Annotated in this window: 47 protein-coding genes and 1 pseudogene; 28 read left to right on the top strand and 20 right to left on the bottom strand. The window is 71.2% G+C overall.

Going from position 1 to position 57,671, the window contains the following annotated elements; all coding sequences use genetic code 11:
* Positions 1-138: 138 nt before the first annotated feature.
* A complete protein-coding gene (locus ACWEV3_RS12535; RefSeq protein ID WP_452613950.1) occupies positions 139-1,428 on the bottom strand; it encodes an MFS transporter in 1,290 nt (429 codons plus the stop codon).
* A gap of 153 nt (positions 1,429-1,581) precedes the next feature.
* Entirely contained in the window at positions 1,582-2,466 is an 885-nt protein-coding gene (locus ACWEV3_RS12540; RefSeq protein ID WP_452613951.1) for an NAD(P)H-binding protein, read from the bottom strand.
* 48 nt (positions 2,467-2,514) lie between these two features.
* On the opposite strand from ACWEV3_RS12540, the gene ACWEV3_RS12545 reads away from it, so the two are divergent.
* Complete coding sequence (locus tag ACWEV3_RS12545; RefSeq protein WP_452613952.1) at positions 2,515-2,886, top strand: MerR family transcriptional regulator; 372 nt, start codon at positions 2,515-2,517, stop codon at positions 2,884-2,886.
* A gap of 4 nt (positions 2,887-2,890) precedes the next feature.
* On the opposite strand, the gene ACWEV3_RS12550 is transcribed toward ACWEV3_RS12545, so the two are convergent.
* A complete protein-coding gene (locus tag ACWEV3_RS12550; protein ID WP_358569158.1) occupies positions 2,891-3,508 on the bottom strand; it encodes a TetR/AcrR family transcriptional regulator in 618 nt (205 codons plus the stop codon).
* Between the two features lie 202 nt (positions 3,509-3,710).
* On the opposite strand from ACWEV3_RS12550, the gene ACWEV3_RS12555 reads away from it, so the two are divergent.
* Positions 3,711-3,866, top strand: coding sequence for a hypothetical protein (locus tag ACWEV3_RS12555; protein WP_452613953.1), 156 nt, complete (start codon positions 3,711-3,713; stop codon positions 3,864-3,866).
* On the opposite strand, the gene ACWEV3_RS12560 is transcribed toward ACWEV3_RS12555, so the two are convergent.
* The 7 genes and pseudogenes from ACWEV3_RS12560 to ACWEV3_RS12590 form a co-directional block, all read right to left on the bottom strand.
* The gene (locus tag ACWEV3_RS12560; protein ID WP_452613954.1) at positions 3,856-4,803 is read right to left on the bottom strand and encodes an acyl-CoA dehydrogenase family protein; all 948 of its coding nucleotides are present in this window, start codon (positions 4,801-4,803) and stop codon (positions 3,856-3,858) included. The genes ACWEV3_RS12555 and ACWEV3_RS12560 overlap by 11 nt on opposite strands.
* Positions 4,800-5,888 carry an acyl-CoA dehydrogenase family protein gene (locus ACWEV3_RS12565; protein ID WP_452613955.1) on the bottom strand — a complete coding sequence of 363 codons (1,089 nt, stop codon included), beginning with the start codon at positions 5,886-5,888 and terminating at the stop codon, positions 4,800-4,802. Before ACWEV3_RS12565 ends, ACWEV3_RS12560 begins: the two co-directional genes overlap by 4 nt.
* The gene (locus ACWEV3_RS12570; protein ID WP_452613956.1) at positions 5,885-7,216 is read right to left on the bottom strand and encodes an MFS transporter; all 1,332 of its coding nucleotides are present in this window, start codon (positions 7,214-7,216) and stop codon (positions 5,885-5,887) included. Before ACWEV3_RS12570 ends, ACWEV3_RS12565 begins: the two co-directional genes overlap by 4 nt.
* 3 nt (positions 7,217-7,219) lie before the next feature.
* A complete protein-coding gene (locus ACWEV3_RS12575; protein WP_452613957.1) occupies positions 7,220-9,295 on the bottom strand; it encodes an acetate--CoA ligase family protein in 2,076 nt (691 codons plus the stop codon).
* Complete coding sequence (locus tag ACWEV3_RS12580) at positions 9,292-10,074, bottom strand: enoyl-CoA hydratase/isomerase family protein (RefSeq protein WP_132486835.1); 783 nt, start codon at positions 10,072-10,074, stop codon at positions 9,292-9,294. The genes ACWEV3_RS12575 and ACWEV3_RS12580 overlap by 4 nt, the downstream gene beginning before the upstream one ends.
* A 148-nt stretch (positions 10,075-10,222) precedes the next feature.
* A pseudogene (locus tag ACWEV3_RS12585) lies at positions 10,223-11,818 on the bottom strand (MFS transporter).
* A gap of 265 nt (positions 11,819-12,083) precedes the next feature.
* On the bottom strand, positions 12,084-12,737 hold the full coding sequence (locus tag ACWEV3_RS12590) for a GntR family transcriptional regulator (protein WP_358569137.1): 654 nt from the start codon (positions 12,735-12,737) through the stop codon (positions 12,084-12,086).
* A gap of 173 nt (positions 12,738-12,910) precedes the next feature.
* Here ACWEV3_RS12590 and ACWEV3_RS12595 point away from each other — a divergent pair, with 173 nt between their 5' ends.
* The 5 genes from ACWEV3_RS12595 to ACWEV3_RS12615 all read left to right on the top strand — a co-directional run bounded on the left by ACWEV3_RS12595 (position 12,911) and on the right by ACWEV3_RS12615 (position 19,452).
* The gene (locus ACWEV3_RS12595; RefSeq protein WP_452613958.1) at positions 12,911-13,687 is read left to right on the top strand and encodes an IclR family transcriptional regulator; all 777 of its coding nucleotides are present in this window, start codon (positions 12,911-12,913) and stop codon (positions 13,685-13,687) included.
* 26 nt (positions 13,688-13,713) lie between these two features.
* Positions 13,714-15,327 (top strand): OPT/YSL family transporter, encoded by a 1,614-nt coding sequence (locus ACWEV3_RS12600; protein WP_452613959.1) that lies wholly within the window; start codon positions 13,714-13,716, stop codon positions 15,325-15,327.
* A gap of 43 nt (positions 15,328-15,370) precedes the next feature.
* Positions 15,371-16,435 carry a hypothetical protein gene (locus ACWEV3_RS12605; RefSeq protein WP_397528635.1) on the top strand — a complete coding sequence of 355 codons (1,065 nt, stop codon included), beginning with the start codon at positions 15,371-15,373 and terminating at the stop codon, positions 16,433-16,435.
* Positions 16,436-16,882: 447 nt separating this feature from the next.
* Positions 16,883-18,154, top strand: a complete 1,272-nt coding sequence (locus tag ACWEV3_RS12610) for an alpha/beta fold hydrolase (RefSeq protein WP_452613960.1) — start codon at positions 16,883-16,885, stop codon at positions 18,152-18,154.
* Between the two features lie 62 nt (positions 18,155-18,216).
* A complete protein-coding gene (locus ACWEV3_RS12615) occupies positions 18,217-19,452 on the top strand; it encodes a PAS domain S-box protein (protein ID WP_452613961.1) in 1,236 nt (411 codons plus the stop codon).
* 8 nt (positions 19,453-19,460) lie between these two features.
* Here the strand turns inward: ACWEV3_RS12615 and ACWEV3_RS12620 are convergent, their stop codons facing one another.
* From ACWEV3_RS12620 to ACWEV3_RS12630, 3 genes are all read right to left on the bottom strand, one after another.
* Positions 19,461-20,828, bottom strand: a complete 1,368-nt coding sequence (locus tag ACWEV3_RS12620) for a dihydrolipoyl dehydrogenase family protein (protein WP_452613962.1) — start codon at positions 20,826-20,828, stop codon at positions 19,461-19,463.
* Between the two features lie 243 nt (positions 20,829-21,071).
* Complete coding sequence (locus ACWEV3_RS12625) at positions 21,072-21,755, bottom strand: nitroreductase family protein (protein ID WP_452613963.1); 684 nt, start codon at positions 21,753-21,755, stop codon at positions 21,072-21,074.
* Entirely contained in the window at positions 21,752-22,699 is a 948-nt protein-coding gene (locus ACWEV3_RS12630) for an alpha/beta hydrolase (protein WP_452613964.1), read from the bottom strand. The genes ACWEV3_RS12625 and ACWEV3_RS12630 overlap by 4 nt, the downstream gene beginning before the upstream one ends.
* A gap of 409 nt (positions 22,700-23,108) precedes the next feature.
* Between ACWEV3_RS12630 and ACWEV3_RS12635 the strand changes: the two genes are divergently transcribed.
* The 3 genes from ACWEV3_RS12635 to ACWEV3_RS12645 all read left to right on the top strand — a co-directional run bounded on the left by ACWEV3_RS12635 (position 23,109) and on the right by ACWEV3_RS12645 (position 26,554).
* The gene (locus ACWEV3_RS12635) at positions 23,109-24,986 is read left to right on the top strand and encodes a 2-oxoacid:acceptor oxidoreductase subunit alpha (RefSeq protein ID WP_452613965.1); all 1,878 of its coding nucleotides are present in this window, start codon (positions 23,109-23,111) and stop codon (positions 24,984-24,986) included.
* Entirely contained in the window at positions 24,983-26,044 is a 1,062-nt protein-coding gene (locus tag ACWEV3_RS12640; protein ID WP_452613966.1) for a 2-oxoacid:ferredoxin oxidoreductase subunit beta, read from the top strand. The genes ACWEV3_RS12635 and ACWEV3_RS12640 overlap by 4 nt, the downstream gene beginning before the upstream one ends.
* A 120-nt stretch (positions 26,045-26,164) precedes the next feature.
* Positions 26,165-26,554, top strand: a complete 390-nt coding sequence (locus ACWEV3_RS12645; RefSeq protein ID WP_452613967.1) for a hypothetical protein — start codon at positions 26,165-26,167, stop codon at positions 26,552-26,554.
* A gap of 122 nt (positions 26,555-26,676) precedes the next feature.
* Here the strand turns inward: ACWEV3_RS12645 and ACWEV3_RS12650 are convergent, their stop codons facing one another.
* Entirely contained in the window at positions 26,677-27,849 is a 1,173-nt protein-coding gene (locus tag ACWEV3_RS12650; RefSeq protein WP_452613968.1) for an epoxide hydrolase family protein, read from the bottom strand.
* An 82-nt stretch (positions 27,850-27,931) separates the two neighbouring features.
* On the opposite strand from ACWEV3_RS12650, the gene ACWEV3_RS12655 reads away from it, so the two are divergent.
* Positions 27,932-28,507, top strand: coding sequence for a CGNR zinc finger domain-containing protein (locus tag ACWEV3_RS12655; RefSeq protein ID WP_452613969.1), 576 nt, complete (start codon positions 27,932-27,934; stop codon positions 28,505-28,507).
* Positions 28,508-28,663: 156 nt separating this feature from the next.
* Here the strand turns inward: ACWEV3_RS12655 and ACWEV3_RS12660 are convergent, their stop codons facing one another.
* Complete coding sequence (locus ACWEV3_RS12660; RefSeq protein ID WP_452613970.1) at positions 28,664-29,494, bottom strand: LLM class flavin-dependent oxidoreductase; 831 nt, start codon at positions 29,492-29,494, stop codon at positions 28,664-28,666.
* Between the two features lie 206 nt (positions 29,495-29,700).
* Positions 29,701-30,786 carry a hypothetical protein gene (locus tag ACWEV3_RS12665; RefSeq protein WP_452613971.1) on the bottom strand — a complete coding sequence of 362 codons (1,086 nt, stop codon included), beginning with the start codon at positions 30,784-30,786 and terminating at the stop codon, positions 29,701-29,703.
* Between the two features lie 311 nt (positions 30,787-31,097).
* On the opposite strand from ACWEV3_RS12665, the gene ACWEV3_RS12670 reads away from it, so the two are divergent.
* From ACWEV3_RS12670 to ACWEV3_RS12735, 14 genes are all read left to right on the top strand, one after another.
* On the top strand, positions 31,098-32,783 hold the full coding sequence (locus tag ACWEV3_RS12670; protein WP_452613972.1) for an amidohydrolase: 1,686 nt from the start codon (positions 31,098-31,100) through the stop codon (positions 32,781-32,783).
* Between the two features lie 238 nt (positions 32,784-33,021).
* On the top strand, positions 33,022-33,762 hold the full coding sequence (locus tag ACWEV3_RS12675; RefSeq protein WP_452613973.1) for a polysaccharide deacetylase family protein: 741 nt from the start codon (positions 33,022-33,024) through the stop codon (positions 33,760-33,762).
* A 316-nt stretch (positions 33,763-34,078) separates the two neighbouring features.
* Positions 34,079-35,425: a nucleotide sugar dehydrogenase gene (locus ACWEV3_RS12680; protein WP_452613974.1), complete on the top strand. Its 1,347-nt coding sequence runs from the start codon at positions 34,079-34,081 to the stop codon at positions 35,423-35,425.
* Positions 35,426-35,439: 14 nt separating this feature from the next.
* Positions 35,440-36,750 (top strand): carboxylate--amine ligase, encoded by a 1,311-nt coding sequence (locus ACWEV3_RS12685; protein WP_452613975.1) that lies wholly within the window; start codon positions 35,440-35,442, stop codon positions 36,748-36,750.
* Complete coding sequence (locus ACWEV3_RS12690) at positions 36,747-37,970, top strand: NAD(P)-binding domain-containing protein (RefSeq protein ID WP_452613976.1); 1,224 nt, start codon at positions 36,747-36,749, stop codon at positions 37,968-37,970. The genes ACWEV3_RS12685 and ACWEV3_RS12690 overlap by 4 nt, the downstream gene beginning before the upstream one ends.
* Complete coding sequence (locus ACWEV3_RS12695; RefSeq protein WP_452613977.1) at positions 37,967-39,292, top strand: sugar transferase; 1,326 nt, start codon at positions 37,967-37,969, stop codon at positions 39,290-39,292. The genes ACWEV3_RS12690 and ACWEV3_RS12695 overlap by 4 nt, the downstream gene beginning before the upstream one ends.
* Positions 39,293-39,318: 26 nt before the next feature.
* Entirely contained in the window at positions 39,319-40,431 is a 1,113-nt protein-coding gene (locus ACWEV3_RS12700) for a glycosyltransferase (protein ID WP_452613978.1), read from the top strand.
* Complete coding sequence (locus ACWEV3_RS12705; RefSeq protein ID WP_452613979.1) at positions 40,431-41,405, top strand: NAD-dependent epimerase/dehydratase family protein; 975 nt, start codon at positions 40,431-40,433, stop codon at positions 41,403-41,405. The genes ACWEV3_RS12700 and ACWEV3_RS12705 overlap by 1 nt, the downstream gene beginning before the upstream one ends.
* A 12-nt stretch (positions 41,406-41,417) precedes the next feature.
* The gene (locus ACWEV3_RS12710) at positions 41,418-42,626 is read left to right on the top strand and encodes a glycosyl hydrolase family 18 protein (protein ID WP_452613980.1); all 1,209 of its coding nucleotides are present in this window, start codon (positions 41,418-41,420) and stop codon (positions 42,624-42,626) included.
* A gap of 28 nt (positions 42,627-42,654) precedes the next feature.
* On the top strand, positions 42,655-44,010 hold the full coding sequence (locus ACWEV3_RS12715) for a glycosyltransferase family 2 protein (RefSeq protein WP_452613981.1): 1,356 nt from the start codon (positions 42,655-42,657) through the stop codon (positions 44,008-44,010).
* Positions 44,011-44,048: 38 nt separating this feature from the next.
* Positions 44,049-44,813 (top strand): LuxR C-terminal-related transcriptional regulator, encoded by a 765-nt coding sequence (locus tag ACWEV3_RS12720; protein ID WP_452613982.1) that lies wholly within the window; start codon positions 44,049-44,051, stop codon positions 44,811-44,813.
* Positions 44,810-45,934: a glycosyltransferase gene (locus ACWEV3_RS12725; protein WP_452613983.1), complete on the top strand. Its 1,125-nt coding sequence runs from the start codon at positions 44,810-44,812 to the stop codon at positions 45,932-45,934. Before ACWEV3_RS12720 ends, ACWEV3_RS12725 begins: the two co-directional genes overlap by 4 nt.
* Positions 45,935-46,176: 242 nt before the next feature.
* Complete coding sequence (locus ACWEV3_RS12730; RefSeq protein WP_452613984.1) at positions 46,177-46,755, top strand: sensor histidine kinase; 579 nt, start codon at positions 46,177-46,179, stop codon at positions 46,753-46,755.
* Positions 46,756-46,775: 20 nt separating this feature from the next.
* Positions 46,776-47,426 carry a LuxR C-terminal-related transcriptional regulator gene (locus ACWEV3_RS12735; protein WP_452613985.1) on the top strand — a complete coding sequence of 217 codons (651 nt, stop codon included), beginning with the start codon at positions 46,776-46,778 and terminating at the stop codon, positions 47,424-47,426.
* A gap of 212 nt (positions 47,427-47,638) precedes the next feature.
* On the opposite strand, the gene ACWEV3_RS12740 is transcribed toward ACWEV3_RS12735, so the two are convergent.
* Positions 47,639-49,183 carry an acetolactate synthase large subunit gene (locus tag ACWEV3_RS12740; RefSeq protein WP_452613986.1) on the bottom strand — a complete coding sequence of 515 codons (1,545 nt, stop codon included), beginning with the start codon at positions 49,181-49,183 and terminating at the stop codon, positions 47,639-47,641.
* 134 nt (positions 49,184-49,317) lie between these two features.
* Between ACWEV3_RS12740 and ACWEV3_RS12745 the strand changes: the two genes are divergently transcribed.
* On the top strand, positions 49,318-50,202 hold the full coding sequence (locus ACWEV3_RS12745) for an alpha/beta hydrolase-fold protein (RefSeq protein ID WP_452613987.1): 885 nt from the start codon (positions 49,318-49,320) through the stop codon (positions 50,200-50,202).
* Between the two features lie 15 nt (positions 50,203-50,217).
* On the opposite strand, the gene ACWEV3_RS12750 is transcribed toward ACWEV3_RS12745, so the two are convergent.
* Entirely contained in the window at positions 50,218-51,057 is an 840-nt protein-coding gene (locus ACWEV3_RS12750) for an alpha/beta fold hydrolase (protein WP_452613988.1), read from the bottom strand.
* Between the two features lie 167 nt (positions 51,058-51,224).
* Between ACWEV3_RS12750 and ACWEV3_RS12755 the strand changes: the two genes are divergently transcribed.
* Entirely contained in the window at positions 51,225-52,205 is a 981-nt protein-coding gene (locus tag ACWEV3_RS12755) for an ABC transporter substrate-binding protein (protein ID WP_452613989.1), read from the top strand.
* A gap of 9 nt (positions 52,206-52,214) precedes the next feature.
* On the opposite strand, the gene ACWEV3_RS12760 is transcribed toward ACWEV3_RS12755, so the two are convergent.
* Positions 52,215-53,237, bottom strand: coding sequence for an aldose 1-epimerase family protein (locus tag ACWEV3_RS12760; protein WP_452613990.1), 1,023 nt, complete (start codon positions 53,235-53,237; stop codon positions 52,215-52,217).
* A gap of 136 nt (positions 53,238-53,373) precedes the next feature.
* Positions 53,374-55,191, bottom strand: coding sequence for a glycoside hydrolase family 2 protein (locus ACWEV3_RS12765; RefSeq protein ID WP_452613991.1), 1,818 nt, complete (start codon positions 55,189-55,191; stop codon positions 53,374-53,376).
* 201 nt (positions 55,192-55,392) lie between these two features.
* On the opposite strand from ACWEV3_RS12765, the gene ACWEV3_RS12770 reads away from it, so the two are divergent.
* The gene (locus ACWEV3_RS12770) at positions 55,393-57,141 is read left to right on the top strand and encodes an AMP-binding protein (protein ID WP_452613992.1); all 1,749 of its coding nucleotides are present in this window, start codon (positions 55,393-55,395) and stop codon (positions 57,139-57,141) included.
* Positions 57,142-57,671: the final 530 nt, after the last annotated feature.

The following is a 57,671-nucleotide window of genomic DNA, read 5'->3' on the forward strand; positions in this document are numbered from 1 at the left end:
GCTCTGGGTGCGCAGCCGTTCCCTACCACACCCCCCCGCCCCCCGAGTAGGGGGGCCGGCGGTTTCGCGCGAAACCGCCCTGATTTCAGGCGGTCACGGACCGCACGTGCCCGCACCGCGTTCCTAAGGTGCGCGCGCCTAGGCGGAGCCCTCCGGGGCGAGCGGGTGTGCGAGCTCGTCGGCGGGCAGCCTGCCCAGGACGATCGCCGCCACGGCCGCGAGCGCCGGCACCGTTCCGGCGACCAGGAAGGTCGCCGGCGTCCCGATCAGCTCCGCGACCGGGCCCGCCACCGCCATCGAGACGGGCAGGAACGCGATCGACACGAAGAAGTCGAGGCTGGTGATCCGGCCCAGCAGGTGCGGCGGAACCCGGCGCTGGAGCAGCGTTCCCCACAGGACCATCGGGCTGGAGAACATCGCACCGACGGCGAACGCGGCCGCGACGATGATCCAGAGCTCGCCCGCGAACGCGATGGCCACGAGCGGCAGGCAACTCACGCCCCACAGCCCGATCAGCACCGTCAGGTAGCGGCGGGGCATCCGCAGCGAGCCCATGACCAGCGAGCCGACGGCGCCGCCGATTCCCCACGCGGCCAGCACCAACGCGTGCTGCTCCGCCCCGCCGCCGAGCCGGTCCTTGATGAGGAACGGCAGCACCACTTGCAGCGGGCCCATCAGCATCATCACCATGAGCGAGGCGAAGAGCAGCGACGCGAGCAGCCACCGCGTGGCCACCATGTAGCGGAATCCCTCGGCGATGTCGGCGACGACGCTGCGCGCACCGTCCCGCCTGCGCACCGGAGTGCGCGGAACCGCCAGGAACGCGCAGAAGGCGGCGAAGGCCGTCGCCGCGGCCAGGCCCATCGCCGCGCCGGGTGAGGCGGTGGCGATGATGACGCTGCCGACCGCGGGCCCGGCGGCCTGCTGGATGGTCGGCCGCAGCATTCCCTCGAACCCGTTGACCGCCATGAGCTCGTCCTCGGCCAGCAAGGCGGGCAACCACGCGGAGTACGCGGGGAAGTAGAACGCCGTGGCGGTGCCGCCCAGGAACGCGACCACCACGAGGTGCCACAGCCGAAGCTGGTCGGTCAGCGCCAGCACGGCTGCGGTGGTCAGGACGAGCGCGTGGGCGCTCTGGACGACGATCAGGATCGTCTTCTGCGCCACCCGGTCGGCGACCGCGCCGCCGAGCAGGAGGGGCAGCAGCGCGCCGAGCGACGCCGCTGCCGCGACGAAGGACAATTCGCTGGCGCCGCCGCCGATCCGCACCACTTCCCAGACCTGCGCGACCACCCACAGTCCGCTCGTGCACAGCGCGAAGAACAGCGCGGCGGCGAGCCTGCGGTAGGCGGAACGGCGGAAGGGCAGCAGCACGCGGGGAAATCCGGGCGGCGCGGGCGTCGGTGCCACGGTGTCGTTCTCCATCATGGCCGCTCACGACCCCGGGAGTCCGCGGACAAGTTCTCGATCATGCGGTCGACGCTAGAACCTCGACAATGGTGGAGGTCAACTTCGCGGCCCGGAAATTGCGGCCCGGTGGCGGGAGAGATGGCGATTTCGCGCGAAATCGCCGACCCGCCCTCACGCGGAGTGGCGATTTCGCGCGAAATCGGCGGCGTGGTCGACGGCCCAGCGCCCGAAGGTGCCGGGCGGCCGGCCGGTCAGGCGCTCCACGTCGTCGGTGATGAGGCCCGACTCCGGGCGGTGCGCCGAAGCGGCGACCAGCGCCTCCACCAGGTGCTCGGGACGGCCGTCCGCGAGCATCCGGGATCGCGCCAGATCCGGGGGAACGGCCTCGAAGCGCAGGCGGCGCCCCAGCGCGGCACCGAGCAAGGCGACCTGATCGGCACGACCGAGGATCTCGGGGCCGGTCAACACGTGCGGTCCGCGTTGCTCGTCGTCCCCGAGCAGCACGACCGCAGCCGCTTCGGCCACGTCGCGCTCGTCCACGACGGCCGTCCGCGCGATGTCCGGGCCGGACACCACGTCACCCGCCGTCAACTGGGCCGCCCAGCCCCGGGCGTTGGACGCCAACGTGTCGCTTCGCAATGCGACCCACCGCAGGCCGGAATCTCCGAGCATGGCCTCCATGTCCGCATGCACCTGAACGATGGGATCGCTCTGGCGGGCGGCTTCGTCGTCGATGGCCGTCGAGGACACGTAGACGACGCGAGGCGCCGCAGCGGCGAGTTCGGCGACCAGGTCGTGGGCAGGGGCCGCGTCGAGCAGCGGCCACATGAGGAGCACGGCGTCCACGCCTGCGAGCGCGGAGCGGACGGCGGCGGGGTCGGTGAGGTCGCCGCGCACCGACTCGACTCCCGGCAGGGGACGGCGCGAAAGGCAGCGAACCCGCACACCGCGGGTTCGCAACCGGTTGACGACTTCCCGGCCGAGGTTGCCGGTGGCGCCGGTGACCAGGATCGATGAGGTCCGCTCGCCGATGGCGGGGAGAATGGTTCCTGACATGCCGCGGACACTAAGGGTTCAGGTCGACATGAAGGCAAGGTGCGCGTGGTGAGGACCATCGGCGAAGCGGCCGCGGAGCTCGGCATCGAAGCCCACGTGCTGCGGCACTGGGAACAGGCCGGCGCGCTTGCCGTGCCCCGCGACGGCAACGGCTACCGCATCTTCGACGACACCACCCTGGAACAGGCGCGCACCGTGCTGAAGCTACGGCGCGTGGGACTCTCGTTGCCGGAGGTCACCGCCGCCATGGCGCCGAAGAAGTCGGCGGCGCAGGCGGTCGTGCGGGCGAAGATCGCCGCCCTCGAAAGCGAAGTCCGCCGCACGCAGCAGGCCATCACCTACCTCCGGCACACCGCCGACTGCCGGCACCGATACCTGGACGAATGCCCGGACTGCGCGGCTTTCGCTCGCGAGCTCTGAGCCATCAGGCCCCGACGACGCGCAGCGCGATCGCCACGTAGCGGTCGGCGAGTTCGGCCGCGCCCACATCGCTTTCCGGGTCGTACCACTGCGGGATCGCGTTGCAGGCGGCCTGGATCGCGCGGCGGGCCTCGGCGGGGTGCTCGCAGCGGAATTCCCCGCGTCGCACGCCGTCGTCGATGATGTCCTGGAACAGCCGGGTCGCCGACTCGCGCAGCGCGCCGAGCCGACGCGCGTGCTCGTCCTCCAGGTTGCGGATCTCCCGCACCGCGATGGTGCTTTCCACCCGCCGCCGCACCCGGTAGTCCACGGTGGCGCGCACGATCGCGCTCAGCCGCTCGGCCGGATCGTCGCCGCAGTCGCGCAGGGCCGCGTCGCAGGCCTGCACGTAGTCGTTGACGCTGTCCTCCAGCAGCCCGGCGAACAGCTCCTGCTTGCTGGAATGCCAGTAGTACAGCGCGGACAGGCTCAGCCCGGCCCGCTTGGCGATGTCCCGGATGGACGCGCCGTGGTACCCGCGTTCGGCGAAGATCTCGCGCGCCGCGACGGAAAGCGCGTCGCCGCCCTGGCCGCGCGGGATGGCGGAGCCGTTGTGGGCAGAGGATTCGGATGCCGCCGTCACGCCATCAGAATACGGGCTGCGGCCCGGCATCGGACACGGTGCGGTGTCGGGCAGTCCGGGTCGCCCCTTCAGGCCGGTCCGAACCCGGACGGACGAGGGTCTGGCACGGTCGTGCACGTCGCCCTGCCCCGGTCCGTGCTACCCGCAATTTCCATTGAAATTGGACCTTCGATTTCAATGGAAATTGCGGATCCGGGCGCGGATGGGCGTCCGGCCGACCGTTCGCCGGCGCCTGGACCGCGGCCGCGGCATCGGCGCGGTGGCGGCGTTCCCCGAAGAACTTCGCGACACCAGAGTGGTGCTCGCCTCGACGGTGCCGATGAGCTTCCAAGGGCGGGTGACGGCGCTCAGGCGGTGAGCTGCTCCCACAGGCCGGTCTCGCCCGCCGCGAGCGCCGCCCGACCCAGCTCCGCCGACCAGCGGCGCTCGCTGCCGTATTCGTCGCGCCATGCCCACAACTTCCGCGTGACGTGGTGCAGCGAGTGCTCGCGGGTCACGCCCATCGCCCCGTGCAGCTGGTGCGCGGCACGGGCGATGCTGGTGGCCGTCCGGGCTGCGGTGATCTTCGCGGTCGCCGACGCGGCGAAGGCGCGTTCCGCGGAGTCCTCCTCGTGGATCCGCACCGCCCGCGCCACCGCGGCTTCGGTGGCGACCAGGTGGGTGCTCATCTCGGCCAGCCCATTGGCCACCGCCTTGAGCGCGACGAGCGGGCGACCGAACTGCTCCCGCTGCGTGACGTGCTCGCGGGTGCGCGCGTACGCGCCGCGCGCGGCGCCGAGCAGCGCGGACGCGTTGAGCACAGCGGCGCGGGCGAGCACGGCGTCGTGCGGGGGAGCGGCGGGCAGGGGAGTCGTGGCCCCCGGAACCCGGATCGTGTCGCGCGGTTCACCGGCGAGGTTCTGCCCTTGCTCGACGTCGCCGTTCGGCTCGACCAGGTAGGCGGATTCCCGCTCCGGGCACACCACGACGTGGTCGGCATGCCTGGCCCACGGGACGTTGTCGAGGCCGGTGGCCGCGAGGACCAGCCCCGCCGGGAGCTGCTCGCCGAGAATCCACTGCGCCAACGACGTTTCCAGCAGCGGCACGCTCACGCCGCTCGCCGCCGTCGCGGCGATCAGCTCCGCCAGGTCGCCCAGCGTCCCGCCGGCTCCGCCGCGCTCCTCGGGGATGCCGACCTGCGGCCAGCCCAGTTCGACCAGCGTCGGCCACAGCGGGTGCAGCGCGCCTTCCGGCACCTCCGGCGACGCCCCGGACAGCACGTCCGCGGCGACCTCGGTGATCAGCGAGTTGCTCAACGTCGGGCCTCCTGCTTGGCGAGGATGGACAGCAGCACCTCCGAGGAACCGCCGCGAATGCTGAAGCCGGGCGAGGCGAGGATGGCCTCGCCCAGCGTGCTCTCGGGCGAGACGATCCCGGAATCCATTGCCCGGCGCGCGCATTCGAGCACGTCGCGTTCGAAAGCGGTGCCGAGGTACTTCAACGTCGCGGCGGCCTGCACGGGAGCCTCGCCCGCGTCGACCGCCGCGGCGACCTGCGCGCACAACGACCGCAGCGTCGCCAGCCGGGCCACCAGCTCGCCGACCTCGGCCGCCATGTCTTCGTTGCCGCCGCCCAGCAGCTCTTCCAGCACCGGATACGTGGACAGCACCCGCTCCGGCCCGCCGCGTTCGTAGGCGAGCTGCTCGGTGACCTGCCGCCAGGCGTTGCCCTCGACGCCGATCACCCGCTCCTCGGGCACGAAGACGTTCTCGAACACCACCTCGTTGAAGTGGTGCGAGCCGGCCATGTCGACGATCGGCGACACCGACACCCCGGGATCGCTCATGTCCAGCACGAACTCGGTCAGCCCGGCGTGCTTCACCTCGGACTTCTCAGTGCGCGCCAGCAGGTAGGCGTGCGTGGCGCGGTGCGCGTGGCTGGTCCAGATCTTCCGGCCGTCGATGCGCCAGCCGCCCGCGACGCGGGTGCCGGTGGTGCGCACCGCGGCGAGGTCCGAGCCGGCGTCGGGTTCGCTCATGCCCAGGCAGAACACGAACTCTCCCGCGGCGATGCCGGGCAGGATCTCCTGCTGCAGCCGGGGCGTGCCGTGCCGCAGGATCGACGGGCCGATCTGCCGGTCACCGATCCAGTGCGCGGCCACCGGCGCGCCCGCCCGCAGCAGTTCCTCGGTGACCACCAGCCGCGCCAGGTTCGACCGCTCGGCGCCGCCCACCGAACGCGGCCAGGTCATGCCCAGCAAGCCGCGCTCGGCGAGCTCCTTGCTGAAGTCGAGGTCGAAGGACCGCAGCCAGGCGTCCGGCCGCGGCCGGTACCGGCCGTCGGCCCGCCAACTCCGGCACAGGTCCCGCACTTCCCGGCGCAGGTCGGACAGCGGACTCATGCGACGGTCTCCTTTCCGCTGCTCTGCAGCTCCTGCTCGGCGCGGCTCAGCGCCGCGCTCCCGGTCTCCGGCATCAGCAGGTAGGTCAGCAGCGACACCAGGCCGCAGGCCGAGACGTAGAAGAAGAAGTAGTTCTCGACGCCCGCGTCGCGGAACGCCAGCGCCACGTACTCCGCGGTGCCGCCGAAGACCGCCTGCGCCAGCGCGTAGGGGATCGCGACGCCGACCGTGCGGATGCCGGTCGGGAAAAGCTCGGCCTTCACGCAGGCGTTCACCGACGAGTACCCGGCCACGATCGTCAACGCCAGCATGGTCAGCGCCAGCGCGACGCCGAAGTTCGGCCAGCGCTGCATCGACGTCATGATGGGGTAGGTGCCCAGCGTGGTGCCGACGCCGAAGAAGATCAGCACCGGCCGGCGGCCGATCTTGTCCGAGATCGCCCCGCCCAGCGGCAGCAGGACCGTGAACACGCACAGCGCGATGAACATGACCCGGGCCGCGTCGGGCTTGCTCAGTCCCACGGAGTTGCTCAGGTACTTCGTCAGGTACGTGGTGTAGGTGTAGAACGCCACGCTGCCGCCGAGGGTCAGCGCGAACACCAGCACCGCGGCGCGGCGGTGCTTCCACACCTCGCGCAGCGTGCCCCGGCGCATCTGCGCGTCATGCGACTCCTCTTCGACGTAAGCCGACGTCTCGTGCATCCGGCGCCGCAGGTAGAACACCACGAGCGCGGCGACCGCCCCGATGACGAACGGGATGCGCCAGCCCCACGAGGTGAGCTGTTCCTCGGTCATGACGGCCTGCAGCACCATCAGCACGACGAGCCCGAGCAGCTGCCCGATCGTCACCGACACGTACTGGAAGCTCGAACCCAGGCCGCGCCGGCCCCGCTGCGACACCTCGGTGAGGTAGGCGGCGCTGGCCGCGTACTCGCCGCCGACGCTGATGCCCTGCATGATCCGCGCGATCAGCAGCAGTACCGCGCCGAGGTAGCCGGCGTGCTGGTGGGGCGGGGCGATGGCGATCAGCAGCGCGCTGAACGACATCATCGTCACCGACAGGGTCAGGCCGAACTTGCGGCCCCGCCGGTCGGCGATCCGGCCCAGTACCCAGCCGCCCAGCGGGCGGGCCAGGAAGCCCACCGCGAACACCGCGGCGGTGTTCATCAGCTGCGCGGTGGGATTGCCCTTCGGGAAGAACTGCCCGGCGAAGTACAGCGCGAAGTTCGCGTAGACGAACCAGTCGTACCACTCGACGGTGTTGCCGATCGACCCGCTGAGCACCGCGCGGGCGTGGGTGAACCGGCGGGGCTTCGTCGACCCGCTCATGTGCTACCTCCGGCTTCTTCCGGTCACGACGAGGTCGGCGGCGACCGCGCCGGACCCGTGGACCACGAGCGGGTTGATCTCCAGTTCGCCCAGCCGGTCGCCGAGTTCCACGGCCGCCTGGGAAATCGATGCGATCGCGGCGGCGGCCGCCGCCACGTCGCAGCGCGGACGACCGCGGAAGCCGTCCAGCAGCGGCCAGCCGCGCAGCCGCCGGAACAGCGCGGTGGCCTGCTCGGAGTCCACCGGGCCGAGGGCGGAGACGACGTCCCGGTACAGCTCGGTCGTCGTGCCGCCCATGCCGACGGTCAGGACCGGCGGGTAGCCGTCCTCGCCGCCCTGCACGCCGACCAGCAGCTCGACGCCGCCGGGCAGGAGTTCCTGCACAAGCACGCCGTCGATGCGGGCCCGGGGCGCGTTCGCGGCGACGGTTTCGAGCATGTCCTCGGCGGCGTCGCGAACCCGCTCCGCCGGAACGCCGACCACGACGCCGCCGACATCGCTTTTGTGCGCCAGATCGGGGGATTGGACCTTCAGCACGACCCGGTCGCCGAGCTCCCCGGCGACCGCGGCGGCCTCGGCCGGACCGGCTGCCAGCCGTCCGCGCGGCCGGGCGATCCGCATCGCGTCGAGCAGCTCCGCGCCACCGGCCTCGGTGAGCGCCGGCCGGTCCAGGAAACCGGCCAGGCCGCGCGGCGCGGCGACGGCGGCGCGCCGCTCGTCGTGGGGCACCAGGTGCGCGATGAGGCGCAGCGCGGCGGTCGTCGTGCCCAGCACGGAAACACCGTTGCGGCGCAACAACGAGGCCGCCTCGGCGATCTGGTCGTGGGAGTAGAGCCAGGCCACGACGAAGGGCTTGGCGGAGCGCTTCGCGGCCCGCAGGATCGACTCGGCCACCGCCACCGCGGGCTCGCCGCCGATGGTCGTCAGCGCCACCAGCACGGCGTCCACCTCGGCGGAGTCCGCGACGGCCTCGCACACCGCGCCCAGCTGCGCGTGGTCGTTGATGACCTGCGCGGTGACGTCCACCGGGTTGACGACGCTGCCGAACGACGGCACGAGCGGCGCCAGGGCCGCTTGCGTCGCGGCGTCGAGTTCGGGCAGCGCCAGTCCGTTGCCCTCGGCCTGGTCGGCGGCCAGTCCGCCCGCCCCGCCGGAGCTGGTGATGATGCCGATGCGGCCCGCCAGCAGGCTCGGGGCGCCGGTCAACGCGACCGAGACGTCCAGCAGTTCGTCGAGGTCGTCGACCTGGATCGCGCCGGATTCCCGGGTGAGCAGGTCGAAAGCGGCCCCGGAGCGCACCAGCGCGCCGGTGTGCGAGGCGATGGCGCGCTCACCCGCCGAGGAGCGGCCCGAGCGCAGCACGACGATGTGCTTGCCGAGCTCGGCGGCGCGCGCCGCGAGCCGGGCCCACCGCGTCCCGTCGGGCAGTTCCTCCAGGTAGCAGGCCAGCACCCGGACGTTCGGGTCGGCCACCAGCAGTTCGGCGGCATCGGTCGCGGTCAGGTCGGCCTGGTTGCCGACGCTGATCCAGGCGGTGAGCCCGATCCCGCGATCCCGCGCCAGCCCGAGGAAGCTGCCGCCGAGCGCGCCGCTCTGACCCACGTAGGCGATGCCGGATTCGCCCGGCTGCTCCCCGTCGGCGGCGGCGGTGAACGTGGCGGTCAGCCCGGTGGGCCGGTAGATCAGGCCCTGGCAGTTGGGGCCGATGACCCGCAGCCCGTGCCGCTTCGCGGCCGCCACGAGCCGGTCCTGGAGTTCCCGGCCGTCCGCGCCGATCTCGGCGAACCCGGACGACAGCACGACCACGCAGGACGCACTCGCGCGGCCGGCTTCCTCGACCACCGGCAGCACGCGCGACGCCGGGACCAGCACCAGCACCAGGTCGACCGGGCCCGGCAGTTCCAGCAGCGACGGGTAGCAGGGCAGCCCGTGGATCTCCCGGTGGTTCGGGTTGATCGGGTAGACGGCGCCGTCGAAGTCCCGCAGGTAGCGGGTGAGCCGCCCGGCCATCGCGGAGCGCTCCGATGCGCCGACGATCGCCACCGACCGCGGCCGCAGCAGTCCATCCACAGTGGTCACCGGCCCCGGAATTCGGGCTTGCGCTTCTCCTTGAAGGCCTGCATCGCCTCGGCGGAGTCCTCAGTGGACTGCACGACGGCCATGTGCGAGGAGATCAGGTCCAGCGAGGTGCGCAGGTCGGTTCGCGCCGACTGGTACACGGTCCGCTTGATGGCCCGGATGGCCACCGGCGGGCCGTCGGCCAGGCGCCGGGCGAACGCGTAGGTCTCGTCCATCAGTTCGGCGTCGGGCACGCACCGGCTGGCGATGCCGATGTCCACCGCGGTCTTGGCGTCCACGAAGTCGCCGGTCCACAGCAGCTCCAGCGCCTTCGCGGTGCCCACCAGTCGCGGCAGGTAGTAGCAGCCGCCGTCGCCGGGGACCAGGCCGACGCGGACGTAGCCCTCGGAGAGCCTGGCCGACTCGCCGACGAACCGGATGTCGCACATCAGGGCCATGTCCATGCCGGCGCCGACCGCGACGCCGTTGACCGCCGCGATGACCGGCTTGTCCAGGTCCTCCAGGGCGAGGGCGACCTGGTGGATCCGGTCGGTGAGGACGGTCTTGTGGTCCAGCACGGACTTCTCGCCCGAGGTGAAGGCGTCCAGGTCGACGCCCGAGCAGAACGCGTCGCCGGCGCCGGTGAGCACCAGGACCCGCACCTCGGGGTCGAAGCGAGCGGAGCGGATGGCCGCGGCCCACTCGTCGATCATCTCCATGGTGAAGGCGTTCTTGCGCTTCGGGCGGTTGAGCAGGATCGTCCCGATCCCGTCGCTGACCTGGTACTCGAGATCCGCCATGTCCGTCCCTTCCCGTCGCCTGCGTCGGGCCCGAGTTAAGCACTCGACGCGCACGGAGTCCATACAAAATTGTATTCAATTTCCGGGACCGCCCAGCCCGGCGAGGAACCGGTCGCGCCCGCCGCGATGCGCGCGGACATGGGCGTGGTCAGGTGGTGGGCAGGGTGTGCGTCGTCGCGGTCGCGGCGGCGGCGTAGTCGCCGAGCCGTGGCTTTTCCGGGCGGCGAGCGACCAGCAGTGCGAGCAGCACGCCCGCTGCGGAGAATGCCGCGAGCGCGATCGACGCTCGCGACAGGCCGGTCGCGAGGGCGTCCGCGAGCGGCTCGCCCCCGGTTGCGCTCTTCACGGCGACCTGCGCGTAGATCCCGGCGACGACGGCCGTCATGACCGCGCCACCCACGTAGCGCGCCATGTTCGAGATCCCGGACGCCGCGCCCACCTGCTCGCGCGACACGGACGCGGTGGCGACCGACGACGCCGGGCTGTTGGAAAGGGCAAGCCCCACGGCGATGCCGAGCAGTGGGAGGACGAACGCGCCGTAATCCCACGACGGCCGAACCGCCGCGAGCGCCACGAACGCCGCCGTGAGGATCGCGAAACCCGCCACGACGACCGGGCGCGCGCCGAAGTAGTAGGCCAACGGCGCGACCACCGGTGCCACGAGGACCACCACCGCGGCGATCGGCAGCGTCGCCAGACCCGCTTGCAGGCTCGTCATCCCGAGGGTTTGCGGGGCCTGGAAGTACAGGCTCACCAGGAAGCTGAGCGCGGCGATCGCCCCGGCCCCGATCAGGATCGCGCCGGTGGAACCCACCAGCAGGGCGTTGCGCAGCAGGCCCAGGTCGACCAGCGGGGCGGCCACCCGGCGCTCGACCACCACGAACCCGACCACGGCCAGCGCGGACAGGACCAGGCACAGCAAGGTGGGCGGCGACAGCCATCCCCAGGACGAGCCCTCGGTCATGGCGAACACGAACGGCACGAGCGCGGCGGCGACCAGCGCGGTGCCTGCCAGGTCGATCGTGCGGGCGCGGTTCGGGTCGCGGGATTCCGGTACCGCGCGCAGCGTGAACGGGATGCACACCAGCGCGATCGCCGCGTCGATCCAGAACAACCCCTGCCAGCCGGTGAGTTCGTTGAGCACGCCGCCGACCACCGGCCCCGCAGCGGCCCCGGCCGCGGCGGCAGCGCCTCACAGGGCGACGGCCCTCATCTGCGCCGCCCCGGACGAGTTCACCGAGAGCAGGCTCAGCCCGCTGGCCAGGATCGTCGCGCCGGCCGCGCCCTGGATCAGGCGCCCCAGCACGACCAGCACCCCGGTTCCGGCGAGGGCGATGAGCGCGCACGACACCACGAACAGCGCGAGACCGGCCAGGAACAGGCGCCGTCGGCCGAAGACGTCGCCCAGCGCGCCGGAGGTGACGATCACGGCGGCCCCGACCAGGAGGTAGCCGGTCACCGCCCACTGCAGCACGGTGATCGGGGTTCCCAGGTCCGCGCTGATCGAGGGGATCAGGATGCTCACCGCGGAGGTGTTGGCGTTGACGACGAACGTGGACAGGCACGCGGTGGACAAGACGCCCCATCCCGCGCGCACGCCGAATTCCGCATCACCCACCGGAGCGCTCATACCGCCACGATCGCCCGGAACCGGCGCCGCCCACAGAACCGAAGGACCCGGAAGGTGCGCATCCGCCGGATCGCCGACGGCCGGAAACTTCCCGGGCGACCACTTCAGCGGCATGGCGTGGTCGCCGGATGGTCGCCTGCCTCGACCGCCGTTCACCGGTCCTAAATGGACATATCAGATTCGTCCACGGGCATCGCGGAGTCCTTCCGGAAACGGGCGCGTGCGAGGCGTGGCTGTCAGGAACGCGGGGCGCTGATTTCGCGCGAAGTCAGCGCTTGGCGTGGGGGCCGGTCGGCGATTTCGCGCGAAATCGCCGACCTGGCAGGCGCCGGGCGCCTTCGGGATGAGCTTGCCCGGAGCCTTTGGGGCGACCTCCGGCTCACCCCGGCAGCGGCAGGCTGACGCCGAGCGCGGGGGCGAGCTGGGCTGGGGTGGCGTCGCGGTGCGAGTCCATGATCTGGATCGCTCGCTCGGTCTGCCCGCGGCGCAGCGCGTTGATCAGCTGCCGGTGCTCGCGGACGATCCGGCGGCGCGCCGACTCGTCGTAGATGTACACCGCGCGGTACGCCTCCGTCATCTTCCAGATGCGTTCGATCTCGTCGACGATCAGGTTCAGCCCCGAACTGCGGAAGATGACGAAGTGGAAGTCGTGGTTGAGCTCGATGATCCGCAGGACGTCGACCGCTTCGGCCGCCTCCGCGATGCGCTCGTTGATCTCGGTCAGCTCGATGATCTGCGCCGTGCTCAGGCGCGGCAGCTCGCGCAGCACGACCGCCTCCAGCGCGGCGCGCATCAGGTACGCCTGGCGCAGTTCCTCCGCCGAAAGCCGGGCCACCGTGTAGCCGACGTTCGGCTGGTGGCGCACCACGCCCTCCGCTTCGAGCGCCTTCAGCGCCTCGCGGACCGGCACGCGGCTGACGCCCAAGCGTTCGGCGAGCGCCTCCTGGCGCAGCGGCTGCCCCGGCAGCAGCTCCTGGCTGCGCATCATCTGCCGGATCAGTTCGACGGCGCGGCCCACCGAAGTCTCCGCCATGCCCTCACCTCACGCTCCGCTGGATCGGTGCTCGCGAGAGTAACGCACCGTGGTGATCCGACTTTGGGCGCAACGTATTGACAAACCCGCTGGCCGGGCGCACCGTATCCCCCAACGCGGTGCGCAAATAGCGACAGCGTTGTGCATATCGCAACACTAGTTTGGAGGCCGGTTTGGCGAGCTCGGGACTCCTGCAGACCGCGGATCGGGCCATGCAGGTGCTGCTCTCCTTCTCCGACCAGCGGCCGGAGTGGGGAGTCAGCGAGCTCGGGCGCGAGCTCGGGCTCGACAAGTCCGTCGTCCAGCGGTTGCTGGCCACGCTCGCCCATCGCGGCTTCGTCCTCGCCGACCCCGAAACCCGGCGGTACCGCCTCGGGCCGGCGATTTCGCAGCTCGCCCGGGTCGCCGAGCGCAGCGGCGCGTTGAGCCTGATCGCCAGGCCGGTGCTCGCGAAGCTGGCCCGGGAGACGGGGGAGAGCGCCGTGCTCAACGTCGCGCACGGCGGCTCCTACCGCACGGTGGCCGCGGTGGACGCGCGCGGCCCGTTGAGCTACTCGGCGATCGTCGGGCACGTGATGCCCGGTCACGCTGGGTGTTCGGGGCACGCGTTGTTCGCCGGGCAGCCGCTGGAGGAGGTCCGCGAGCTCTTCGGGCCCGAGCCGCTCACTCGGTTCACCCCGAACACCCCCACCACCTACGCCGAGCTGGCGAAGCGGTGGCAGGAGGTCGCCGACACCGGGATGTCGGTGTCCGCTGGCGAGTTCGACGCCAACGTCGGCGCCGTCGCGGTGCCGCTGCTGCTCGCCGGCGCGACCGTCGCCTCCCTGACGCTGATCGGACCGGCCGAACGCGTGACCGGCCGGATCGACGAGCTGACCGCCCCGCTGCGCGCCGCAGGCGCCGACCTGTCCAGCCGACTCGCGCCCGGCGATGCCGGGTCGCCCAGCTGACCGACCGCTTTCCGGAAAGGCTGCTCATGACCATCAGCGACCCCGTGGCCGGCGCCGAACGCGCGCATCCGCGGGCCTTCGAGCCCACCGTGCTGGTGATCACCATCGTGCTCTCCGTGGTCGGGGCGATAATCGGCCTGCACCTCATCACCACGCTCGGGATCTCGGCCAACACCTCCGTCATCGGCGCGCTGATCGCGATGATCATCGGCCGGATCAACATCGCCGCGCTGCGCAAGATGCGCTCCGTGCACCGCCAGAACCTGGTGCAGAGCGCCGTTTCCGGCTCCACCTTCGCCGCCGCGAACTCGCTGCTGGCGCCCATCGCGGTGCCCTTCGCGTTCGGCCGCGCCGACCTCGTGTGGCCGGTCTTCGTCGGCGTCGCGATCGGGTTGTTCGCGGATTCCTTCGTGCTGTACCGGCTTTTCAATTCGCGGCTGCTGCCCGCGCAGGCCGCATGGCCGCCCGGCATCGCCGCCGCCGACACCATCATCGCCGGGGACAAGGGCGGCCGGCGGGCCGCCGTGCTGGCCGGCGGTGCCGTCCTCGGGTTCATCGGCGCGTTCTTCAAGCTGCCGGTCTCGGCGGCGGGCGTGGCCTTCATCGGCAACGTCTGGGCGCTCGCCATGTTCGGCATCGGGCTGCTGTTCAGCCAGTACAGCCCCACCTGGTTCCACATCAACATCGGCAGCCTCTACATCCCGCACGGCGTGATGATCGGCGCCGGCCTGGTCGCCCTCGGGCAGGCCGGCTACCTGATGTTCCGGAAGAAGGAGGGGAAGGCCGAGCGCACCACGTCCATCGATCCGAGCGAGGTGCCGCAGGTCGACGAGAAGGCGCTGCGCAAGGGAGTCCTGCAGGGCTACGTGCTCTTCGTGATCGGTGCCGCCGTCGTCGCCCTGGCCGGCGGGCTGATCTCGGAGCTGTCGGTGCCGGTGCTGATCCTCTGGATCCTGGCCGCCGCGCTGGCCGCGATCATCCACGAGATCATCGTGGGCCTCGCCGCGATGCACTCCGGTTGGTTCCCGGCGTTCGCCGTGACGCTCATCTTCCTGGTGCTCGGCCTGATCCTCGGGGTGCCGCCGGTGGCCCTCGCGCTGTTCGTCGGTTACACGTCCGCGACCGGGCCCGCGTTCGCCGACATGGGCTACGACTTCAAGGCGGGTTGGCTGCTGCGCAAGGAACACCGGCCCTACGACGCCTTCGAGCGCGCCGGCCGGTTCCAGCAGTACCTCTCCTCGCTGGTGGGCTTCGCGGTGGCGACCGTCGCGGTCGCCGTGTCCTGGCAGGCGTTCTTCGGCGACGGACTGCTGCCGCCGGTCGCCAAGGTCTACGCCGCCACCATCCACGCCGGGCTGTCCGACCCGAACGTGCTGATGACGTTGCTGCTGTGGGCGGTTCCCGGCGCGCTGATCCAGCTGCTCGGCGGCGCGAACCGGCAGATGGGCGTGCTGCTGGCCACCGGCCTGCTGATCGCCACCCCGCAGGCCTGCTGGCTGGTCTTCGGCGCCCTCGTGGTGCGGATCGTCTACCGCTGGCGGCGCGGCGACAAGGCGGACGAGGACCTCAACCTCGTCGGCGCGGGCCTCATCGCGGGCGACGCGCTCTATTCGACCAGCCGGATCTTCGAGTCCAAGTGACCCGGTCCGTTCGTGCAAGTGCAATGAGAGAAGAGGAGTTGTCGTGGAGGTTGTGAGCCGAGTCGAGTCCCGGCCGGAGTACCTGTCGTGGGAGGCCGCGATCGGCGCCCGCAAGCTCGTCGAGCAGGTCATGCTGGTCAAGCCGGGGGAAGAGGTGGTGCTCACCGGTGACACCTCGACCGACCGGCGCGTCGTGGAGCTCACCGCGCAGGCGGTCGCCGCGGCCGGGGCCACGCCCACCGTGATCTGGTACGAGACGCGGCCGAGTTCGGCGATGGAACCGCCGGCCCCGGTGGCCGGCGCGATCGCCAAGGCCGACGTGTGGATCGAGTTCAGCGTCGCCTACATCATGCACAGCGACGCATTCCGCGCGGCCATCGCGAACGGCGCCCGCTACACCAACCTGACCGGCATGGACATCCCGATGCTGGTCGACACCGTCGGCAAGCCCGACTTCGAAGGCGTCATGCGGCTGGGCCGCGCGCTGGTCGCGCTGCTGGAGCAGGCCGACGAGGTGCGCATCACCGCCGCCAACGGCACCGATCTGGTCGGCCGCAACCAGGGACGCCCGATCAACCTGCGCGGCAAGCCCGCCGAGAAGCCGGGCGAGACCGTGATGCTCTCCGGCCAGATCTCCTGGAACCCGATCGAGGAGACCCAGAACGGCACCCTCGTGTTCGACGGCGCGCTGTGGCCGCCGGCCGAGATCGGGCTGCTGCGCTCCCCGGTGCGCTGCAAGGTGGAGAACGGCGTGGTCACCGAGATCACCGGCGACCGCGACGCCGAGGTGTTCCGGAACTGGATGGAGTCCTTCGACGACCCGAACATGTTCCGGCTGGCGCACTGGTCGCTGGGCTTCAACCCGGGCGTGCTGGTGCCCACCGGCCGCATCGTGGAGGACGAGCGGGTGTTCGGCTGCGTGGAGATCGGCATCGGCACCAAGGGCGCGTGGATCGGCGGCGAGCCGTGGGTGGCGGCGGCGCACACCGACGGCAGCGTGCTCGGCCCGTCGATCTACCTCGACGGCGAGGCCATCGAGCTCGACGGTCGTTACGTGCACCCGGAACTGGTGCGGATCTGCCGCGAGATCGGCGCCCCCGGCTACTGATCCGCGACCGGCCCGCACGACGGCGCGGGAGCGGTTCCCGAGTCCTCCGCAATTTCCATTGAGCGTTTTTCATCCTGGTCGGCCTGCAACCGCGGGTCGCAGGGCTGCGCGTCGATGGGGTGTCGCATGCGCCGCAGGCGCATAGCCCACCTACGACGCTGGCACCGCCGCGGGTTCTCAGAGGCTTCCTGGCGAGGACGGCCCTGACGCCGTGTATTGGACATACATAAGTCAGGGCACCCACAGACCAGGAAGCCTCTGAGGTTCCGCCACCCGCACCGCCACGCAGAACGAGGTTGGAAAAACCTCAGTGAAATCGAACCTTCGGTTTCAATGGAAATTGCGGGCCCCGGTCCGACGCGCGGTGCCGGACCGGCCTCGCCGGGAGATCCTCGGGTCCGCTCCCGTGCCGTCCCTGGAATATCGGTCCACTGTGGAGGAATCGCGATGTCCGATGTCACGTACCGCCGTCCGGGCCTGGTGGCCCGGGACCACGTCTTCCGGGTGCCGTTGCGCCACGACGACCCGGGCGCCGGGGAGATCGAGGTCTTCGGCAGGGAGGTGGTGGCCCCCGGCAAGCAGGACCAGGCGCTGCCGTGGCTGGTCTACCTCCAGGGCGGACCGGGTGGCAAGGCGGAACGGCCGCTGAGCACCAGCGCGTGGCTGGGCCGCGCCCTCCAGGACTACCGCGTGCTGCTGCTGGACCAGCGCGGCACCGGGCGCAGCACGCCCGCCAACCGCCAGACGCTGGCGGGCCTGTCGGCGGCAGAACAGGCCGAGCACCTGAGCCTGCTGCGCGCCGACTCGATCGTCCGGGACGCCGAGGTGCTGCGCAAGCAGCTGATCGGCGACGAGCCGTGGTCGGTGCTGGGGCAGAGCTTCGGCGGCTTCTGCGCGCTGACGTACCTCTCGCTGGCGCCGGAGGGGCTGCGCCAGGTGATGATCACCGGCGGCATCCCGACGCTGACCGGGCACGCGGACGACGTCTACCGAGCCGCGTATCCGCGCACGTTGCGCAAGAACGACGCCTACTTCGCCCGCTACCCGGAGGACGCCGCCATCGCGCGCCGCGTCGTCGACCACCTCGCCGAGCACGAGGTGATCATGCCGACGGGGGAGCGGCTGACCCCGGAGCGCTTCCAGGCGCTGGGCATCCAGTTCGGCCAGGCGTCGCGGTTCGACGCGCTGCACTACCACCTGGAGGAGGCGTTCGCCGGCGACGTCCTGTCGGACACCTTCCTGCGCGGCGTCGACGCGGCGCTCTCCTTCGCCGAGCGCCCGCTGTACGCGGCGCTGCACGAATCCATCTACTGCCAGGGCACCGCCTCGAAGTGGTCGGCGCAGCGGGTGCGCGCGGAGTTCGACGAGTTCGACTGGTCCCGGAGCGGTCGCGTCAACTTCACCGGCGAGATGATCTACCCCTGGATGTTCGAGCAGGACCCGGCGCTGGTACCCCTGCGGGACGCCGCCGAGCTGCTGGCCGCCAGATCCGACTGGCCGCACCTCTACGACCTCGACCGGCTGGCCCGCAACGACGTGCCGGTCGCCGCGGCGGTCTACCACGACGACATGTTCGTCGACCGCGACCAGGCGCTGGAGTCGGCGCAGCAGGTGCGCGGCGCTCGGGTGTGGGTGACCAACGAGTACGAGCACGACGGGGTCAAGGCATCACCGACCGTGCTGGACCGGTTGCTGGCAATGAACCGCGGCGACGCCTGACGAGCACGGTGGGCCACCACGCCGATGCGTGCCGCGGTCCCGCCCGCTATGGTTCGGTTCTCATGTCCCCCTCGGAGCCGAATTTCGCCGCTGGCGTGCCCTGGCAGCGCGTCTTCGACCAGGCGGCGTCCGCGATGGCGATCCTCGACTTGCAGGGCCGGTACCTGTACGTCAACGAGGCCATGTGCCGGATGCTCGGCTACCGGCGGGAGGAGCTGGAGGGCCTGGACTACCGGACGGTGACGCACCCCGACGACATCGACCCGGAGGGGCCGATGGAGTCCCCGGACCTGCTGGAGAAGCGCTACATCCGCTCCGACGGCAGCGTCATCTGGGCCCTGGTGGCGCGGTCGTTCATCCGGGACAGCCACGGGCGGGCGATCCACTTCCTGTCCCAGATCCAGGACATCACGCGGCGCCGGGAGGCGGAGCTGCTGTGGCAGCGCAGCTTCGCCAACGCCCCGATCGGCATGGCGCTGCTGGACCTCAAGGGCGCGTGGACCGCGGTCAACGACACGCTCTGCACCATGCTCGGCTACACGCGAGAAGAGATGCTCTCGATGTCGTTCACCGACATCACCTACGAGGAAGACGAAGAGCAGGGCATGGCGGCGCTGTCCGAACTGGTCGAGGGCCACGTGGACAGCGCCAGCGTGGAGAAGCGCTACCGGCACAAGCAGGGGCACCCGATCTGGATCCTGATCCGGGCGACCACGGTGCCGGGTGCCGACGGAACCCCGGCGTACGTGGTCAGCCAGTACGAGGACATCGGCGAGCAGCGCCTGGTGGACGCCCGCCTCGCGCACCTGGCGCTGCACGACCCGCTGACCGGGCTCGCGAACCGCGCGCTGCTGTCCGACCGGCTCGACCACGGCCTGCAGCAGCTGGCTCGCGGCAACGGCGTGCTGGCGGTGGTGCTGGCGGACCTGGACCAGCTCAAGCCGGTCAACGACCGCTTCGGGCACGCGCTGGGGGATCAGCTGCTGATCGCCGCCGCGCGGGAGTTGCAGCTGGCGGTGCGCGCCGGCGACACCGTCGCCCGCATGGGCGGCGACGAGTTCGTCGTGGTCAGCCTGCTGCCGGACGAGGACGCCGCGCGGGCGCTGCGGGATCGCGTCGAGCGGCACCTGAACACCGATGTGTCGGTACACGGGGTCCGGATCCGGCTGCGCGCCAGCGTCGGCTACACCGCGACCGCCGACCCCGCGATCGCGCCGGACATGCTGCTGCACGCCGCCGACCGGGACATGTACGCCAGCAAGCGGCGCCGCCGCGAGTCGCACGGCGGAGGCCGCTGACCGGCGCGTCAGGCGTCCAGCTCGATCAGGGCCGCTTCGATCGCCCGGTGGAACGTCGGGTAGGCGAAGATCATCTCCCGCAGCCGCTGCACCGGCACCTCCGCGTGCACCGCCACCGCGAGCGCCCCGATGATCTCGCCGCCCGCCGGCGCGACCACGGTGGCGCCGACCAGGACGCCCCGGTCGGCGTCCGCGACGAGCTTGATGATGCCCTCGTTGCCGACCTTGTGGATCCAGCCGCGCGTCGACGCGGGGATCTGGGTGATCGCGGTGCGCACCTGGATCGCGGCGTCCCGGGCCCGGGATTCGGTCAGCCCGACGGTGGCGACCTCGGGGTCGGTGAAGATGACCGAGGGCATCGCGCGGTAGTCGGCGACCTCGGTGCCCTGGCCTAGGACGTCGGCGGCCGCGATCCGCGCCTGGTAGACCGAGGTGTGCGTGAAGGCCCCGTGGCCGGTGATGTCGCCGATGGCCCAGACGCCGTCGGCGGCCCGCATCCGCCCGTCGACCGGGATGGTCCGCGCCTGTTCATCCAGCCCGACGGCCGCGACGCCCAGCGCGCGCAGGTCGGTGCGCCGCCCGGTGGCGACCAGCAGGCTTTCACCGGTGAACACCTCGCCGGATTCCAGGTGCACCTGGAAACGGTCGTCGTGCTTGACGCGGTCCACGGCGCAGCCGGTGCGGACCTCGATGCCGCAGGCGTGGAACGCCGCGGTCAGCACCTCGGAGGCCTCCGGTTCGGCCATCGCCAGCAGCCGCGGCCGCGACTCCAGCACCGTCACCGAGGCGCCGAAGCGGGCGAAGACCTGCGCGAACTCCACGCCGACCGGCCCGCCGCCGAGCACCAGCAGCGACTCCGGCACCCGGGTCGCGGGCACCGCGTCGCGATTGGTCCAGTACGGGCTCTCGGCGAGGCCGTCGATCGGCGGGACCAGCGGGTCGGTGCCGGGGTTGAGCACGATGCCGCGGCGGGCCCGGAACACCTGGTCGCCGACGGTGACCTCGCCAGGCGCGCTGATCCGTCCGACGCCGCGCACCAGCCTGCCACCGGTGTCCTCGAAGCGACGCACCGCGATCTCGTCGTTCCAGTCGGTGGTCGCCTCGTCGCGGATGCGGTTCGCGACCGGCGTCCAGTCCGGCCGCACGGTGGCCTGCCCGGCGAGCTCGGGCACCCGCCGCGCCTCGCCGAGGGCGTCGGCGGCCCGCACCATCATCTTGGTCGGGACGCAGGCGAAGTACGGGCATTCGCCGCCGACCAGCCGCGATTCGACCGCGATCACGTCCAGGCCCGCGTTCGCCAGCCGGGCCGCCACGTCCTCGCCGCCCGGGCCCATGCCGATGACGACGACGTCGACCTCTTCGGGCACCGCACCCACCCCTTTTCAGCTTCCGGTGTCGGTTCCAGCCCAACACCGCAGCCCCGCCCGCGCACGTCGAATGAGGTGAGTGATCATGGCCGCTCCGGCGACCACGACTGTCTCGTGAGCGGTGATGGTCGCTCTGACGACCACTGCCACTCACGACCGGTGCACGGGGTGTTCCGCAAGCGCATCGGCACGAAGCACATCCGCGGTGCACGTGCCCAGTGCCCGGCGGTGAAATCGCGTGGTTTCCGGGTGTCAGCGCCAGATCAGGGCCTCGTCGAGCGGCTTGCGGGTCAGGTCGGGCACCTCGCAGTCGGCGGCCGGGTAGCCGATCGGGAACACGATGTACGGGCGCTCGTTGGTGGGCCGGTCGAGGATCTTGGTCAGGAACCCCATCGGGTTCGGCGTGTGCGTCAGCGTCGCCAGGCCCATGGTGTGCAGCGCGGTGATGAACAGCCCGCAGGCGATCCCGACGCTTTCGTTGACGTAGTAGTGCTTCTGCCGCCCGGCTCCGGTTACGCCGTACTTCTGGGCGAACGCGACGACGATCCACGGCACCACGTCGAGGTAGTCCTTGTTCGCATCGGTCTCCAGCCGCGACAGCGCGCCGTGCCACTGCGGGATGTCCTCGCGTTCGTAGAACGACTTCTCCTCGGCCTCGGCGGCCAACCGGATCTGGTGCTTGAGGCCCGGGTCCTGCACCGCGACGAACGTCCACGGCTGCTGGTGCGCTCCGCTGGGCGCGGTGTTGGCGACGCGCACGGCCAGCTCGATCGCCTCGCGCGGCACCGGATCGGGGCTGAAGAACCGCACGCTGCGCCGGGCATCCAGGTGTTCGAAGAGCTCCTGCCCGCGGCGCAGGCCGTCCGCGATCGGTAGTCGTTCCGGGTGGTAGGGCACGAACGGATGGGAGTGCGGGCGCGGCGACGGTGCGGTCATTTCTCCTCCGGTATAAGAGCTTCCCGCAGCACGCGGTGCACCTCGGCCATCGCGGCGCCTGCGATCGGCAGCAGTTCGGCGCCGCCGGCGAAGCCGTGGAACAACCCCGGGCAGTGCTGGACGCTGGTGGGCACGCCTGCCGCCTTCAGCCGCTCGGCGTAGCGCTGGCCTTCGGTGCGCAGCGGGTCGCGGCCCGCGGTGAGGACGTGCGCGGGCGGCAGCCCGGCGAGGTCGGCGGCGCGCAACGGCGAGACGTGCGGGTGGTCGCGATCGGCGGTGCCGGGCACGTACTGGTCCCAGAACCACATCATGTGCCGCGCGGTCAGCAGGCAGTCCGGCCCGCTGTCCACATAGGATTCGGTGGTGAAGTCGTGGTCGGTGACCGGGTAGACCAGCATCTGGAAGGCGATGTCCGGGCGGCCGGTCTCGCGGGCCCGCAACGCCGTGACCGCGGCCAGGTTGCCGCCTGCGCTGTCCCCGGCGACGGCGAGGCGCGCCGGGTCGCCACCGAGCTCCGCGGCGTGCTCGGCGGCCCACTGCGTTGCGGCGAAGGCGTCGTCGGCGGCCGCCGGGTAGCGGTGTTCCGGTGCGAGCCGGTAGTGCACGGCGATGACGATCGCGCCGACGCCGTTGGCCATCGCGCGGCAGACGCCGTCGTGGCTCTCCAGGTCGCCGAGCACCCAGCCGCCGCCATGGCAGTACACGACCACCGGCAGCGGCTCGCCGTCGACGCGCGGCCAGTAGATGCGCACCGGGATCTCGACGCCGGGCGGTCCGGGGACGAGCCGGTCCTCGACCCTTGCGACCGGCTGGCGCGGCCGCTCCGCGGCGCCCGCGTTCATCATCGCGCGGGCCTCGGCGGCGTCGGTGACCGCGCCGCCGAGATCGGGGAAGTATTCCTGCATGAGCGCGACGAACGGTTCGGCGTCCGGATGCAACGGCATTGTTTTCCTCCAGCGCAGATGGAGCGTCGCAGTGATGTAAACCGACGGCGAGGCGCCGAAGGTATCGGCCGTTCCGGCGAACGTGCTCCCGCATCATGAGAAAAGCAGCGAAGTGGCACGGATCACACGACACTCGGCGGATGGGGTATGGCTGACGTCACACGGCCCGATTTCGGTTCCGCGGCCGGTTGTCCCGGCCGGACACCGGGTACCTCGATACAGGGGTCGCCACCTGCGGCCGAATCTGGAACGCGATCGTTCCGGTGAAGATCGAGGTGGTCGGGGGGATCGTGTGCGGGCGCGTGCGGACCGTGAGGGCGTGGGGCCCGGTTGTGATCGGAATAAAAACCGGGGCTGTATCGTTCGCCACAGGATGAGCGTTGCCTGCAGGTGAAGGGGAACGGGTCAATTGAGTACGACGAACGGGCACCGGTCCAACGGAACCCGGAAGCTGAACCGGGTCGTGATCCGGTTCGCGGGTGACTCCGGCGACGGGATGCAGCTGACCGGCGACCGGTTCACCTCGGAGGCGGCGGCCTTCGGGAACGACCTGGCGACGCTGCCGAACTTCCCGGCCGAGATCCGGGCTCCCGCCGGCACCCTGCCCGGCGTCTCCAGCTTCCAGCTGCACTTCGCCGACTACGACATCCTCACCCCCGGCGACCGCCCGGACGTGCTGGTGGCGATGAACCCGGCGGCGCTGAAGGCCAACATCGGCGACCTGCCGCACGGCGGCATCCTCATCGTCAACACCGACGAGTTCAGCAAGCGCAACCTCACGAAGGTCGGCTACGACGCCAACCCGCTGGAGACCGGCGAACTGGAGCACTACGCGGTGCACCAGGTCGCGATGGCCACCCTGACGCAGGGCGCGCTCGAGGGCACCGGACTGGGCAAGAAGGACGCCGAGCGCTGCAAGAACATGTTCGCCCTCGGCTTGCTGTCGTGGATGTACCACCGGCCCACCGAGGGTACCGAGCGGTTCCTGCGGGAGAAGTTCGCGAAGAAGCCGCAGATCGCCGAGGCCAACATCCTGGCCTTCCGGGCGGGCTGGAACTACGGCGAGACCACCGAGGCGTTCGCGGTCACCTACGAGGTCGCGCCCGCCAAGCTGCCGGCGGGGACCTACCGGCAGATCACCGGCAACACCGCGCTCGCCTACGGCATCGTCGCCGCCGGGCAGCGCAGCGGCCTGCCGGTGTTCCTGGGCACCTACCCGATCACGCCGGCCTCGGACGTGCTGCACGAACTGGCCAAGCACAAGAACTTCGGCGTCACGACCTTCCAGGCGGAGGACGAGATCGCCGGTGTCGGCGCCGCGCTGGGCGCCTCCTTCGGCGGCGCGCTGGGCGTGACCACCACGTCCGGGCCGGGGCTGGCGCTGAAGTCCGAGACGATCGGCCTGGCCGTGACGCTGGAACTGCCGTTGCTGGTGTGCGACGTCCAGCGCGGCGGGCCGTCCACCGGGCTGCCGACCAAGACCGAGCAGGCGGACCTGCTGCAGGCGCTCTACGGCCGCAATGGCGAATCGCCGGTGCCGGTGATCGCCCCGCGCTCGCCCGCGGACTGCTTCGACGCCGCGCTGGAAGCCGCGCGGATCGCGCTGGCCTACCGGACCCCGGTGCTGCTGCTGTCCGACGGCGCGATCGCCAACGGCTCCGAGCCGTGGCTGATCCCGCAGGTCGACCAGCTGCCCGACCTGGGCGTCGAGTTCGCCACCGAACCCAACGCGCCGGACGGATCCGGCGAGTTCTGGCCCTACGTGCGCGATCCGGAGACCCTGGCCCGCGACTGGGCGGTGCCGGGCACGCCGGGGCTGGAGCACCGCGTCGGCGGCCTGGAGAAGGCCGACGGCAAGGGCAACATCTCCTACGACCCGGACAACCACGACAAGATGGTCCGGCTGCGCCAGGCCAAGATCGACGGCGTGCGGGTCCCGGACCTCGCCGTCGACGACCCCGACGGCGACGCCCGCGTGCTGGTGCTCGGCTGGGGCTCGTCGTTCGGGCCGATCGGCGCCGCCTGCCGCCGGGTGCGCGCCCAGGGCATGTCGATCGCCCAGGCCCACCTGCGCCACCTCAACCCGATGCCGGGCAACCTCGGCGAGGTGCTGCGCGGTTACGACAAGGTGATCGTCCCGGAGATGAACCTCGGCCAGCTGGCGATGCTGCTGCGCGCCCGCTACCTGATTGACGTGCAGTCCTACACGAAGGTCGCCGGACTCCCGTTCCGGGCCGAGGAGCTGCAGAACGTGCTCACCGATGTTGTGCAGGGGGTGCCCGCGTGACCACGACCGATCTGGGAATCCCGGTCCTCGGCGGGTTGGCCGGCGTGCCGACCGCTGACGAACCGCAGAAGGCCAAGGACTTCAAGTCCGACCAGGAGGTCCGCTGGTGCCCGGGGTGCGGCGACTACGTCGTGCTCAACGCGGTGCAGAGCTTCCTGCCGTCGCTGGGGCTCAAGCGGGAGAACATCGTGTTCATCTCGGGCATCGGGTGCTCGTCCCGGTTCCCGTACTACATGAACACCTACGGGATGCACTCCATCCACGGCCGCGCCCCGGCGATCGCCACCGGCCTGGCCACCAGCCGGCCGGACCTGTCGGTGTGGGTGGTGACCGGTGACGGCGACGCGCTGTCCATCGGCGGCAACCACCTGATCCACGCCCTGCGCCGCAACGTGAACCTCAAGATCCTGCTGTTCAACAACCGGATCTACGGGCTGACCAAGGGCCAGTACTCGCCGACCAGCGAGGTCGGCAAGGTCACCAAGTCGACCCCGGTCGGCTCGCTGGACCACCCGTTCAACCCGGTGTCGCTGGCCCTGGGCGCGGAGGCGTCGTTCGTGGCGCGCGTGATCGACTCGGATCGCGCGAGCGTGACGGAGACGCTGAAGGCGGCGGCGGAGCACCGGGGCAGCGCGCTGGTGGAGATCTACCAGAACTGCCCGATCTTCAACGACGGCGCGTTCGACGTGCTGAAGGACAACGACGAGAAGCAGCGCCGGATCGTCCCGCTCAAGCACGGCGAGCCGATCGTGTTCGGCCCGGAGGACGAGCGCTTCGGGGTGGTCCAGGACCGCGACGGCTTCCGCGTCTCGAAGCTGTCCGAAGTGGACGAAGCCGAGGTCGTGGTCCACGACGCGAACCGGGAGGACCCGTCCTACGCCTTCGCCCTGTCCCGCCTCGGCGGCCAGGACCTGAACCCGGCGGTGACGGGCATCTTCCGGGCGGTCCAGCGCCCGACCTACGACGACCTGGCCCGTGCCCAGGTGGCGGAAGCCCAGCAGGCGAAGCCTGCGGACCTCCAAAAGCTCCTGACGGGCAACGACACCTGGACGATCTGACCGGCCGGGGCATCGTTCGCACTGCCCGGGCATCCGCCGTCGTGAGACTGCGGATGCCCGGGCAGTGGCCGGTTGTCGGAAGGCGAGATCTCGTCCGGGCTGCTGCGATAGCCTTCCCGAATGGGAGAAGGCCGCAACCCCGATGCCGTTGAGCCTGATATCGACAACACGATCTCGGGCGGGAATTTCAACGGTCCTGTGGGGCAGTTCGGCTTCGTCCACGGCGACGTGCACTTGAACCCCTCGAGAAGTCCTGAAGAGGCGGCGTTCCGCGCGCGCTACATGAAGAAGATGCAGGAAGAGTGGGACGCGCAGGAGAAGGCGAAGAGGGACGCCGAGAACAAGCCGGTGGTCGGGGGGTGCGCCATTCTCTACGGCATCGTGTTCATCGTGGCCTTCGGCTTCCTGGCCTGGAGTGCCTGGAAAGCTTACGACAACTTCCACCGCGAGAAGGAGTCGAGCTGCGTCTACACGGAGAACGGCGGCCCTCCGCAGGAGTGTCCGTGGTGAACGTCAAGCACACAGCCTTCGGGCACTAACAACTCCTGCGCGGGCCGCGCTTGCCGGAATGGAAGCGCAAATCATGACTTCCGGTCGGCCGCGGCGTGCCGAGTGCCGGCACCCGGCCGCGTTCACCGATTGGCGGCCAGCACTGCCGCGAGGCCCTCTTGCAGGTCCTTGACGAAGTACTCGGGAACCTCCAGCGACGGGAAATGTCCCCCCATTTCGGGCGACCTCCATCGGACGATCTGCCGGTACCGCTCCTGTGCCCAGGGACGCGGATACTTCTCGATGTCGCGGGGATACATAGTGATTGCTGTCGGGACGTCGACCCGGAGTTCGGGGTCGAGCGAGTTGTGGCTTTCGTAGTAGATGCGGGCCGACGATGCGCCGGTCCGCGTCAGCCAATACAGGGTGACGTCGTCAAGAACGCGGTCTCTGGAAATCGTGTCGAACGGGCTATCTTCGGTGTCTGACCACTCGGCGAACTTGTCAAGGATCCAGGCGAGAAGCCCGACCGGTGAGTCGACGAGCGAGTAGCCGATGGTCTGCGGTCGGGTCGCCTGCTGCTTCGCGTACGCCGCGCGGTGGCGCCAGAAATCGCGGGTTTCCTCGGTCCACTTGCGCTCGACCGCCGTCAGTCCGTCCGTTGTCAACCCGGGCGGTCCCTCCGCGAACGTTGTGTGGATGCCGAGAACGTGTGCCGGGAACCTGCCGCCGAGAACCGTGGTGATATTGCCTCCCCAGTCGCCGCCGTGGGCTGCGAACTTGCTGTAGCCGAGCCTTCCCATCAGTTCCACCCATGCGGCCGCGATCTTTTCGGTTCCCCACCCGGTGGTGGCCGGCTTGTCGCTGTAGCCAAAGCCTGGGAGCGATGGAACCACGACGTGGAACGCCGGCGCGTCTGCATCTTCCGGATCTGCCAGCTCGTCCACTACATCGATGAACTCGGCAATGCTGCCCGGCCAGCCGTGCGTCAGGATCAGAGGAGTGGCATCTGCGCGCGAGGATCGGCGGTGCAGGAAGTGGATTCCCAGATCATCAATGGTCGTGCGGAACTGGCCGATGCGGTTGAGGCGCTCTTCGAACGCCCGCCAGTTGTACCCGGTGCGCCAGTAGTTCACGACCTCGACGAGGTCGGCGAGGGGGACGCCCTGTTCCCATCGGCGAGGGTCGGGCGCGGCGCGATAGACGGTCTCGGCCTCCGGTAGCCGCGCCGCGGCCAATCGCGCGCGCAGATCGTCGAGCTCGGCGTCAGTTGCGTGGGCTTCAAATGCTTGCACGTCGCTGGTTGGACGGGACATGAGACCTCCTGGCCATCGCGGAACCGGCTAAGACGGTTCTAGCATGTCGTCATGTCAGCGTGCAACCAGCTAAGGTGGTTCCATGCGTGCTGGGTTCCCCGACTTTCGCCTCGGTAACGTGCTAGCGACCAGCTTCACGGCGACTCTGACGGAGCGTCGTGGCGACGCTGTGGAGCGCATTCCCACGCCGCAGCGACTCGTCGACTGGCTGGCGGTGAACGGCCTCGCCGTGGACTCCTGCACCGCCGCCCAGCTCGAACTCGCTCGGGAACTGAGGGAGTCGATCCACGCCGCCGCGACAGCGACCGCGATCCAGGACGCTCTCCCCGCGTCTGCTGTCCAAGTCATCAATGACTGCAGCATTCAGGGTCGGGCCGCGGCTGTCCTGACGCCCGAGGGCAATCGTCAATGGCGGCTCAGCTCGGTTTCCTGCGTGGAAGATGCCCTCAGCGTGATCGCCGCCGACGCGATCAGCATCATCGCAGGCGAACGAGACGGAAGAATGGCCTTGTGCGCATCACCAACCTGCCAAGCCGCCTTCTTCGACACCAGCCAAAGTCGCACTCGCAAATGGTGTGACATGAACACGTGCGGGAATCGTCAGAAGAAAGCGCGCTTCAATGCCAACCAGCGCAAAAACGCCAGATCAGCGGACTGATCGTTACCTCGGGTACATCCAAGTGGGCCCCACGCCTGCGACACATCTGTCGCGTTGGGTGCACCCGACGGCACCACTGAGAGCCATCCGCCCAGGCCCGTGAGTGTTTTGGGGTTCTGCAGCACCCCAAAGCACTCACGGGTGCGGTCTCCTGGTTCAGCGGCTGGCCACGACGTCGGCCAGGCGGTCCACCTGGTCCGGGTCGGGAGACCAGCAGTAGAGGATCGCCTCGTCGGCTCCGAGATCTTCGAGGCGTTGCAGCTGGGCCTTCAGGTCGGCGGTGGTGGAGACCACGGCGTTGGCGAAGCCCGGATTCCCGTAGTACTCCGTCATTTCCGCCCGCGCTTCGTCGGCCACCGCGTCCGGGCCGATCGCCGCGTTGAGCTGGCCGATCAGGCGAGGCCTGCCCGGCCGGTCGTGGGCCTGCCAGGACTTCTCGGCCAGGCCGAAGGTCGTTTCCATGTACTCCGGCGGGCCCGCCGCCAGGAAACCGTCACCCCAGCGGCCGACCCGGTCGATCGCCGCCGGGACGAAGCCGCCGAACACGACCTCCGGGCGGACCGCCGGGCCGATCGGGCCCGCCTGGTCGGAGTGGGGTTCGCCGGCCCAGAGCCGGTGCATGAGCTGCATCTGCTCGTCGAGGATCCGGCCGCGGCGCTTGATGTCCGTGCCGGCGGCCACGTGGTCGTCGTCGCGGCCGCCGACGCCGATGCCGAGCGTGAAGCGGTTTCCGCTCAGCTGGGCCAGCGTCGCGCTCTGCTTGGCCAGCAGCGGGGCGTGGCGCAGCGGGGCGAGCAGGACCTCGGTCTGGACCCGGATGCGCCGCGTCGCGCCGGCGAGCGTCGCGAGGGTCACCAGGGGTTCGGGGTTGTCGTACACCAAGCGGTCCAGCAGGCCGAGCGTGCTGAACGGGCCGTCATCCGCCCGTTGAGCCCACGTCAGCAGGGCGGTGGGGTCGGCGATGGGCAGGCCTAGGCCGATCTTCATGACTTGCGCCTCCAGAAAAGGGCAGGGTGAACACCTGTGCCGCCCCCTCGTTTCGCGCAAGCGGGTTCCCGTTCTGCGGCGCACTCCTGGGGAACCTGATCAGAGTGCCGTCACCCTATCGCGGCGGTCGCCCGGCGCGCACCTGGTTTTCCGCCATGCGTGCGAAAGCGCCACCCGGAACTCGGATGGCGCTTCGCGCACGGGACTCAGCCGGCGTAGACCGCGGCGTAGGGCTTCGCGTCGTCCTGGCCGGCGTTCGCCGCACCGACGGCGAGCAGCTTTCCGCCGTCCAGCACGACCCCGCTGAAGGTGACCACCCACCTGCCTTGCGGCGGGACCGGGTCCGGCACGTTCTGCCAGTTCTGGCCGTCATACCGCAGCACGTACGGGCTGTTCGAGTCGTACCCGACGGCCCAGAGCGCGCCTTCGCCGGCGACGACGTCGTCGATCTCACCCAGTTCATCCGGCACTTGCCCGGGCGACCACTGCTCGCCGTCCCAATGCAGCGCGACCGGGCGCCGGGCGATGGTGCCCTGGTCCCGGAAGCCGACCGCCCACACGTCGTCGGGCGCCAGCACGAGCGCGTCCTCCAGGCTCACGCTCCAGTCCGGCACGTCGACCTGCGGCTGTTCCCGCCACTGCTCGCCGTCCCAATGCAGGATCAGCCCGACCACCTTGCCCTTGCCGTCGACCGTGACGTGCTTGCTGCCCACCGCCCACAGGTCGTTCGGCGAACTGCCGTCGATCGTCGACACCTTCCACCAGTCCCCGAGATCGAGCTGCAGTGGAACCTCGTTCCACGCCTTGCCGTCCCAGTGCTGGATCGAGCCCCGCCGCCAGGCTTGGTTCGCCTCGGTCGCCGATCCGGCGGCCCACACGTCGGCGGCGCCGAACACCTTCGTCCCGTGGTACTGGGTGTAGGTGTTCGGTGGGGACGTGAGCGGCACTTCCTGCCACTGCTTGCCGTCCCAGTGCATCGACCTGCCGTCGCCGACCGACCACACGTCGTCACGATTCACCACGGCGGCGGTGTTCACCCGGCCGATGTTGGGTGCCGGCACCTGCTCCCACCCCTGCTGACCGCGGCGGAAGGCCTGCGTGCGGAACTCCTGCCCGTCGAAGTCGATGCCGAAGGACCACGTGACGCCATCACCGCCGGCGGCGGTGTGCAGGGACGACTGGTACTGCTGCGGCGGAATCGGCTCCTCCGCCCAGGTCCCCGCGGCCGACGCGGACTGCCCGAGCAGCAGCGCGGTGGCGCTCACCGCCCCGGCGATTGCCAGATGCTTCACCCAATGCCTCCTCGGAGAAAGAACTCACGCCGGTTACCCGCCGGAACCGGGAAGGGGTTGACCCCTCGGCGGAAGTTGCGCCGAATGCTCCAGTCCCGGTCGGCATTGGTCGCAAGGGCGGTGATCTCCGAGGCGCACCCGGGCTTTGGCTCAGCGCAAGGAGGTGTGCGGATCGGGTCGCATTACCCTCTGGCAGTTGATTGACCGATCAAGGACTTCGAATTACGTTGCCTGGCAGATGATCAACCGAGCGCGACCACCGGAGGTCGGCGATGTGTCAGGAGTGCTGTCGTCCTTCCCCACAACCTCGGATGTCCCGGGCGCAGTTCCTGAAGCTGGTCGGGCTGGCCACCGCGGGCGCGGCGTTCTCCGCCGGTTGCGCGAGCGGCGACACCGGAGCCGGGCAGCCGGGCGGGCGGAAGCTGATCGACAACGTGCGCGGCTTCACGCTGACCGCCGACGGGCCGCGCGAGTTCGGCAGCCTGCTGGTCGAGGCGGACGGCCGCGTCGGCGGGCTCGACGTCGGCAGCGCCGGCGGCGCGGAGCGCATCGACGGGCGGGGCCGGGTGCTGATCCCCGGGCTGCACGACGCGCACGGGCACTTCGGGCAGCTCGGCGCCAACGTCTCGAAGCTCAACCTCGCCGGGACGAAGTCCCTGCAGGAGGCGATGCAGGCGCTCAAGACCTTCGCCGCGCAGCACCCGGAGCGCCAGTGGATCCTCGGGCGCGGCTGGAACGACGTGATCTGGGGGCTCGGACGGCTGCCCTCGGCCGCCGACCTGGACGCGGTGGTGCCCGACCGGCCGGTGTGGCTGGTCCGGGTCGACGGGCACGCCGGGGTGGCGAACTCGGCCGCGCTGCGGCAGGTCGGCGTCGCCCGCGACACCCCGACGCCCCCGGGCGGCGAGATCGTGCGCGGCGCGGACGGCGCGCCGACCGGTGCGTTCGTCGACGCGGCGCAGGACCTCGTCGAGCAGCACCTGCCGAAGCCGACGGTCGACGACCTCAAGCAGAACTTCCTCGCCGCGCAGCGCAAGCTCAACGAGGTCGGGCTCACCTCGGTCAGCGACGCGGGCACCAGCGCCGCCGAACTCGCGGTGCTGCACCAGCTCGCGGGCTCCGGCGAGCTGACCATCCGCACCAACTCGTTCCTGACCTACGACGCGTTCCGCGAGCTCGGCGCGAAGGCCCGCACCGACTCGGTGGCGGGCGACATGCTCCGGGTTCGCACCGTGAAGCTCTACATCGACGGCGCTCTCGGCAGCCACGGCGCCGCGATGCTGCAGCCCTACGAGGACGATCCGGGCAACTCGGGGCTGCCGCAGCTGGACGCCGTCGAGCTGCGGAAGCGGGTCTCGCAGGTCATGCGGGAGGGCTTCCAGGTCGCCACGCACGCCATCGGCGACGCCGGGAACCGGATGGTGCTCGACGCCTACGAGGCCGCCGCGGCGGAGTCCGCGAGCGGCATGCGGCACCGCATCGAGCACGCGCAGGTCCTCGCGGTGGAGGACATCCCGCGGCTGCGCGCGCACGGCATCATCGCGTCGATGCAACCGGTGCACGCGACCGACGACATGAACATGGCCGAGAAGCGGGTCGGGCACCGCCGCATCGCGGGCGCGTACGCGTGGCGGACCATGCTCGACCAGGGCATCACCATCGCCTCCGGCTCGGACTTCCCGGTGTCGTCGGAGAATCCCTTCGACGGCCTGCACGCCGCGGTGACCCGCACGGACCGGGACGGGCAGCCGGTCGGCGGGTGGTACCCGGACCAGGCGATGAGCCCGCACGAGGCGCTGCGCTCGTTCACCCTCGACGCCGCGTTCGCCGCGCACCAGGAGCGGGTGCTCGGCAGCCTGGAGCCGGGCAAGTGGGCGGACTTCGTCATCCTCGACCAGGAGCCGCTGGAGCCGCCGCCCGGCCGGGCCCGCTGGCAGACCGGGACGCTGCAGACCTGGGTCGCGGGCCGCCGCGTCGGTGAGTACGGATCGCTGTGAGGCGCCGTTCTCCCGGGTGACGGAGGTGGTGACGCTCCGTCGTCGCCGGACGCGGGTGTGCGTGATTTCGCGAGAAATCGGTGTTCACTCGGGTGGCGGTGAATTTCTCGCGAAATCGCGGGCCCTTCGGGTGAGGATCGTACGGGTGAGGTAGCGGGCTTACCGCAGCGGACGGATCCGGATGGGGTACGGCGTCCTTACGTTGGCAGGAACTGCTGCCGAGGAAAGCGGCGACGCCATGACGCAGACCGTTACCAGGTGGGCCCGGAGCGAGACCGAGCGCCCGTACCCGTACGTCCTGATGTACCACTCGGTGGCCACCTACTCCCGCGACCCGTACCTGGTGACGGTCGATCCGCAGCGCTTCGACCGGCAGTTGCGCTGGCTGCGCCGCAACGGGCTGCGCGGGGTGTCGATGCGCGAGCTGATGCAGGCGCGCCAGGAGGGGGACGCCGGCGGCCTGGTCGGGCTGACCTTCGACGACGGCTACGCCGACTTCGTCCACAATGTGCGGCCGTCGCTGGAGAAGTACGGCTGCACCGCGACCGTCTTCGTGCTCGCCGGGCGGCTCGGCGGGCACAACGCCTGGGACGCCGAGGGACCGCGCAAGCGGCTGGTGACCGCGGAGGAGGTCCGCGGGATCGTGGCGGCCGGCCTGGAGGTCGGGTCGCACGGGATGCTGCACCAGCAGATGTCCGAATTGGACGATGACGAGCTGCTCGTCGAGATCGCCGAGAGCCGGGAGCGGCTGCGCGACCTCACCGGCCAGGACGTCGGCGGGTTCTGCTACCCGTACGGCGACGTCGACCTGCGGGTGCGGAACACGGTCGAGGCGGCCGGTTACGACTACGCCTGCGCCATCTGGCGTTCCCCGATCTCCGGCCGGCACGCCCTGCCGCGCACCTACGTGGGTGACCGGGACGGCGGGCTGCGGCTGCTGGCCAAGCGCCTGCGCCACGCGCTGACGGCCAACCGCTGACCCCCACCGGATTTCCTTCTCCTGGCGCGACCTCCGCTGCCGAGGTGCGACCGCCTGTGCCTGGCCCGGGCCGAGCGGGCGAGGCGAACGGCCCGTTCGTCCCGTCTAGCACAGCGATCAGGCCGTTGACTCCACCCCGCGAACGGGTGACGCTCCCCGATCGTGCCAATTTCGTTGGGGCGAAAGGGGTTTCGCCGGGAAAGATCGCGCGGGCTCGTCCGGATTCGGTAAGCGCGCTCCCCCCGCTGTGGGAGAACCCGTCGGTAATCGGATGCGAGGGTTCTTCCGAGCAGCACGGCGAACTGGGGGAGGAACCGTGACTGAACATCCGCTCGCCTTGGCGGTCAACGGCCGCGAACGCCTGTTGGCGGACCGGCTGATCGCGTTCGAGCCGCGGCGGCCCGAACGCGCCGAGTCGGTGGTCGTCGTCGGGCTGGGCTACGTCGGCTTGCCCACCGCGTGCGCCCTGCAATCACCGACCGCGCAGGTCACCGGCTTCGACATCAGCGAGGACCGGCTGCGGGCCATCAAGACCGGCGAGGTGGACCTGCCCGAGCCGGAGCGGCGCGCGCTGTCGGCGTCGCTGGCCGCGGGCAGGCTGGAGCTGTCCTGCGATCCGTCGGTGCTCGCCGACGCGGACGCCGTGATCGTGTGCGTGCCGACGCCGGTGGACGCCGCGCACAAGCCGGACCTGGCCGCCTTGCGGGCGGCGTGCGAGACCGTGGTGTCCTTCGCGCGCCGCGGCCAGGTGATCATCCTGACCTCGACGACGTTCGCCGGCACCACCCGGCAGCTGCTGGTCGAGCCGCTGGCGCAGCGGGGCCTGCGGGTGGGCACCGACGTGCACGTGGCGTTCAGCCCGGAGCGCATCGATCCCGGCAACTTCGACCACGTGCAGCGGGAAACGCCGCGCGTCGTCGGCGGGGCCACGGCGGAGTGCGCCGAGCGGGCCGCCGCTGTCGTCCGGCGGATGACCGATTCGGTGTACCTGGTGAGCTCGCCGGAGGCCGCCGAGCTGACCAAGCTCTACGAGAACATCTTCCGCGCCGTGAACCTGGCGCTGGCCAACGAGATGGCCGACGCGTGCGCGGTGCTGGGCCTGGACCCGATCGAGGTGACCATCGCCGCCGGCACCAAGCCGTACGGGTTCCTGGGCAGCTTCCCGGGCCCGGGCGTCGGCGGGCACTGCATCCCGTGCGACCCGCACTACCTGCTGTGGCAACTGGGGCAGCAGGGGCTTTCGGCGCCGGTCATCGAGCAGGCGATGCGGTCGATCGACCGGCGGCCGGGCCAGGTGGTGCAGCGGGTGGTGGAGCTGCTCGCCGAGGCGGGCCTCGACCACGCGGGCGCCCGGGTGCTGGTCGCCGGGGTCAGCTACAAGGCGGGCGTGCGGGACCTGCGGGAGTCGCCCGCGCTGCCGATCCTCGCCGGGCTGCGGCGGATCGGGATCGACGTGCACTACTTCGACCCGCTGCTGCCGGAGATCACCCTGCCGGACGGCACCCGGATGACCAGCGAGCCGGCGCCGCGCGGCCGCGACTGGGACGTCGCGGTGCTGCACACCGTGCACCCCGGCGTCGACTACGGCTGGGCGCGGGAGTGCCCGCAGGTGCTCGACGCGACTTACCAGTTCGACGCCGTGCCGCACCGGCGCGTGCTGTGAGGAGGTGGGCGCCGGTGTTCGACACGTCCATGCCCGCGGTCGTCTTCAAGCTCGACCCGAACGTCCTGCACCACGGCGGGCTCGGGGTGATCCGCAGCCTCGGCCGGGTCGGGGTCCCGGTGTACGCGGTGCAGGAGGATTCCCTCGCCCCGGCGGCGCATTCCCGCTATCTGCGCGGACGCTGGTTGTGGAGCCCGGACCCGGCGGACACCGACGAGCTGCTCACCGGGCTGGTGGAGCTCGCCGACCGGATCGGCCGGCCGTCGGTGCTGATCCCCACCGACGACGCGGGCGCGATCTTCCTGGCCGAGCACGGCGGTCCGCTGCGGCCGTACTTCCGGTTCGCGCAGCCGCCGCGGGACCTGCCGCGCCGGTTGGCCGGGAAGTACTCGATGTACGAGCTGGGCAGGCAGCTGGACGTGCCGTGCGCGGCCGCGTGCCTGGTCGGCAGCTGGGACGAGGCGCAGGATTTCGCCGCCCGGGTGGGATATCCGCTGGTGGCGAAGCTGGCCGAGCCGTGGGTCACGACGAAGGGCAAGGTGCGCAGCACCACGATCGTGGGCGACGCCGAGGAGCTGGCCGCGCTCTACGAGCGCTGCGGGGAGGCCGCGGTCGGCGGGCTGATGCTGCAGGAGTTCATCCCGGGCGGACCCGGCGATGACTGGTTCTTCCACGGCTACTGCGACGCCGCCGCGGCGTGCCTGCCGGCCTTCACCGGCGTCAAGGAGCGCTCCTACCCGGCGCACGCCGGGCTGACCAGCCTCGGCGCCTGCGCCGAGAACGAAGAACTGCGGGGGGAGGCCACGAAGCTGCTGGAGCGGTTGGCGTTCAACGGCATCGTGGACCTGGACTTCCGTTGGGACGCCCGCGACCGGCGCTACAAGCTGCTGGACTTCAACCCGCGGCTGGGCGCCCAGTTCCGGCTCTTCCGCGACAGCGCGGGGATGGACGTCGCGCTCGCGTCCTACCTGGACCTCTCCGGGCAGCCGATCCCGGCCGGCCGGCAGCCGGTCGGCCGCCGCTTCCTGGTGGAGAACTACGACCCGATCGCCGCGGTGCGGTACTGGCGGCGCGGCGAGCTCGGGTTGCGGTCGTGGGCGTCATCGGTGCGTGGGGTGGACGAGACCGCCTGGTTCGCGCGCGACGACCTGCTGCCGTTCTTGCTGATGTGGCTCTGGATGGTCTGCCGGGTGGTGGCCCGGCCGTGGCGCCGCCGGACCCGCCATCCGGAGCTGCACCGGCCCCAGTACGTCCCCGGGCGCAACTGCGCACCGGGCAAATCGACAAGACGCCGCCAGAAGCGGCTGTTCGAGGAGTACAGATGAGCGATCTCGTCGATGTGGCCATCGTCGGCGCCGGGCCGTACGGCCTGTCGCTGGCCGCACACCTGCGTCGGACCGGCCTGTCCTTCCGGCAGTTCGGGTTGCCGATGAACCTGTGGCGCGCGCACATGCCGCGCGGCATGTACCTGAAGTCGCAGGGCTTCGCGTCGAACCTGTCCGACCCGGACGGCACCCACACGCTGCGCAACTTCTGCCTGGAGACCGGGCGCCGCTACGCGGACTACGGCATCCCGGTGTCGCTGGAGAACTTCGTCGAGTACGGCGAGTGGTTCCAGCAGGGCCGCGGCTTGGACGTGGAGGAGCAGCTGGTCACCGGCATCGAGCAGCGACCGGGGCGCTTCGAGCTGACGCTGGCCGACGGGGAGCGCGTCGAGGCGAGCCAGGTGGTCGTCGCGGTCGGCGTGGAGTACTTCGCGCGGGTGCCGGGCGTGCTCGCGGACCTGCCCGCCGAGATTTCCACGCACAGCTCGGTGCACGACGACCTGAGCGGCTTCGACGGTCAGGACGTGATCGTCCTGGGCGCCGGGCAGTCGGCGCTGGAGACCGCGGCGCTGCTGCACGAAAGCGGTGCCAACGCGCGGCTGGTGGCGCGCGCGCCGGGCATCGCGTGGAACGGTAAGCCGCTGCTGCCCGATCGTCCGCTGTGGAGCCGGATGCGCGAGCCGGAGGCCGGGCTGGGCTCGGGCCTGTCGACCTGGTTCTACTCCGAGCACCCGAAGCTGTTCCGGCACCTGCCGCGCTCGACCCGGATCTACCGGGCGCGCACCGCGCTCGGGCCGGCCGGCGGCTGGTGGCTGCGGGAGCGGGTCGAAGGCCGCTTCCCGGTGCACGTCGGGCACCGGCTGGACTGGGCCAAGGCCACCGGGGACCAGGTCCGGATCGGGGTGCGGGTCGGCGGCGGCGTGCGTGAGTTCACCGCGGACCACGTCATCAGCGCCACCGGCTACCCGCCGGACCTCAGCAGGCTGCCGATGCTCTCGCCCGGGCTGCGCGCGGCGATCCGCACCATCGACGCCACGCCGCGCGTCGGCCGCGACTTCGAGTCGTCGGTGCCGGGCCTGTACTTCGCCGGGCCGCTGGTGGCACCGAGCCACGGTCCGGTCATGCGGTTCGTCTACGGCGCCGACTACGCGGTGCGGATGATCACCGACCGGCTCGTCGCGACCACGGCTCGCCCGATCGCCGTCGGAGGTGCCGGATGAGCATGACCGACCCCGCCGTCGCGCAGCCGTGGCCGCTCGCGGCCGGCAATCCCGGGCTGCAGGTGCGGCGGCAGGTCGGGGGCTGGGTGCTGCCCGCGGTCGACCTCGTCGCGCTGGTGCTGCTGATCCCGGTAGCCGGGGCGAACTGGCTGCTCGACGCGGGATACGCGCTGGCGGCGTTCGCCGGGCTGGCCGCGCAGGGCCAGCACCGGCTGCGTATCTGCCTGCGGGTGTCGGACCAGCTGCCGCAGCTCGCGGTCGCGGCGGCGGTGCCGTTGGTGGTGCTGCTGCCGTGGCTGCCTGGTGGCGCCGTGTTCCTGACCGGCGCCTCGGCGTTCGCGGGCCTGGCCGTGGCGCGCGGCGGCCTGTACGCGCTGCTGCGCGGCGGGTACCGGCGCGGAATCCTGGGCGAGCCGACGCTGATCGTCGGATCGGACCCGGTGGCCGGGGAGATCGCCGAGATGGCCGCGGAGCACCCGGAATTCGGGTTGCGGACGCGACTGCTGGAACGGCCCGGTGAGCTGGCGGAAGTCGTTGCCGCGCAACGCATCACGCGGGTTCTGGTGTGCGGCGACGGCCCGGATCTGGTCACCGCGATCCGGGCCGCCCGCCCGCTGCCTGCGGACGTGTGCGTCGTGCCGCGCCTGCACGAGCTGGGCATGGCGCTGCCGCGCGCCGGGCTGGACGAGTTCTGGGGCGTGCCGCTGATCCCGTTGCGCCGCTTCGGCCACGGCCGGGCGGGCGAGCTGGTCAAGCGCGGCACCGACTTCGTCCTCAGCGGACTGATGCTGCTGGTGTTCGGGCCGCTGCTGCTGGTGCTGACCGCGCTGGTCGCCCTCGGCGGCCGGGACCGGGCGTTCTTCCGCCAGGTCCGCGTGACGCGGGCCGGCCGGATCAGCGAAGTCATCAAGCTCCGCACCGTCGACGGCGACCTCGGGGAGACCTGGGCGGTGACCGCCGACCAGTGCACCGCGCTCGGCCGTTGGCTGCGCGGCACGCACCTCGACGAGCTGCCGCAGCTGATCAACGTCCTGCGCGGCGACATGTCGCTGGTCGGTCCGCGCCCGGAGCGGCCGTACTACGCGGTGCGCTTCGGGCGCGAGATCCCGCGCTACGCGGACCGGCACCGGGTGCGCGGTGGCATGACCGGCTGGGCGCAGGTGCAAGGCCTGCACGGGGACACCTCCATCCCGGACCGGGCGCGGTTCGACAACCAGTACATCGAGTACTGGTCGCCGTGGTGGGACGCGGTGATCGTGGCCCGGACGGCCGGGATCGTCCTGCGGGCCGGCCTCCGGCGCGCGCACCGGTGCGGGAAATGACCTGGAAATCCGAAGAGGGGAACGTGATGAAGGTATTGCACGTGATCACCGGGCTCGGCGTCGGCGGAGCCGAGCTGCAGCTGCGGTCGATCCTGCAGCACACCAGGCACGACGCCGACGTGGTCTCGCTGTACAACCCGGGCGACGTGGCCGGGATGATCACCGGCGACGGGGTGCGGGTGCGCGATCTCGGCATGACCCGCAACACGCAGATCGGCGCCGTGCTGCGGCTGCGCGAGGTGATCCGCGACGGCGGCTACGACGTGGTGCACACCCACCTGTACCGGGCGTGCGTGTACGGGCGGCTCGCGGCCCGGCTGGCCGGCACCAAGGTGGTGGTCTCCACGGAGCACTCCATCGGCGAGACCCACCTGGAACGCCGCCGCATGACGCTCGGGGTGCGGGCGCTCTACCTGGGCACCGACCTGTGCTCGGACGCCACGATCGCGGTGTCCGACACCGTCGCCGAGCGGCTGCGCAACTGGGGCATGCCGGCGCGCAAGATCACCGTCATCCCCAACGGCGTCGACTTCGGCCGGGTCGAGTTCGACGGGGCCGCGCGCGCCCGGGTGCGCCGCGAGCACGGCATCGGCGACGGCGCCTACGTGGTCGGCGTGCTCGGCCGCCTGGACCCGAACAAGCGCTTCAACCTGGTGATCGACGCGATGGCCCCGATGCTGGGCCAGGAGACCAAGCTGCTGATCGTCGGCGACGGGGCGGACCGGCCGCGGCTGGAGGCGCTGGCCCGCGAGCACGGCGTCGCCGAGCACGTGATCTTCGCCGGGCAGCGGCACGACGTCGCCGCGATGCTGTCCTCGCTGGACCTGTTCATCGCTTCCTCCGAGCAGGAGACCTTCGGCCTGTCGGTGCTGGAGGCGATGGCCAACGGCATCCCGGTGCTCTACACCACCTGCCCGGCCCTGGAAGGCATCGAGACCGACCGGGCCCGCCAGGTGCCCGGCAACGCGGAGCGGATGCGCGCGGAGATCGCCTCCGAGATCCTGGCGGCCCGGCCGCGCGCCGACGAGCCCGCGATCCGCCGGGCCTACGGCATCGAGGCCGTCACCGACCGCATCGACGACCTGTACACCCGGCTGTGGCAGCGGCGCGGCCACGCCGTGCCCGCGGGGAGGTCGTGATGCGCGCACTGGTCACCGGCGCCGCCGGTTTCATCGGCTCGCACCTGGTCGAACGGCTGCTCGCGGACGGCCACGAGGTGGTCGGGCTCGACGACCTCAGCACCGGCCGGACCGCGAACCTGCCGGTCGGCGACCCGAACCTGCGGATGATCCCGGGCACCATCCTGGACGCCTCCCTGGTGGACGAGGCGATGGCCGGCGCGGACGTGGTGTTCCACCTGGCCGCCGCGGTCGGCGCGTTCGTCATCCAGGAACGCACCCTGCAGGGGCTGCTGACCAACGTCCACGGCACCGAGAACGTCCTGGACGCCGCCCTGCGGCACGGCGCGCGGGTGCTCGTCGCCTCCACCAGCGAGATCTACGGCAAGAACGGCAAGATCGGGCTGTCCGAGAGCGACGACCGGATCATCGGCTCGCCGCTGAAGGCCCGCTGGACCTACTCCGAGGCCAAGGCCATCGACGAGAGCATCACCTTCAACTACGTGCGTGAGCTCGGGCTGCGGGCGGTGATCGTGCGGCTGTTCAACACCGTCGGGCCGCGGCAGAGCGGCCGCTACGGCATGGTCATCCCGCGGCTGGTCGCGCAGGCGTTGCAGGGGCGGCCGGTGACGATCTTCGGCACCGGCAAGCAGATCCGCTGCTTCTGCCACGTGGCCGACGTGGTGCCCGCGCTGATGCGGCTGGTGCAGCTGGACGGCGCGGAGGGCATGGCGATCAACCTCGGGAGCACCGAGCAGGTGACCATCGAGGAGCTCGCGGACCGGATCATCGCGATGACCGGTTCGTCCAGCGGCACCGTCCACGTGCCCTACGAGGTGGCGTACGGGCCGGACCACGAGGACATGCAGCGACGGGTGCCGGACTGCACCCGTGCGCTGGAGCTGATCGGCTTCCAGCCGCAGCGCACGCTGGACGACATCGTCCGAGATGTGATCGACGAACAGATGCGGGCCGGACAGGCCGTGACTGCTTGAGGCGAGAACGGGATGAAGCAGAGCACTGAGAAGAAGCACTGGCTCGTCGAGTGGGTCTGGCCCGCGGGGAACGCGCGGCAGCGCGGCGGCGAGCGCAGGAAGTCCACTTCGGACCGTCCGGCCGCAGCTCGCCGCACCCGGACCCTCAGGAACCTCGGCGGCTCCCTGTGGTTCCTGGTGCTGATCGCCGTGGCGGTGCTGGTGGTCGTGGTGACGGTGACGCCGCGCGGCGCGCCGCCGGCGGCCGGCTCGCTGGTCGTCGCGTCGCTGCCGTTCTGGAACTTCGACAACGGCACGTCGATGGTGGTGCAGAACCAGAAGGCGGTCAACGAGGTCTCGCCCTGGATGTACGGGGTGGGGCAGGACGGCGGGCTGACCAACCAGTACCCGCCGGAGCAGACCGCCGAGGTCGCCAGGCGGATCGAGCAGCTGCGCGAGGCCGACGTCCCGATCGTGCCGTCGATCGCCAACATCACCGACGGCGTCTGGGCCTACGAGCCGGTCGCCCGGATGCTGCACGATCCGGCGAAGCGGCGCGACCACATCGCCCAGATCGTCGAGCTCGTCAAGCGCGAGGACTACGCGGGCATCGACATCGACTACGAGAACCTGCGCGCCGGCGACCGGCAGGTGTTCAGCGACTTCGTCACCGAGCTGGGCAAGGCCATGGACGACGAGGGCAAGACGCTGTCGGTCGCGGTCTTCGCGAAGGCCACCGACGCCGGCTACGACGAGCGCAACGTGGCGCAGGACTACGCCGCGATCGGCCGGGCCGCCGACGAGGTCCGGCTGATGGGCTACGACTTCCACTGGGCGACCTCGGATCCGGGGCCGGTGGCGCCGATCGCCTGGGTGCGGGAAACGCTGGCCTACGCCAAGAGCCAGATCCCGCCGGAGCGCGTCGTGCTCGGCGTGCCGCTGTACGGCTACGACTGGGTGGACGGCCACGGCACGGCGGTGACCTGGCTGAAGGCGTTCCAGCTGGCCACCGAGCACCGGGCGAAGGTCGGCTACGACGCGCCGACCCAGTCGCCGTGGTTCCGCTACACCGACGCCCAGGGCCGGGAGCACGAGGTGTGGTTCGAGAACGCCGCCAGTTCGAAGGCGAAGTTCGAGGCGGCGCGCGGCTCTGGCATCCGCGGGGTCTACCTGTGGATGTTCGGCTACGAGGACACCGAGACCTGGCGGGAGCTGAAGCACAGCCTCCCGCTGGACGGCTGAGCGGGTCGGTCCGCTGTGGAGGATTCGGATGATTCCCTGGTGGGTGCTGGCCATCGCGGTGTTCGGGACCAACTTCACGCTGTGGGGCCTGATCGGGCTGATGCGCCTGCTCGAGAGCTCGACGCGGCACTGGTGGCGGCAGCGGGGCGGGGTGGCCTCGCCGGAGCAGGACTTCCTGGTGGGCCGCCACCGCGTCCAGCGCCGGCGCGCCCGCCCGGTGCGGCTGGGCGTCGCCGACGTGGCCGTGCTGATGGCCGCGCACAACGAGGAACGCGTCATCGTCGACAGCATCCGGGCGATCACCGCCCTGGTGCCGCCGGAGAACGTGCACGTGGTCTCCGACGGTTCGACCGACCGCACGGTGGAACTCGCGGAGGCGGCCGGGGTGAACGTGATCAGCACGACCCGCAACGTCGGCAAGGCCGGCGCGCTGCAGGAGGCGATCCGCCGGTTCGGGCTGGTCGACCGCTTCGCGGTCGTGATGCTGCTGGACGCCGACACGCATGTGGAGCCCGGGTACTTCCGGGCGGCGCTGCCGCTGTTCGACGATCCCGCGGTGGTGGCGGTGGCGGGCTGCGTCCGGACCTCGTGGCGGGACCGCGCGCTCGGGCCGGTCGGCAAGCTGGTGGCCTTCCACCGGCAGCGGATCTACACCATGACGCAGTACCTGCTGAAGTTCGGCCAGACCTGGCGGCGGGTCAACGCGACCCACATCGTGCCCGGCTTCGCCAGCATGTACCGCACCGAGGTGCTGCCGCGCATCGAGGTCAACCCGCCGGGGCTGGTCATCGAGGACTTCAACATGACCTTCGAGGTGTACCAGAAGCGGCTCGGCAAGGTCGGTTTCACGCCGTCGGCGGTGGCGACCACGCAGGACCCGAGCAGCTTCGGGGACTACGTGAAGCAGTGCAAGCGCTGGGCGCTGGGCCTGTGGCAGACGGTCCGGCGGCACCCGCCGCGGACCAACCTGTTCACCGCGATGCTGGCGTTGCTGCTGCTGGAGATGCTGGCCAGCAGCATCATGCTGGTGCTGCTGCCGTTGGTGGCGCTGGTGCTCGTCGTGCCCGCCGTGTTCGACGGCGTGCTCGCGATACCGGTGGTGCACGAGGCGCACGACTTCGTCGCCGGGTTCGCGTCGCTGGAGACGCTGCTTTTCGGCGTGGTGATCCCGGATCTGCTGCTCACCTGCATCGTCGCCGTGCTGCAGCGGCAGCCGAGGTTCCTGCTGTTCGCCTTCTTCTTCCTGGCGCTGCGGGTGCTGGACGCGGGCATCGCGCTGTACGCGATCCCCGCGGCCTGGCTGTCCAGTTCGTCCGGCCGGTGGCGCAGCCCGGATCGCCGCCCAGTCGGCTCGGCCGCGCCGAGCACCGCACCGACGCGATGAGACGTGAAGGGCCTTTTTCCCCGTTGTGCGGGGAAAAGGTGGACATCACCCATCAGACCGCCATGCGGGTGCGGGAGGGTGCTTTCGTGCGATTGGAGGAGGCCCGGACGGTCCGGGGAGTTCAGGCTGGGGGCGTGGACGTGGTGCGGCTGCTCATGGTGGATGACCACCTCATGCTGGCCGAGGCGCTCAGCGCCCGGCTGGCCGAGGTGCCCGACCTGTGGGTCGTGGGGCACTGCCCGACCGGCGACCCGCGGCTGCCCGATCTGGTGCGGCAGTCCCGGCCGGACGTGATCACGCTCGACTTGGAGCCGGCCGGTGCCGGGCGCCTGGTGCGGCGCCTGCAGGAGGTCCGGCCGGCCGCGGAAGTGGTCGTGCTGACCGGGATTCGCGACGTCCGGAAGGCCGTCGAAGCCGCCCGGGACGGCGCGGCCGCGTGGGTGCCGAAGGAACGGGGGATCGAACGCCTGACCGAGGTGCTGCGCGGCGTGCGGCGCGGGCAGAGCTGGTACCCGCCGGACCTGCTCGGCCCGGTGCTGCGCGAACTGCGCGAGGACGTCGTGCGGGCGGGGCAGCGCAACGGCCCGCTGGACGCGCTCAGCGACCGCGAGCGGGACGTGCTCGCCGGCATGGTCGCCGGCAAGCGGGGCGCGCAGATCGCCGGGGAACTGCTGATCTCCACCGAAACGGTCCGCACGCACACGCGCAGCATCCTGGCCAAGCTCCGGGTGCACAGCCAGCTGGAGGCGGTCAGCGTCGCCCGCGCCGCGGGCCTGCGCGGTGAGCTGGACGGTGAATCGTGACCGCCGGGCCGCTGCGGGTGGCCACGGTGATCACCCGCTTGGCGGGCGGTGCCGGGGTGCTGGCGCTGCGCGGGGCGAAGGCGCTGGACCCGGCAACCCACCAGGTCGCGGTGATCACCGGGTCCGGCGGCCTGCTGCCGGACGCGGAGGCCGCCGGGCTGGAGGTGATCGTCGAACCCGCGCTGCGCGCGCCGATCTCGCCGGGCCACGACCTGCTCGCCCTGCACCGCCTGACGACGCTGCTGAGGCGGCGGCGCTTCGACGTCGTGCACACCCACTGCTCCAAGGCCGGCGCGCTGGGCCGCATCGCTGCGCGCCGCGCCGGCGTCGGGCGGATCGTGCACACCTACCACGGGTTCGGATTCCACGAATTCCAGAGCGGAGCGCGGCGGCGCGCCTACGTCGAGATCGAACGCGGCCTCGGCCGGATCACCGACCTCGCGCTGTGCGTGGGCAGCGGCGTGGCGGTCGAGGCGCTGCGGCGCGGGCTGCTCGCCCCGGACCGCATCCGCACCACCGGGGTGGCCGTCGACCACGACGTGCCGACGCGCACCGCGCGGGCAAGGCGGCGCGCCCGGCAGCGGCTGGGGCTGGCACCGACCGACGTCGTGGTCGGCGCGGTGGGGCGGCTGACGTACCAGAAGGCGCCGGAGGACTTCGTCGCGGCGCTGCGCGCGCTGAACCGGCCCGGCGTCGTGGGGGTGTGGATCGGCGACGGCGAGCTGGCCGAGCCGATGCGCGCGTGCGTCGCCGCGAGCGGCGCCCGCGTGGTGCTGGCGGGCGAGCGCGACGACGTCGCGGAGCTGCTGCCCGCGTTCGACGTGTTCGCGCTGCCCAGCCGGTACGAGGGGCTGCCGCTGGCGATCGTCGAGGCGATGATGTGCGGCGTGCCGGTGGTGGCCACCGCCGTCAACGCGGTCGGCGACGTGGTGGCGCCCGGCGAGACCGGGCTGCTGGTGCCGCCCGGGCGGCCCGAACTGCTGGCCGCAGCGATCGCGCACCTGCTGGACTCGCCCGGCGTCGCCGACCGGCTCGCCGCGGCGGCCCGTGCCAAGGTGGACGGCAGCCACCGCATCGAGGCGCTGGCCGGAGCGCTCGTCGAAGCGTACGGAGCCCGGTAACCGACCGTAGCCGGGTTACCGCGGGAACAGTACTTCCGCGTGCCTGACCCTCGGGCACCTGCTGCACGTGGAGTAGTCACCCTCCTCTTTTCGCGGCAACTGCAACGCTGCGCGCGCGGCATCCGATTTGCCGGATAGCACAAGACTGCCGTTGGGGGAGAGGAGTCGAGGTGCACATGATTGCCGATACGGCGATACCGCGCGGGCGCCAGCGGAGGGCGAACTCGCGAGGTGGCGCGGAGTTGCACAGCCTGCTGCACGATCTCGGGCACGGTCTTGCGACGCTGTCCTACCTCGCGGACGGCCTGCGTACCGACCCGGCGCTGCCGGGCGACGCGGCGCACCGGCTGCAGCTGATGGAACTGGAGCTGGACCGGCTGCTGGAACTGGTGGACCTGCGGGCCGCGCAGCGCAGTGAGGAGACCTTCGCGCCGCGCGAACTGCTGGCCCAGCTCGTCGCGGTGAAATCGCTGTCCGGGACGGCCGAGATCACCCTGCACGCCGACGAGGGCGTCCGGCTGCGCACCGACGAGACGCTGCTGTGGCGGATGGCGTCGAACCTGCTGGACAACGCGGTGCGCGCCGCCGGGCGCGGCGGCCGGGTCGAGGTGGCGGTGCGCCACGCCGAGCCCGGCGGGGTGCGGATCGAGATCACCGACGACGGGCCGGGGTTCGGCCGCGGGCCGCGCGGATCGTCATCGCTCGGGCTGGGCATCGTGCTGGCGCTGGCGCAGCGCTGCGGATCCGACCTGCGGATCGAGCCGGCACCGGGCGGGGGCACCCGTGCGCTGCTGGTGTTCCCGTCCGGCTGCGCGGCCTGAGCGGGGGGGGAACGCCGAACATGGTCGATCTGGTACTCGGCGACGATCACGCGATCTTCGTCGACGCGCTGGCAGCGACGCTGCCGCGGCACGGCTGCCGCATCGTCGGGACCGCCGACAACGTGGCCGGGGTGGTCGAGGTGGTCCGGGAGCACCGGCCGGACATCTGCCTGCTGGACCGGTACTTCGGCGCCGGCGACGCACTCGACGTCATCGGCGAGATCCTCGACGCGGGCGGGAGCACCAAGGTCCTGGTGCTCACCGCGGACGGCGACGTGCAGGGCATGCGCGACGCCCTGGCCAGGGGCGCGGCGGGATACGTGAACAAGATGTGCGGGCTGTCGGTGCTGGCCGGGGCGATCCGCGGGATCATGGACGGCGAGGTCGTCGTCGAACTGGCGGCGGCGCGGGCACCGCGCCTGGCGGGCACCACGGATGCCCGGCGGCTCGCTTCGCACCTGACCGCGCGGGAACGGCAATGCCTGCGGATGCTCGTCGAAGGCGCGCACACGACGGCGATGGCGAAGCAGCTCGGGGTGGCGCCGACGACGGTGCGCACGCACGTGCAGTCGGTGCTGACGAAGCTGGGCGTGCACTCCCGGCTGGAGGCGGCCTCGTTCGCGATGCGCCACGGCTTGCTCGACGACGAGCGGATGCCCGTCGCGGGCTGATCACTGGGGGTCCGTGAGTCCCTTTGGATTGGGGGCCAAAGGGACTCGCGGTCAGTTCCCGCGCCCGGTGCTCGGTGAGTGCTGGTGGTCGTTCCAACGGCCACCAGCACTCTCGCCCGGGTCGTGAGTACTCATGGCTGCTCTAGCGACCACAAGCACTCACGAGCCGCGCACACCGTCGCGAGCGCAAGAAGCCCGATGGGATCGCCGTTTCAAAGCACGGCTTCGATCAGGTGGGGGCCCGGCTCGGCGTGCGCCTTGCGGAGCGCCGCGAGCAGTTCCTCGCCCGTGGCCGCCCGGCTGCTGGGCACGCCGAAACCGCTCGCCACCGCCGTCCAGTCCATCGCGGGCTCCGCGAGGCTGGTCATGCTCGCCGCCGCCGGGCCGGGCTCGGCGACGCCCGCGCGCCGCAGCTCGGCTTCCAGGATCCCGTAGCGGGAATTCGCGCAGGTCACCGTGGTGACGTCGAGGCCCTCGCGGGCTTGCGTCCACAGTGCCTGGACGGTGTAGGCGGCGCTGCCGTCCGCCTGGAAGTTGATCACGGCCCGGTCCGGGCAGGCCACCGCGGCGCCGGTGGCCACCGGCATGCCCATGCCGATCGCGCCGCCGGTGTTGGTCAGCTCGGTGTGCGGCGGTGCGGCGGCGGCGATCGCCGGGTACGCCGCCCCGGAGGAAATGCCCTCGTTCACCACGATCGCGTGCTCGGGCTGGGTGAGCACGATCGCCGCCGCGATGCTCGCCGCCGTCAACGGCCCCTCCGGGGCCTGCACCTGCGGACGCTCGGCGCTCGGCACTTCGGCCGCCGCGCTGCCGGTCGCGTCGGCCAGCGCGCGCAGCGCCTCGACGGCGTCCTGGTCGGTGTCGGCCAGGGTGCGCACCTTGAGGTCGTTGGGCAGCGGGAAGCTCGGCATGCCCCGGTAGCCGAAGAACGCCACGGGGGTCCGCGCGCCGACCAGCACCAGGTGCGAAAACCCTTCGAGGGAACGGAGAACGTCTTCCGGGAAGTACGGCAGCGACCGCACGGCCGGGACGTCCGGGCCGCGCTCGATGCGCGCGGGCGAGCGCTCGACCAGGACTTCGCCGCCCGTGGTCGCCACGATCCGCGCGGCGGTGCGGATGCCTTCGGCGCTCAGCGCATGCCCGCCCAGCAGCAGCGCGGTCCGGCCGCTCCCGCCGGCCAGCAGCTTCGCGATCGCGGCGATCTGCTGGTCGTCGACCGCGGGCCTCGCCGGTGCGGCCGGGACGGCGGCGGGCTCGCCGCCCTGGCTCCACATGTGGTCGGCGGCGGCGATGAGCGTGGCGGGCAGGCGCTGCCCGAGCGTCGCCCGGTAGGCCTCGGCGAACTCGGCGGCGGCCGAGGCCGGCGAGGTGGTGCGGCCGACCCAGCCCGACACCGGCCGGGCCAGCGACTCGATGTCGCTGGACAGCGGGGCGTCGGCGGGCTGGTGCCAGGAGGCGTGCTCGCCGATGATGTTGATCAGGGGCGTGCGGGCGCGGCGCGCGTTGTGCAGGTTCGCGATCCCGTTGGCGAACCCCGGTCCGAGGTGCAGCAGGGTCATCGCGGGAACGCCCGTCATGCGCGCGTAGCCGTCGGCGGCGCCGGTCACCACGCCCTCGGACAGCGCGAGAACCGCGCGCACGCCGGGGACCTGGTCGAACGCCTCGACGAGTGGGATCTCTGTGGTGCCGGGGTTGGCGAAGCAGACCTGGACGCCGGCCGCGGTCGCCGTGGCCAGCAGGCTCTCGGAACCCTTCACGTGCCACTCCTAAGGATCTCGCTGCCGTCCGCGTGGACGGATCTCGGCTGCCATGCTCTCCGTCACCCGCGGCCGGGGCAAGCGACGAACGCGGTTAGGCTGGTGAACCGGACCAACCGGACGGTGGAGGTGGCGTGGCTCGCGAACGGATCTCCCGGCGCTTGCTGATGTCGGTGCTGCTGGTCGCGGGTATGTCCAGTTGTGCGGCGCCGCCGGTCGCGGACGCGCCGCCACCGGCACCGGCCGTCGAGCCCGCACTGTCCGAACAGGACATGCCGGTCATCCGCACGGAGTACGTGCACTCCGCGCACCGCGGCGTCCCGGTGGAGCTCTACCTCGCCTACCCGCGCGGGCTCGAATCCACTGAGGACCTGCCGATCGTGCTGTACCTGCACGGCCGCGACGGCGTCCGGCCCACCCCGATCCCGTACGACACGCTGGCCTCGCTCGAACGGCTGCACCGCGAAGGCACGATCCCGGCGTTCGGCTTCGCCGTCCTCGACGGCGGCTACAACCCGTACTGGAACGACGGATCGGCCAACGGCGACCTCGCCGCCATGCTCCAGGAGGAGCTGCCGCGCTGGCTGAGCGAGCGCGGCCTGGGCGACGCCGCCGGCCGGCCGTTCGCCGTGGCGGGCATCTCCACCGGCGGCTTCGGCGCGCTGAACTACGCGGCGGACCGCAACCTGGCGGGTCACCCGGTGGCCGCGGTCGGGGAGGTCGCGCCCGCGCTGCAGGTGAGCTGGGAGGGCATGCGGGAGAAGGAGGCCTTCGCCACCGAGCAGGAGTGGCTGGCCGCGGACCCGTTGCGCCGCCTCGACGACCTCGGCGGCGTGCCGGTCGGCGTGTGGACCGGCGACTCGGACCCGTTCCTGGACGGCATCGACCGGCTGATCGAGCGGTACCCGAACACCCCGGTGGTCACCTTCCTGCCCGGCGGCCACGAGGGCGCGGTGTTCGAGGCGGTCGGCACCGGGTTCGTCCAGTTCCTCGCCGACGCCCTGCCCGCCGCGGACTGAGCGTCCGCGAGCCCGTCACGCCTGGTGGGCCACCAGGTGCTGGAGGAGCAGGCGGGTGAGGGTGTCCGGGGCCTCCTCCGGGATCCAGTGCGAGACGTCCTCCAGCATCTCGAACCGGTAGGGCCCGGTGACGTGGTCGCCCGTGGCCAGCGCCGCCGTCGAGCCGATCGCGGTGTCCTCGGTGCTCCAGACGTACAGCGTCGGCACGGTGATCGGGCCGATCTTGTGCTTTTCGAAGCGGTGCGCGCGGTACCAGTTCAGCGCCGCCGTCAACGCGCCCGGTTCGGTGAACCGCTGCACGTAGTCGTCGACGTGGTGCTGGGGCACGCCCGGGTAGTAGATCTGCCGCAGCTTCTTGGCGTTGTCGGCGAGCAGGGTCTTCTCGGCGGTGGAGGACCGGTACAGCTGCATGTACGCCGACCGCTGGTGCTGGTCCTCGTCGGTGCGCATCGCCTCGCCGAACGGGTCCAGGTGCGGCACCGACACGGCCGTCAGGGTGCGGACGCGGTCCGGGTGCTCCGCCGCCGTCGCCCAGGCGACGATCGCGCCCCAGTCGTGGCCGACCAGGTCGAAGCGCTCCCAGCCGAAGTGCTCGGCGATGGCCAGCACGTCGCCGACGAGCTCCTCCAGCCGGTAGTCGGCGACCTTCTCGGGCCGCACGCCGGGGGAGTAGCCGCGCTGGTCCGGCGCGACCGCGAAGCACTCCGCGCCGCCGAGCACCGACAGCTGTTCGCTCCACTGCACCGCGGCCTCCGGGAAGCCGTGCAGCAGCAGCACCGGGCGGCCGTCCTCGGGACCGGCGGTCAGGGCGTCGAACTTCCCGGCAGGAGTCGGGATCTGGATGTACTCGGCCACCCGGTCACTCTACTGGTGCGCCGAACGGCGGATCATAGAGCAGTGGGACCGGAAACACATCCTCTTGATCAGGGAAGGCTTGCCTAATTAAAGTTCGTGCGGTTTCGCCGGTCGCGGGGGGCGCGTCGGCGGTGTCGACGTTCAACCCCGATCGAGAGGAAACCCAGATGCGCCAACGACGATTCATGCGCACCGCGGGCGCATTGGTCGCCGCCGGGCTGGTCGCGCTGACGGCGGCCTGCGGCGGTGCCGCGCCGAACGGTGCCGCCCCGGCCGCCGAACCGGGAGCGGGCTTCCCGCGGACCATCGCCACCGCGAAGGGCGAGGTGACCATCCCGGAGAAGCCGGAGCGCGTGGTCGTGCTCGACACCGCCGAACTGGATTCGGTGACGCTGCTGGGGATCACGCCGGTCGCGGCGATCCCGCCGCACCTGTCCACCGGCGAGGCGTTCCCGGCCTACCTGCGGGACAAGCTCGGCGGCACCGCCCTGGTCGGCCCTTCGGACTCGCCGAAGCTGGAGCTGATCGCCTCGCTCAAGCCGGACCTGATCCTCACCAGCAGGGTCCGCCACGACGCCCTCTACGACCAGCTGTCCCGGATCGCGCCGACGGTGATGACCGAGACGACCGGCTTCCCCTGGAAGCAGAACCTCGCCGTGCACGCCGCGGCGCTCGGCAAGGAGGCCGAGGCGCAGGCCGCGCTGCAGGCCTACGAGGCCCGGGCGAAGCGGATCGGCGACGCCATCATCGCCAAGAACGGCGGCACCGCCCCGACGGTGTCGGTGACCCGGTTCATGGCGGGCAAGATCCGGCTCTACCAGAAGTCGAACTTCTCGGGCGTGGTCCTCGCCGACGCCGGGATGGCCCGGCCGCCGTCGCAGAACGCCGACGAGTTCGACAACGAGATCAGCCCCGAGCTCATCGACATGGCCGACGCGGACACCGTTTTCGTCACCACCGCGGTGTCGCCGGAGAAGACCCAGCAGAAGGCCGTGGAATCCAGCGCGCTGTGGACCCGGATGAACGCGGTCCGCAACGACCGGGTGTTCCCGGTTCCCGACGAGACCTGGATGTCGGGCATCGGCGTGCAGGCCGCCAACCTGGTCCTCGACGACCTGGCCGAGGCCTACGGCGTGGACGCCTCGTGAGCGACCCGATCAGCCCGCGATGCGGTAGCCCCAGGTGCCGCGGTGGGTGGCGCCCGGCCGCAGGGTGATCAGGCCGTCGCCGGTGACGAACGCATTCGGCGCGCACGTCATCGGCTCCACGGTGATCCCGGCCCGCCCCGGGCGGTCGGTCGCCGGGCTGTCGTCGGTGTAGACCTGCAGGTAGCCGTGCGTGCGGTCGACCCAGAGCTCGGCGGTCACGCCGTCCGGGCGGGCGAACCGCACCACCGCGCCGCCGTCGGCGCCGCGGCTCAGCCCGGTGAACGCGGTGTCCATTTCGGTCGCTCCGATCGGGCGCGGCGACCGGAAGTCGTAGTCGGTGCCCTCGACCGGGGCGGTGCCGGTGGGGATCAGCCGGTCGTCGACGACGTAGTAGGTGTCGGCGGGCAGCTCGAAGACGATGTCGTCGATGCGGTCCCCGCCGGCGCCGAGGTAGGTGTGGTTGGCGGTGCCGAACGGGGCGGCGGTGTCGCCGATGTTCTTGGCGCTCAACGTGCTTCGCACCCCGGTGGCGTCCACTTCGTACTCGATCCGGAACGCCAGCCGGAACGGGTAGCCGTAGTCCGGCGGCAGCACGTGCTCCAGGACGACGCCGTCGGCGCGGTGCCGCACGGGCTGCCACTCCACGAAGCTCATCAGCCCGTGCAGGGCCGTGTCCCGATCCGGCTCGTTGATCGGGACCTGCAGCTCCTCGCCGCCGAAGGTGTAGCGGCCGTGGTCGATCCGGTTGGGCCAGGGCAGGATCGTCTTGCCCTGGTAGCCCTCGCCGACGTCGTCGGCCGGGTGCGTCAGCAGCATTTCGACGCCGTCGACCTGCCACGACAGCAGCGTCGCCGACACCCCGGCGATCACGGCCCGCTGCCGCCCGGAGCGGATCTCGTACAGCCGCCCGTTCGCCGTCCACCGGCCGCCGCCCGGATCGGCCGGCTGCGCGGTGGCGCTGCCGCTGAGCGCGGCGGCGGTGGTCGCACCGGCAGCGGTGGCGAGCGCGGCCCGCCGGCTGAAACGTCGCATCCTGGACCTCCTGGGGAGTGCGCGATTCCGCGAGAAATCGACGTTCACCCGGGTGACGGACGATTTCTCGGGAAATCGCGCCGGTCCCGGGTGATCGCCATCCACTGTGGCCGGTGGATGGCCGGGTCGCCAGTCGTCAGGGCGTGCCGGCGTCGATCACCGCCTGGTTGCGGGCGCGGACCACGTCCGGGTTGGGCTTGAGGATCCGGCGGTCGTAGGTGAAGAAGCCGTTCACCTCGTTCTCCACGTCCGTGGTCTGGGTGTAGATCGCCGCGGACAGGCCGTTGGTCGAGACGATGCGGGCCAGGTCGCCGCTGACCTCGGCGTAGCGGTCGGTCAGCTCGGCGCGGCTGTTGGTCATCTCGTACGCGCCCGGCTGCCCGGGCCACAGGTGGCCCTCCTCGACCAGCCCCAGCCCGCCGTACTCGCCGTCCACCGACGCCCGCTCGCCGCGCACCTCCGGGCTGCCCGGGCCGACGTAGGTGTGGTCGTCGTAGATGTCGCCCGCGCCGCTGTCCGGCAGCGAGTAGCAGCAGTTCACCCCGCTGTTGGCGTTGACCAGCCGGGTCGGGTCGGTGCGCCGGACCAGCTCGGCGATCTCGGCCGTGTCGAACTCGCCCCAGCCCTCGTTGAACGGCACCCAGGCCACGATGGACGGGACGCTGCGCAGCTGGTCGATCATGGCGGTGAGCTCGTCGCGGTAGTGCGCGCGGGCCTCCTCGCCGGGCGGCGGGTTGCTGCCGGGCGGGTCGGCGAGGTCGATCGGCAGCGACGGCATGTCCTGCCACACCAGCAGGCCCAGCCGGTCCGTCCAGTAGTACCAGCGGGCCGGCTCGACCTTCACGTGCTTGCGCACCATGTTGAACCCGAGCCGCTTGGTCTCGGCGAGGTCGAACCGCAGCGCCTCGTCGGTGGGCGCGGTGTAGATCCCGTCCGGCCAGTAGCCCTGGTCCAGCGGACCGTGCTGGAAGAGGATCCGGCCGTTGAGCGCCATCCGCGGCCGCCCCTGCGAGTCGTCGACCAGCTCGATGGTGCGCAACCCGGCGTAGCTGCCGACCGTGTCGACGGTGCGTCCGTCGGCGCCCACCAGCCGGACCACGAGGTCGTAGAGGTAGGGGTCGTCGGGCGTCCACAGGTGCGGATCGGCCGGTGCCAGCCGCAGCGCCGTGTCGGCCGGGCCGTCGGCGCGCCCCACCTCGCGGCCCTCTGCGTCGAAGGCGACCGCCTCGACCCGTTGCCCGGCGCGCGCGGAGGTGCGCGCGGTCAGGTCGAAACCGCGCAGATCCGGGGTGATGTCGAGCTTGGCGATGTGCGCCTCGGGCACCGGTTCGAGCCAGACGGTCTGCCAGATCCCGGACGCGCCGGTGTAGAGGATCCCGCCCGCCTTGTTGCGCTGCTTGCCCACCGGGTACGGGTTGGCGTCGTTGCGGTCCTCGACGGCCACCGCGAGTTCCTGCTTCGCGCCGGGGCGCAGCGCGTCGGTGATGTCGGCGCTGAACCCGGTGTAGCCGCCCTCGTGCACCGCGACGGTCCGGCCGTTGACCGACACCGCGGCCTTCTGGTCCACCGCGCCGAAGTGCAGCAGCAGCCGCTGCCCCGACCAATCCGGCGGCACCTCGAAGGTCCGCCGGTACAGCATGTGGTCGTCGTGGCGCTGGATGCCGGAGAGCCCGGATTCCGGTGGGAAGGGCACCAGGATCTGCTCGGTCGCGGCGGCCGGCGGGGTCGATCCGCCGCCGTAGGACCACAATCCGTTGAGGTTCAGCCAGCGTTCGCGGGTCAGCTGCGGGCGCGGGTACTCGGGGAGGGCGTTGTCCGGGCCGACTTCCTCGGTCCACGGTGTGGCCAGCGGCGGCGGTTTCGGGCGCCAGGGATCGGCGGCCACGGCGGCGGTCGCGGGAATCCCGGAGGCGGTGGCCAACAGCGTGGTGAGCAGCAGGGCGCGCAGCAGCACGATTGCCTCCAGACCGACTTGCCGAAGAAGGCGAAAAGCAATCACCATCAACCGACAACAATGACCATGAACGCACGCACAGTCAACGCGGCCGAAAGAGCGCCCGCAAATCGGAGCAAGCGCCGTGGATCGGTAGGGCTCATGAGGTTACGTTGTTGGCCCGCTCAAGTGATCGGGTGAATCAGCCGAGTCCAGGAGGGTGTGCACGTGACCGGTTATTCCTCAGCCCAGCAAGGCACCGCGACGGAGGTGTTCCGCACCGCCCGGGACTTCTTGCTGCGGCACCGCGAGGACTACGACACCGCTCGCCGCGATTTCGAGTGGCCGAAGCCGGCCGAGTTCAACTGGGCGCTGGACTGGTTCGACACGATCGGCGAGCGCCGCGACGGCATCGCGCTGTGGATCGTCGACGCCGACGGCAGCGAGCACCAGGTGACCTTCCGCGCCATGACGCGCCGTTCGAACCAGGTCGCCAACTGGCTGCGCGGGCTCGGTGTGTCCCGCGGCGACCGGCTGGTGCTGATGCTCGGCAACCAGGTCGAGCTGTGGGAGACGATCCTGGCCGCGATGAAGCTGGGCGCGGTGATCATCCCGGCGACCCCGCTGCTCGGCCCGGCCGACCTGCGCGACCGGATCGACCGCGGCCGGGCCCGGCACGTGGTCACCACCGCGGCCGACGCGGCGAAGTTCGCCGACGTGCCCGGCGACTACACCCGCATCGCGGTCGGCGACCCGGTGCCGGGCTGGGAGTCCTATGCGGACAGTTCGGCGGCCGACGCGGAATTCGCCCCGGACGGGCCCACCCGCGCCGAGGACCCGATGCTGCTCTACTTCACCTCCGGCACCACGGCGAAGCCGAAGCTGGTCGAGCACACCCACGTGTCCTACCCGATCGGCCACCTCTCGACCATGTACTGGATCGGGCTGGAGCCGGGCGACGTGCACCTGAACATCTCCTCGCCGGGATGGGCGAAGCACGCGTGGAGCAACGTCTTCGCGCCGTGGAACGCCGAGGCGACGGTGTTCATCTACAACTACACCCGGTTCGACGCGGCCGGGCTGATGGCGCAGATGCAGCGCTGCGGCATCACCAGCTTCTGCGCGCCGCCGACGGTCTGGCGGATGCTGATCCAGGCCGACCTCGCGACCCTGATCACACCACCGTCCAAAGTGGTTGGTGCAGGCGAGCCGCTGAACCCGGAGATCATCGAGCAGGTGCGGCGCGCCTGGTCGGTGACCATCCGGGACGGCTTCGGCCAGACCGAGACCAGCGTGCAGGTCGCCAACACGCCCGGGCAGCCGGTCCGGCCGGGCTCGATGGGCCGCCCGCTGCCCGGCTTCGAGGTGACGCTGCTCGACCCGGTCACCGGGGAACCGGCCGAGGAGGGCGAGATCTGCCTGGCGCTGCAGCCGCGCCCGGTCGGGCTGATGACCGGCTACGCCGACGACACCGAGCGCACCGCCGAGGTGACCCGCGGCGGGCACTACCACACCGGCGACGTCGGATCGCGGGACGCCGATGGCTACATCACCTACGTCGGGCGCACCGACGACGTGTTCAAGGCCTCCGACTACCGGATCTCGCCGTTCGAACTGGAGAGCGTCCTGCTGGAGCACGAGGCGGTGGCCGAGGCGGCCGTGGTGCCGTCGCCGGACCCGATCCGGCTCGCGGTGCCGAAGGCGTACGTGGTGCTGGCCGGGCAGCACGAGCCGACGCGGGAGACGGCGCTGTCGATCCTGCGCTTCGCGCGCGAGCACCTGGCCCCCTACAAGCGGGTGCGGCGGCTGGAGTTCTACGAGCTGCCGAAGACGATCTCCGGCAAGATCCGCCGCGTCGAACTGCGCGGCCGGGAGGATGAACTGCACCGGTCCGGCGGTGGATCCGGTGACGGACCCGGCGGTGAAAACCGCGAGTTCCGCGAAGAGGACTTCCCCGAACTGAAGGGCTGAGCCGGGCGCTGCTGCGGTGGCACGCGCCGGGGGCGCGTGCCACACTTCCCCAGGGCCGATGCGGCGAGGAACCCTTCCGCCGATCGTCCCGGCGGGGGGAGCGTGAGGCTTGACGGGGGAGGGCGGTGGCCGGCGGCCGATGGGCCGGATCCGGCGCGGAAAATGGCTCGCATGCGTGAGGTGGACACCGTAACATCTGTGCTCCGCGCCGCGATGAACTCAATGAAAAGAGAAAAAGTCAACCGCCACGCTGCCCAGTCTTCATAATTTTGACGGGAATCGCGGTTGTGTAATTTGCAGTTGTTGTGGTAAGGCAAAGCGGGCGCCAGTATACACAGATCGCTGACATTCTGCACTCGCGTGATCGTTATGTCTCTCGAAAATGCGCCGAATCGGCGCAGGTGGCAGCGCATTTATTCACCCAGGGTAACAGTGGAAATCACGCATTCATCGTATTCCGGTGATTAGCGTCACACGTTCGTACGCTTGCTTTGCGATCTCCTTCGCCTAGGTTAGTTAACCGACGCAGG

Source organism: Saccharopolyspora sp. NPDC003752, assembly GCF_053605825.1.

What these genes read in the sequence shown, in the direction of transcription:
- ACWEV3_RS12535 (WP_452613950.1), bottom strand. Translation starts at nt 1,428, where the DNA reads ATGATGGAGAACGACACCGTGGCACCGACGCCCGCGCCGCCCGGATTT.
- ACWEV3_RS12540 (WP_452613951.1), bottom strand. Translation starts at nt 2,466, where the DNA reads ATGTCAGGAACCATTCTCCCCGCCATCGGCGAGCGGACCTCATCGATC.
- ACWEV3_RS12555 (WP_452613953.1), top strand. Translation starts at nt 3,711, where the DNA reads ATGGGCGTCCGGCCGACCGTTCGCCGGCGCCTGGACCGCGGCCGCGGC.
- ACWEV3_RS12565 (WP_452613955.1), bottom strand. Translation starts at nt 5,888, where the DNA reads ATGAGTCCGCTGTCCGACCTGCGCCGGGAAGTGCGGGACCTGTGCCGG.
- ACWEV3_RS12570 (WP_452613956.1), bottom strand. Translation starts at nt 7,216, where the DNA reads ATGAGCGGGTCGACGAAGCCCCGCCGGTTCACCCACGCCCGCGCGGTG.
- ACWEV3_RS12580 (WP_132486835.1), bottom strand. Translation starts at nt 10,074, where the DNA reads ATGGCGGATCTCGAGTACCAGGTCAGCGACGGGATCGGGACGATCCTG.
- ACWEV3_RS12590 (WP_358569137.1), bottom strand. Translation starts at nt 12,737, where the DNA reads ATGGCGGAGACTTCGGTGGGCCGCGCCGTCGAACTGATCCGGCAGATG.
- ACWEV3_RS12600 (WP_452613959.1), top strand. Translation starts at nt 13,714, where the DNA reads ATGACCATCAGCGACCCCGTGGCCGGCGCCGAACGCGCGCATCCGCGG.
- ACWEV3_RS12610 (WP_452613960.1), top strand. Translation starts at nt 16,883, where the DNA reads ATGTCCGATGTCACGTACCGCCGTCCGGGCCTGGTGGCCCGGGACCAC.
- ACWEV3_RS12615 (WP_452613961.1), top strand. Translation starts at nt 18,217, where the DNA reads ATGTCCCCCTCGGAGCCGAATTTCGCCGCTGGCGTGCCCTGGCAGCGC.
- ACWEV3_RS12625 (WP_452613963.1), bottom strand. Translation starts at nt 21,755, where the DNA reads ATGACCGCACCGTCGCCGCGCCCGCACTCCCATCCGTTCGTGCCCTAC.
- ACWEV3_RS12630 (WP_452613964.1), bottom strand. Translation starts at nt 22,699, where the DNA reads ATGCCGTTGCATCCGGACGCCGAACCGTTCGTCGCGCTCATGCAGGAA.
- ACWEV3_RS12645 (WP_452613967.1), top strand. Translation starts at nt 26,165, where the DNA reads ATGGGAGAAGGCCGCAACCCCGATGCCGTTGAGCCTGATATCGACAAC.
- ACWEV3_RS12650 (WP_452613968.1), bottom strand. Translation starts at nt 27,849, where the DNA reads ATGTCCCGTCCAACCAGCGACGTGCAAGCATTTGAAGCCCACGCAACT.
- ACWEV3_RS12655 (WP_452613969.1), top strand. Translation starts at nt 27,932, where the DNA reads ATGCGTGCTGGGTTCCCCGACTTTCGCCTCGGTAACGTGCTAGCGACC.
- ACWEV3_RS12660 (WP_452613970.1), bottom strand. Translation starts at nt 29,494, where the DNA reads ATGAAGATCGGCCTAGGCCTGCCCATCGCCGACCCCACCGCCCTGCTG.
- ACWEV3_RS12670 (WP_452613972.1), top strand. Translation starts at nt 31,098, where the DNA reads ATGTCCCGGGCGCAGTTCCTGAAGCTGGTCGGGCTGGCCACCGCGGGC.
- ACWEV3_RS12675 (WP_452613973.1), top strand. Translation starts at nt 33,022, where the DNA reads ATGACGCAGACCGTTACCAGGTGGGCCCGGAGCGAGACCGAGCGCCCG.
- ACWEV3_RS12690 (WP_452613976.1), top strand. Translation starts at nt 36,747, where the DNA reads ATGAGCGATCTCGTCGATGTGGCCATCGTCGGCGCCGGGCCGTACGGC.
- ACWEV3_RS12695 (WP_452613977.1), top strand. Translation starts at nt 37,967, where the DNA reads ATGAGCATGACCGACCCCGCCGTCGCGCAGCCGTGGCCGCTCGCGGCC.
- ACWEV3_RS12700 (WP_452613978.1), top strand. Translation starts at nt 39,319, where the DNA reads ATGAAGGTATTGCACGTGATCACCGGGCTCGGCGTCGGCGGAGCCGAG.
- ACWEV3_RS12705 (WP_452613979.1), top strand. Translation starts at nt 40,431, where the DNA reads ATGCGCGCACTGGTCACCGGCGCCGCCGGTTTCATCGGCTCGCACCTG.
- ACWEV3_RS12710 (WP_452613980.1), top strand. Translation starts at nt 41,418, where the DNA reads ATGAAGCAGAGCACTGAGAAGAAGCACTGGCTCGTCGAGTGGGTCTGG.
- ACWEV3_RS12715 (WP_452613981.1), top strand. Translation starts at nt 42,655, where the DNA reads ATGATTCCCTGGTGGGTGCTGGCCATCGCGGTGTTCGGGACCAACTTC.
- ACWEV3_RS12735 (WP_452613985.1), top strand. Translation starts at nt 46,776, where the DNA reads ATGGTCGATCTGGTACTCGGCGACGATCACGCGATCTTCGTCGACGCG.
- ACWEV3_RS12755 (WP_452613989.1), top strand. Translation starts at nt 51,225, where the DNA reads ATGCGCCAACGACGATTCATGCGCACCGCGGGCGCATTGGTCGCCGCC.
- ACWEV3_RS12760 (WP_452613990.1), bottom strand. Translation starts at nt 53,237, where the DNA reads ATGCGACGTTTCAGCCGGCGGGCCGCGCTCGCCACCGCTGCCGGTGCG.